General features: G+C 69.9%; 55 protein-coding genes and 3 pseudogenes (1 of these 58 cut by a window edge). 25 read left to right on the forward strand and 33 right to left on the reverse strand.

The genetic code is table 11. The features are described 5' to 3' along the window. Window positions 1-32: 32 nt before the first annotated feature. The 4 genes from ACFU97_RS22865 to ctaD all read right to left on the reverse strand — a co-directional run bounded on the left by ACFU97_RS22865 (window position 33) and on the right by ctaD (window position 3,600). Window positions 33-329, reverse strand: a complete 297-nt coding sequence (locus ACFU97_RS22865) for a DUF6510 family protein (protein WP_384259367.1) — start codon at window positions 327-329, stop codon at window positions 33-35. Window positions 330-339: 10 nt separating this feature from the next. After that, window positions 340-1,086, reverse strand: coding sequence for a ferredoxin reductase (locus tag ACFU97_RS22870; RefSeq protein WP_384259370.1), 747 nt, complete (start codon window positions 1,084-1,086; stop codon window positions 340-342). A 151-nt stretch (window positions 1,087-1,237) separates the two neighbouring features. Further along, window positions 1,238-1,690, reverse strand: a complete 453-nt coding sequence (locus ACFU97_RS22875; protein ID WP_384259372.1) for a DUF5709 domain-containing protein — start codon at window positions 1,688-1,690, stop codon at window positions 1,238-1,240. A gap of 278 nt (window positions 1,691-1,968) precedes the next feature. Next, the gene (gene ctaD / locus ACFU97_RS22880; RefSeq protein ID WP_384259777.1) at window positions 1,969-3,600 is read right to left on the reverse strand and encodes a cytochrome c oxidase subunit I; all 1,632 of its coding nucleotides are present in this window, start codon (window positions 3,598-3,600) and stop codon (window positions 1,969-1,971) included. Between the two features lie 595 nt (window positions 3,601-4,195). Between ctaD and ACFU97_RS22885 the strand changes: the two genes are divergently transcribed. After that, window positions 4,196-4,873 carry a DNA-3-methyladenine glycosylase family protein gene (locus ACFU97_RS22885; RefSeq protein ID WP_384259374.1) on the forward strand — a complete coding sequence of 226 codons (678 nt, stop codon included), beginning with the start codon at window positions 4,196-4,198 and terminating at the stop codon, window positions 4,871-4,873. Between the two features lie 127 nt (window positions 4,874-5,000). Then, a complete protein-coding gene (gene nhaA, locus ACFU97_RS22890; RefSeq protein WP_384259377.1) occupies window positions 5,001-6,920 on the forward strand; it encodes a Na+/H+ antiporter NhaA in 1,920 nt (639 codons plus the stop codon). Window positions 6,921-6,926: 6 nt separating this feature from the next. On the opposite strand, the pseudogene ACFU97_RS22895 reads toward nhaA, so the two are convergent. The 5 genes and pseudogenes from ACFU97_RS22895 to ACFU97_RS22915 form a co-directional block, all read right to left on the reverse strand. Then, window positions 6,927-7,013, reverse strand: a pseudogene (locus ACFU97_RS22895) (IS5/IS1182 family transposase); the annotation flags it as partial. 213 nt (window positions 7,014-7,226) lie between these two features. After that, on the reverse strand, window positions 7,227-8,249 hold the full coding sequence (locus ACFU97_RS22900; RefSeq protein WP_384259379.1) for a slipin family protein: 1,023 nt from the start codon (window positions 8,247-8,249) through the stop codon (window positions 7,227-7,229). A 123-nt stretch (window positions 8,250-8,372) separates the two neighbouring features. Continuing rightward, the gene (locus tag ACFU97_RS22905; RefSeq protein ID WP_384259382.1) at window positions 8,373-8,807 is read right to left on the reverse strand and encodes a DUF5994 family protein; all 435 of its coding nucleotides are present in this window, start codon (window positions 8,805-8,807) and stop codon (window positions 8,373-8,375) included. A gap of 87 nt (window positions 8,808-8,894) precedes the next feature. After that, complete coding sequence (locus ACFU97_RS22910; RefSeq protein ID WP_384259385.1) at window positions 8,895-9,164, reverse strand: hypothetical protein; 270 nt, start codon at window positions 9,162-9,164, stop codon at window positions 8,895-8,897. A 5-nt stretch (window positions 9,165-9,169) separates the two neighbouring features. Then, entirely contained in the window at window positions 9,170-9,712 is a 543-nt protein-coding gene (locus ACFU97_RS22915; protein WP_384259387.1) for a hypothetical protein, read from the reverse strand. A gap of 596 nt (window positions 9,713-10,308) precedes the next feature. Between ACFU97_RS22915 and ACFU97_RS22920 the strand changes: the two genes are divergently transcribed. Together ACFU97_RS22920 and ACFU97_RS22925 are read left to right on the forward strand one after the other, a co-directional pair. Continuing rightward, a complete protein-coding gene (locus ACFU97_RS22920; RefSeq protein WP_384259390.1) occupies window positions 10,309-10,569 on the forward strand; it encodes a hypothetical protein in 261 nt (86 codons plus the stop codon). Then, on the forward strand, window positions 10,566-10,910 hold the full coding sequence (locus tag ACFU97_RS22925; RefSeq protein ID WP_384259392.1) for a hypothetical protein: 345 nt from the start codon (window positions 10,566-10,568) through the stop codon (window positions 10,908-10,910). Before ACFU97_RS22920 ends, ACFU97_RS22925 begins: the two co-directional genes overlap by 4 nt. Here ACFU97_RS22925 and ACFU97_RS22930 read toward each other — a convergent pair. Next, window positions 10,888-11,013 (reverse strand): hypothetical protein, encoded by a 126-nt coding sequence (locus ACFU97_RS22930; RefSeq protein WP_384259395.1) that lies wholly within the window; start codon window positions 11,011-11,013, stop codon window positions 10,888-10,890. The genes ACFU97_RS22925 and ACFU97_RS22930 overlap by 23 nt on opposite strands. A 505-nt stretch (window positions 11,014-11,518) precedes the next feature. Beyond that, window positions 11,519-11,767 carry a hypothetical protein gene (locus tag ACFU97_RS22935; protein WP_384259397.1) on the reverse strand — a complete coding sequence of 83 codons (249 nt, stop codon included), beginning with the start codon at window positions 11,765-11,767 and terminating at the stop codon, window positions 11,519-11,521. 625 nt (window positions 11,768-12,392) lie between these two features. Here ACFU97_RS22935 and ACFU97_RS22940 point away from each other — a divergent pair. Then, entirely contained in the window at window positions 12,393-12,887 is a 495-nt protein-coding gene (locus tag ACFU97_RS22940; protein ID WP_384259400.1) for an Asp23/Gls24 family envelope stress response protein, read from the forward strand. Between the two features lie 281 nt (window positions 12,888-13,168). Here ACFU97_RS22940 and ACFU97_RS22945 read toward each other — a convergent pair whose 3' ends face one another. Together ACFU97_RS22945 and ACFU97_RS22950 are read right to left on the reverse strand one after the other, a co-directional pair. Further along, entirely contained in the window at window positions 13,169-13,525 is a 357-nt protein-coding gene (locus tag ACFU97_RS22945) for a PRC-barrel domain-containing protein (RefSeq protein ID WP_384259780.1), read from the reverse strand. 272 nt (window positions 13,526-13,797) lie between these two features. Beyond that, window positions 13,798-14,091, reverse strand: a complete 294-nt coding sequence (locus ACFU97_RS22950; protein WP_384259402.1) for a hypothetical protein — start codon at window positions 14,089-14,091, stop codon at window positions 13,798-13,800. A gap of 329 nt (window positions 14,092-14,420) precedes the next feature. On the opposite strand from ACFU97_RS22950, the gene ACFU97_RS22955 reads away from it, so the two are divergent. The 3 genes from ACFU97_RS22955 to ACFU97_RS22965 all read left to right on the forward strand — a co-directional run bounded on the left by ACFU97_RS22955 (window position 14,421) and on the right by ACFU97_RS22965 (window position 15,988). Further along, window positions 14,421-14,630, forward strand: coding sequence for a hypothetical protein (locus ACFU97_RS22955; protein ID WP_384259405.1), 210 nt, complete (start codon window positions 14,421-14,423; stop codon window positions 14,628-14,630). Between the two features lie 117 nt (window positions 14,631-14,747). Beyond that, window positions 14,748-14,897, forward strand: coding sequence for a hydrophobic protein (locus ACFU97_RS22960; RefSeq protein ID WP_384259408.1), 150 nt, complete (start codon window positions 14,748-14,750; stop codon window positions 14,895-14,897). Window positions 14,898-14,944: 47 nt separating this feature from the next. Continuing rightward, window positions 14,945-15,988 (forward strand): fatty acid desaturase family protein, encoded by a 1,044-nt coding sequence (locus tag ACFU97_RS22965; RefSeq protein WP_384259410.1) that lies wholly within the window; start codon window positions 14,945-14,947, stop codon window positions 15,986-15,988. A 311-nt stretch (window positions 15,989-16,299) separates the two neighbouring features. On the opposite strand, the gene ACFU97_RS22970 is transcribed toward ACFU97_RS22965, so the two are convergent. The 7 genes and pseudogenes from ACFU97_RS22970 to ACFU97_RS23000 form a co-directional block, all read right to left on the reverse strand. Continuing rightward, entirely contained in the window at window positions 16,300-16,542 is a 243-nt protein-coding gene (locus ACFU97_RS22970) for a DUF5302 domain-containing protein (RefSeq protein WP_384259412.1), read from the reverse strand. A gap of 455 nt (window positions 16,543-16,997) precedes the next feature. Continuing rightward, a pseudogene (locus tag ACFU97_RS22975) lies at window positions 16,998-17,470 on the reverse strand (SDR family NAD(P)-dependent oxidoreductase). A 165-nt stretch (window positions 17,471-17,635) separates the two neighbouring features. Beyond that, window positions 17,636-17,950: an STAS domain-containing protein gene (locus tag ACFU97_RS22980; protein WP_384259415.1), complete on the reverse strand. Its 315-nt coding sequence runs from the start codon at window positions 17,948-17,950 to the stop codon at window positions 17,636-17,638. 343 nt (window positions 17,951-18,293) lie between these two features. After that, window positions 18,294-18,887: a DUF5994 family protein gene (locus ACFU97_RS22985; RefSeq protein WP_384259418.1), complete on the reverse strand. Its 594-nt coding sequence runs from the start codon at window positions 18,885-18,887 to the stop codon at window positions 18,294-18,296. 541 nt (window positions 18,888-19,428) lie between these two features. Beyond that, window positions 19,429-19,935 carry a DUF5994 family protein gene (locus ACFU97_RS22990; protein ID WP_384259421.1) on the reverse strand — a complete coding sequence of 169 codons (507 nt, stop codon included), beginning with the start codon at window positions 19,933-19,935 and terminating at the stop codon, window positions 19,429-19,431. A gap of 511 nt (window positions 19,936-20,446) precedes the next feature. After that, entirely contained in the window at window positions 20,447-21,547 is a 1,101-nt protein-coding gene (locus ACFU97_RS22995; RefSeq protein ID WP_384259424.1) for a fatty acid desaturase family protein, read from the reverse strand. 136 nt (window positions 21,548-21,683) lie between these two features. Continuing rightward, on the reverse strand, window positions 21,684-21,887 hold the full coding sequence (locus ACFU97_RS23000; RefSeq protein ID WP_384259427.1) for a cold-shock protein: 204 nt from the start codon (window positions 21,885-21,887) through the stop codon (window positions 21,684-21,686). 1,163 nt (window positions 21,888-23,050) lie between these two features. Here ACFU97_RS23000 and ACFU97_RS23005 point away from each other — a divergent pair. Beyond that, window positions 23,051-24,277 carry a PP2C family protein-serine/threonine phosphatase gene (locus ACFU97_RS23005; RefSeq protein WP_384259429.1) on the forward strand — a complete coding sequence of 409 codons (1,227 nt, stop codon included), beginning with the start codon at window positions 23,051-23,053 and terminating at the stop codon, window positions 24,275-24,277. A 239-nt stretch (window positions 24,278-24,516) separates the two neighbouring features. On the opposite strand, the gene ACFU97_RS23010 is transcribed toward ACFU97_RS23005, so the two are convergent. Next, entirely contained in the window at window positions 24,517-24,978 is a 462-nt protein-coding gene (locus ACFU97_RS23010; protein ID WP_384259431.1) for an ATP-binding protein, read from the reverse strand. Between the two features lie 507 nt (window positions 24,979-25,485). Between ACFU97_RS23010 and ACFU97_RS23015 the strand changes: the two genes are divergently transcribed. Then, window positions 25,486-26,130, forward strand: coding sequence for a GAP family protein (locus ACFU97_RS23015; RefSeq protein WP_384259434.1), 645 nt, complete (start codon window positions 25,486-25,488; stop codon window positions 26,128-26,130). A gap of 331 nt (window positions 26,131-26,461) precedes the next feature. Here ACFU97_RS23015 and ACFU97_RS23020 read toward each other — a convergent pair whose 3' ends face one another. The 3 genes from ACFU97_RS23020 to ACFU97_RS23030 form a co-directional block, all read right to left on the reverse strand. Beyond that, window positions 26,462-27,826: a glutamate decarboxylase gene (locus ACFU97_RS23020; RefSeq protein WP_384259437.1), complete on the reverse strand. Its 1,365-nt coding sequence runs from the start codon at window positions 27,824-27,826 to the stop codon at window positions 26,462-26,464. 537 nt (window positions 27,827-28,363) lie between these two features. Next, entirely contained in the window at window positions 28,364-28,504 is a 141-nt protein-coding gene (locus tag ACFU97_RS23025) for a hypothetical protein (protein WP_384259440.1), read from the reverse strand. 277 nt (window positions 28,505-28,781) lie between these two features. Then, the gene (locus tag ACFU97_RS23030) at window positions 28,782-29,714 is read right to left on the reverse strand and encodes a LysR family transcriptional regulator (RefSeq protein ID WP_384259443.1); all 933 of its coding nucleotides are present in this window, start codon (window positions 29,712-29,714) and stop codon (window positions 28,782-28,784) included. An 80-nt stretch (window positions 29,715-29,794) separates the two neighbouring features. Here ACFU97_RS23030 and ACFU97_RS23035 point away from each other — a divergent pair, with 80 nt between their 5' ends. The 3 genes from ACFU97_RS23035 (at window position 29,795) to ACFU97_RS23045 (ending at window position 31,561) form a co-directional block, all read left to right on the forward strand. Continuing rightward, on the forward strand, window positions 29,795-30,304 hold the full coding sequence (locus ACFU97_RS23035; RefSeq protein WP_384259446.1) for a cupin domain-containing protein: 510 nt from the start codon (window positions 29,795-29,797) through the stop codon (window positions 30,302-30,304). A 44-nt stretch (window positions 30,305-30,348) separates the two neighbouring features. Continuing rightward, window positions 30,349-30,711, forward strand: a complete 363-nt coding sequence (locus ACFU97_RS23040) for a DoxX family protein (RefSeq protein ID WP_384259449.1) — start codon at window positions 30,349-30,351, stop codon at window positions 30,709-30,711. A gap of 169 nt (window positions 30,712-30,880) precedes the next feature. Then, the gene (locus ACFU97_RS23045; protein ID WP_384259452.1) at window positions 30,881-31,561 is read left to right on the forward strand and encodes a class I SAM-dependent methyltransferase; all 681 of its coding nucleotides are present in this window, start codon (window positions 30,881-30,883) and stop codon (window positions 31,559-31,561) included. Window positions 31,562-31,774: 213 nt separating this feature from the next. On the opposite strand, the gene ACFU97_RS23050 is transcribed toward ACFU97_RS23045, so the two are convergent. Next, window positions 31,775-32,671, reverse strand: coding sequence for a LysR family transcriptional regulator (locus ACFU97_RS23050; RefSeq protein WP_384259454.1), 897 nt, complete (start codon window positions 32,669-32,671; stop codon window positions 31,775-31,777). 91 nt (window positions 32,672-32,762) lie between these two features. On the opposite strand from ACFU97_RS23050, the gene ACFU97_RS23055 reads away from it, so the two are divergent. The 8 genes from ACFU97_RS23055 to ACFU97_RS23090 all read left to right on the forward strand — a co-directional run bounded on the left by ACFU97_RS23055 (window position 32,763) and on the right by ACFU97_RS23090 (window position 40,557). Next, window positions 32,763-34,103 carry an aspartate aminotransferase family protein gene (locus ACFU97_RS23055; RefSeq protein WP_384259457.1) on the forward strand — a complete coding sequence of 447 codons (1,341 nt, stop codon included), beginning with the start codon at window positions 32,763-32,765 and terminating at the stop codon, window positions 34,101-34,103. A gap of 78 nt (window positions 34,104-34,181) precedes the next feature. Further along, the gene (locus tag ACFU97_RS23060) at window positions 34,182-34,616 is read left to right on the forward strand and encodes a MarR family winged helix-turn-helix transcriptional regulator (RefSeq protein WP_384259460.1); all 435 of its coding nucleotides are present in this window, start codon (window positions 34,182-34,184) and stop codon (window positions 34,614-34,616) included. Continuing rightward, on the forward strand, window positions 34,613-35,083 hold the full coding sequence (locus ACFU97_RS23065; protein WP_384259462.1) for a hypothetical protein: 471 nt from the start codon (window positions 34,613-34,615) through the stop codon (window positions 35,081-35,083). The genes ACFU97_RS23060 and ACFU97_RS23065 overlap by 4 nt, the downstream gene beginning before the upstream one ends. Before the next feature lie 318 nt (window positions 35,084-35,401). Next, window positions 35,402-37,174, forward strand: a complete 1,773-nt coding sequence (locus tag ACFU97_RS23070; protein ID WP_384259465.1) for a hypothetical protein — start codon at window positions 35,402-35,404, stop codon at window positions 37,172-37,174. 17 nt (window positions 37,175-37,191) lie between these two features. Next, window positions 37,192-37,605, forward strand: coding sequence for a hypothetical protein (locus ACFU97_RS23075; protein ID WP_384259467.1), 414 nt, complete (start codon window positions 37,192-37,194; stop codon window positions 37,603-37,605). A 59-nt stretch (window positions 37,606-37,664) separates the two neighbouring features. Continuing rightward, window positions 37,665-38,441, forward strand: coding sequence for a hypothetical protein (locus ACFU97_RS23080; protein WP_384259469.1), 777 nt, complete (start codon window positions 37,665-37,667; stop codon window positions 38,439-38,441). A 211-nt stretch (window positions 38,442-38,652) separates the two neighbouring features. Next, window positions 38,653-39,603, forward strand: a complete 951-nt coding sequence (locus tag ACFU97_RS23085) for an SDR family NAD(P)-dependent oxidoreductase (protein WP_384259472.1) — start codon at window positions 38,653-38,655, stop codon at window positions 39,601-39,603. A 102-nt stretch (window positions 39,604-39,705) separates the two neighbouring features. Further along, a complete protein-coding gene (locus ACFU97_RS23090; RefSeq protein ID WP_384259475.1) occupies window positions 39,706-40,557 on the forward strand; it encodes a class I SAM-dependent methyltransferase in 852 nt (283 codons plus the stop codon). Between the two features lie 123 nt (window positions 40,558-40,680). Here the strand turns inward: ACFU97_RS23090 and ACFU97_RS23095 are convergent, their stop codons facing one another. Continuing rightward, entirely contained in the window at window positions 40,681-41,412 is a 732-nt protein-coding gene (locus ACFU97_RS23095) for a GAP family protein (protein WP_384259477.1), read from the reverse strand. Window positions 41,413-41,788: 376 nt separating this feature from the next. Here ACFU97_RS23095 and ACFU97_RS23100 point away from each other — a divergent pair, with 376 nt between their 5' ends. Then, on the forward strand, window positions 41,789-42,601 hold the full coding sequence (locus ACFU97_RS23100; RefSeq protein ID WP_384259479.1) for a YhjD/YihY/BrkB family envelope integrity protein: 813 nt from the start codon (window positions 41,789-41,791) through the stop codon (window positions 42,599-42,601). On the opposite strand, the gene ACFU97_RS23105 is transcribed toward ACFU97_RS23100, so the two are convergent. Continuing rightward, window positions 42,595-43,884, reverse strand: coding sequence for a chloride channel protein (locus ACFU97_RS23105; protein ID WP_384259782.1), 1,290 nt, complete (start codon window positions 43,882-43,884; stop codon window positions 42,595-42,597). The genes ACFU97_RS23100 and ACFU97_RS23105 overlap by 7 nt on opposite strands. A 214-nt stretch (window positions 43,885-44,098) precedes the next feature. Then, the gene (locus ACFU97_RS23110; RefSeq protein WP_384259482.1) at window positions 44,099-44,509 is read right to left on the reverse strand and encodes a hypothetical protein; all 411 of its coding nucleotides are present in this window, start codon (window positions 44,507-44,509) and stop codon (window positions 44,099-44,101) included. Between the two features lie 270 nt (window positions 44,510-44,779). Here ACFU97_RS23110 and ACFU97_RS23115 point away from each other — a divergent pair, with 270 nt between their 5' ends. Then, window positions 44,780-45,187, forward strand: a complete 408-nt coding sequence (locus ACFU97_RS23115) for an SHOCT domain-containing protein (RefSeq protein ID WP_384259484.1) — start codon at window positions 44,780-44,782, stop codon at window positions 45,185-45,187. 54 nt (window positions 45,188-45,241) lie between these two features. On the opposite strand, the gene ACFU97_RS23120 is transcribed toward ACFU97_RS23115, so the two are convergent. The 4 genes from ACFU97_RS23120 to ACFU97_RS23135 all read right to left on the reverse strand — a co-directional run bounded on the left by ACFU97_RS23120 (window position 45,242) and on the right by ACFU97_RS23135 (window position 50,647). Then, window positions 45,242-46,585, reverse strand: a complete 1,344-nt coding sequence (locus tag ACFU97_RS23120; protein WP_384259487.1) for a hypothetical protein — start codon at window positions 46,583-46,585, stop codon at window positions 45,242-45,244. Window positions 46,586-46,698: 113 nt separating this feature from the next. Next, window positions 46,699-47,088 carry a TraR/DksA family transcriptional regulator gene (locus tag ACFU97_RS23125; RefSeq protein WP_384259489.1) on the reverse strand — a complete coding sequence of 130 codons (390 nt, stop codon included), beginning with the start codon at window positions 47,086-47,088 and terminating at the stop codon, window positions 46,699-46,701. 77 nt (window positions 47,089-47,165) lie between these two features. Beyond that, window positions 47,166-47,708 carry a carboxymuconolactone decarboxylase family protein gene (locus tag ACFU97_RS23130; RefSeq protein ID WP_384259492.1) on the reverse strand — a complete coding sequence of 181 codons (543 nt, stop codon included), beginning with the start codon at window positions 47,706-47,708 and terminating at the stop codon, window positions 47,166-47,168. 164 nt (window positions 47,709-47,872) lie between these two features. Then, window positions 47,873-50,647 (reverse strand): AAA family ATPase, encoded by a 2,775-nt coding sequence (locus ACFU97_RS23135; RefSeq protein WP_384259784.1) that lies wholly within the window; start codon window positions 50,645-50,647, stop codon window positions 47,873-47,875. Window positions 50,648-50,956: 309 nt separating this feature from the next. Between ACFU97_RS23135 and ACFU97_RS23140 the strand changes: the two genes are divergently transcribed. Beyond that, the gene (locus tag ACFU97_RS23140; protein ID WP_384259494.1) at window positions 50,957-52,354 is read left to right on the forward strand and encodes an FAD-dependent oxidoreductase; all 1,398 of its coding nucleotides are present in this window, start codon (window positions 50,957-50,959) and stop codon (window positions 52,352-52,354) included. A 173-nt stretch (window positions 52,355-52,527) separates the two neighbouring features. Beyond that, window positions 52,528-53,750, forward strand: a pseudogene (locus ACFU97_RS23145) (cytochrome P450). Between the two features lie 72 nt (window positions 53,751-53,822). Here ACFU97_RS23145 and ACFU97_RS23150 read toward each other — a convergent pair. Continuing rightward, window positions 53,823-54,742, reverse strand: the 3' portion of a protein-coding gene (locus ACFU97_RS23150) for a ketopantoate reductase family protein (RefSeq protein WP_384259496.1). The gene runs 7 nt beyond the window's last position; the window shows 920 of its 927 coding nt (coding positions 8-927); its start codon lies off the right edge, out of view — the gene reads right to left on this strand; the stop codon is at window positions 53,823-53,825.

Genomic DNA, 54,742 nt, shown 5'->3' on the forward strand with positions numbered 1-54,742 from the left:
GGTACACGCTCGGAGAGCGCCGCCCCTGTGGGTCAGCCTCCCGTGGGGATCGCCAGCACGGTGACGCCGCGCATGTCGAGCCAGCTCGTTCCCGCCGTGCTCACCAGGCGGATCATCACCTGTCCGCAGCTCTGGCACCGGGCGACCAGTCCCGGTGCCCGCGCGTACACACGCAGGCCGGCGACGGGCCCGGTGCGACCGCAGTGGGCACACCGGCTGATCGCCGCGGTCAGGTCCACGGCGAAGATCTCGGCGAGGGGCCCGGCCAGAGCGTTGCCGTCCACGTGGGTCTCGTCGACGCCGGGGGGCGCCTCGTTCTGCGATGTCATCTCGGCCTCCTCAGCCGCCGAAGCGCTCGGTTCGCACGCGCTCGGGAGCATGTCCGAGCAGCACCAGGTAGGCGGCCGCCTTCTCGACGAAGCCCGTGGGGCCGCACACGTAGACGAGCGGCTCGAAGTCCGGCGGCCAGCCGTGGCGCGCCAGGTCCTCCGGAGTGATGCGGCCCGCGGGGCGCGCGGCCCCCTCCGGGGCCTCGCGTGTGTAGATGCGTGTCACGTCCAGTCCGGGCCCGCCCTGCTGCATCTCGGGGCCGTAGAGCTGCTCCTGTGGTGAGCGGAGCGAGTAGATCAGCCGGAACGGGACCCGGCTGCCGACGGCATGCCGGGCCCGGATCATGCACATCAGGGGCACCAGCCCGGACCCTCCGGCCACCAGCAGGACCGGCTCGTGCTGCTCCGGCTGCCAGACGAACCAGCCGCCGACCGGGCCCCTCAGCTCCAGTCGGTCGCCGGGAACCAACTCGTCGACCAGGTAGGGCGAGACCTCACCGTCGGCAATGCGCTGGACCGTCAGCTCCACACGTGTGCCGTCCTGGGCCGACGCGATGGAGTAGCTGCGCTGCGTGCTGTATCCGTCCTCCGCGGTCAGGCGGACGTCCACGTGCTGGCCGGCGAGATGGCCGGGCCATCCCGGCACGTCCAAGGTCAGGGTGACGGCCGTCGGCGACTCGACATGCCGTCCCGTCACCTCGGCAGCTCTCCAACGCAGTCGGTCGCCCAGTCTCCCCACTACCGCTGCTCTCGCCATGGTTCTCCGTAGGTGTGATAGCCGGCGCTCTCCCTGAACCCCGGGGTGTCGTCGTCGCGTAGGTCGATGCCGAGGACGCGGGCTGCCGACCGGAGGCTGCGGTCGCGCGCCGGCCCGCCATCGCCTTCGGCCGTCCGTCTCGGGACTGGTGTCATTCGATGTCGCGATCGGGGACGACGTGGATGGCTGCCTCTTCCGCGGAGGCCGCGCCGCCGTCGATGCCGACGTCCCGCGCCGTGTAGTCGTCGTCGAAACCCACGTCACCGTCCGTGTCCCAGCCCACCAGGCGGCCCGCGCGCTCGTCGCCGACCTGGTCGTCGAGGAGTTCCCCGTCGGTGTCGACGGTGTCGCCCAGTCCGTCGCCTTCGTCCTGCGCGCTCAGTTCGGGGACCTCGCGCCTCAGTCGGTGGGTCAGGTCCTCGTGGGAGGCCGCCTCTCTGGCGGTCAGGCCCCACTCGGAGACGCCGAGGGATCTCTCGGGAGGCGAGTACGCCTCGTCGAGGATGTCCTCGCCGAACTCGTCCTCGTCGTACTCCTCTTCGGGGCGCAAGGGGTTGAAGTCTGCCGGATCACTCGACGCCGAAGCGTCATCTGCTGCTGTCATCAGGGTCTCCCAGGCCGTGTCGTCTTCTCCCGCGCCGTCCTGCCGCAGTGGCCCGGGTCCCCTCATCCAAGCGTCGCGGAGTGAACGCGGCATCTACGCGGCGTCGCCGAGCCGACGCGGGTTCCTCGTCCAGGCGGAGGTCGCCCGCGCGAGCCGGCCCCAGCTTCCCGGCCGATCGAGGTGCTGCCGGCCGATCGAGGTGCTGCTCGTCGATCCAGGTGTCGCCGGCCGCGACCCGCGGTTGTCCGGAGACCGATGGGGCGCCGGTCCCGCGACCGTCAGCGCCCGCTGCGCTCCAGGGCCCGGACCTCGGGATGGCGTAGATCGAAAGCCGGAGACTCCGAGCGGATGGTGGGCAGGGACAGGAAGTTGTGCCGCGGGGGCGGGCAGGAGGTGGCCCATTCCAGCGAACGGCCGTATCCCCAGGGGTCGTTGTCCGCCACGCGCGGCGCGTAGTGCGAGGTCTTCCAGACGTTGTAGAGGAACGGCAGCATGGAGGCGCCGAGCAGGAAGGACCCGATCGTCGAGACGGTGTTGAGGGCGGTGAAGCCGTCGGCCGCCAGGTAGTCGGCGTAGCGCCGCGGCATTCCCTCGACGCCCAGCCAGTGCTGGACGAGGAACGTGCAGTGGAACCCGACGAAGAGGGTCCAGAAGTGGATCTTCCCGATGCGCTCGTCGAGCATCTTGCCCGTGAACTTGGGCCACCAGAAGTAGAAGCCCGCGAACATGGCGAACACCACGGTGCCGAAGACGGTGTAGTGGAAGTGCGCCACGACGAAGTACGAGTCGGAGACGTGGAAGTCCAGGGGCGGGGAGGCGAGCAGCACCCCCGTCAGGCCGCCGAAGAGGAACGTGACGAGGAAGCCCATGGCCCACAGCATGGGCGTCTCGAAGGACAGGGATCCCTTCCACATCGTTCCGATCCAGTTGAAGAACTTCACGCCCGTGGGGACGGCGATCAGGAACGACATGAACGCGAAGAAGGGCAGCAGGACCCCGCCGGTGACGAACATGTGGTGCGCCCAGACGGTCACCGAGAGGCCGGCGATGGCGATCGTGGCCCCGACCAGGCCCATGTAGCCGAAGACCGGCTTCCTGCTGAACACGGGCAGGATCTCGGTGACGATGCCGAAGAACGGCAGGGCGATGATGTACACCTCGGGGTGGCCGAAGAACCAGAAGAGGTGCTGCCACAACAGGGGCCCTCCGTTGGCCGCGTCGAAGACGTGCGCGCCGAGCTTCCGGTCCGCCTCCAGAGCGAGGAGGGCCGCCGCCAGCGTCGGGAAGGCGATCAGGACCAGGACCGCGGTGAGCAGGATGTTCCACGTGAAGATCGGCATGCGGAACATGGTCATGCCGGGCGCGCGCATGCAGATGATGGTGGTGATGAAGTTGACCGAGCCGAGGATGGTCCCGAAGCCCGAGAGGGCGAGGCCCATGATCCAGAGGTCGCCGCCCACGCCGGGCGACCGCAGGGCGCTCGACAGCGGCGCGTAGCCGGTCCACCCCCAGTGGGCCGAGCCGTCGGGGGTGAGGAATCCCGACAGGACGATCAGGGAGCCCAGGAGGTAGAGCCAGTAGGCGAACATGTTCAGCCGGGGGAACGCGACGTCCGGGGCACCGATCTGCAGGGGCATGATCCAGTTCGCGAACCCTGCGAACAGGGGGGTGGCGAAGACCAGGAGCATGATGGTGCCGTGCGCGGTGAAGGCCTGGTTGAACTGTTCGTTGGACAGGAACTGCAGGCCCGGGCGCGCGAGTTCGGCTCGCATGACGAGGGCGAAGGCGCCGCCGACGAGGAAGAACACGAACGAGGTCGTCAGATAGAGCGTCCCGATCCTCTTGTGGTCGGTGGTGGTCAGCCACTCCACCACCGCCCTGCCCGCACCTGCGCTCTGTCGGCGCTCCATGGCCGTGTCGGCCACCTGTACTTCCGCCACCGTCGCCTCCGTGCGTCTGATCTGGGGGCGCGACGACGTGCTCGCCGTGCCGTGAGCGCAAATCAAGCAGCGCGGCATACATGTGCCGTCTACGGCGGGTGAAGGGGCTGGCGGGAGCAGCTCCTGGCGAGGGTGCCGGGGGCACCGCCTGGCGCGCCTGGCGGGGGCCAGCTCCTGGCGAGCGGGGCGGCATCAGCCGAGGCACACGGCCGCCTACGACGAGGAGCACCCCTCGGCAGGTGTGGCCCGCCGGCGCCTGCCTGATGATGGACACCTGGGTGCGGACCGATCCGACGGCCCACGCCGAGGCACCGTCGACCCACACGTCCTCGGCTACCGGCTAGGGTGGCGAGGCTTGACCGGATGGGCGGCTCTTCCCGCTCGGCGGTCCGCGCTGCCGGCGGGCCGCGGCAGGCGGTGCAGCACGGCGGGACGTCTCCCGCGTAGATGTGGTGTAGATGGGCGCGAGGTGCCGGGGCGACGCCCGTCCGGTACGCAGGAGGGGCGCCGACGGCGCCGAGGACGGGCCCACCGCCCTTCGACCACGACAGCGCATGGAGCAGCCATGGCCCTCGCAACCGCCTACGGACACCTGGCCGCGGCGGATCCCGTGCTGCGGCGGCTGGTGGGGAGCGTCGGCCGTCCCGACCCGTTCACCTGGCAGGAGCGCGGCTACCCGGCGTCGTCCAGCTTCGCCGCGATGGCCCTCCACATCGTCGGCCAGCAGATCTCCACCGCGGCGGCCCTGACGATCTTCGGGCGGGTTTCGGCGTCGATGGGCGGCGAGGTCACCCCGGCCGGGCTCCTCGCCCTGCCCGAGGACCGGCTACGGGCCTGCGGACTGTCCCGGGCCAAGGCGTCCTACCTGCACGACCTTGCCCGGCGGCAGGCGCAGGGCGCCATCGATCTGGAGAACATGGCCGACGTCGACGACGCCACCGCGCTCGCCGACCTGACGGCCGTGCGGGGCGTCGGCCTCTGGTCCGCCCAGATGTTCCTCGTCCACCAGCTCAAGCGCCCGGACGTCCTGCCCGCGGGTGACATCGGCATCCGCCGGGCGATCGAGCGGGCCTGGCGGCTCGACGCCGTACCCGGGGTCGAGGAGACCCGGCGCCGTGCCCTTCCCTGGGCCCCCTACCGCACGTACGCCGCGGCCCTGCTGTGGGCCTCGCTCTCGACGCCCCTCGCCTTCGCGGAGAGGCCGGGCGGTCGTGCACGCCGAACTCTCGGGTCGCCGCAGTGAACCGGGCCGCCCGCACCGGGGCCGGCGTCCGCGGGCCACGGCAGGCCGAGAGTCCGGCACGGAGCACCGGACCACCCCCTCCCGGAGCCCGCCTTCCCCGTGTCCCTCCACTCCCCCAGTCGGTGCCATGAACCTCCCGTCCGATCCTCCCGCGTTCTCCGGCCAGTCACTGTGCGCTGACGCCGGCCGCTCGCCGCTGCGCGCCTTCCTGCACACCGAGGTCGCCAGTGCCGTCGTACTCCTGGCGGCCGCTGTCGCCGCCCTGGTGTGGGCGAACGCAGCGCCGGCGCACTACGAGTCGTTCTGGAGCGCACACGTCGCCCTTCAGGCCGGCCCCTATCGCGCCTCGCTGTCGCTGCACGAGCTCGTCAACAACGGCCTCATGACGGTGTTCTTCTTCGTCGTCGGCCTGGAGGCCCGCCGCGAGTTCGACATGGGCGAACTGCGGGAGCGCAAGCGCCTCGCGCTCCCGCTGGCCGCCGGGGTGAGCGGGATGCTCGTCCCGATCGCGATCTACCTCGCCTTCAACGCGGGGCAGCCGTCGGCGCACGGCTGGGGAGCGGCGATGTCGACGGACACCGCCTTCGCCCTCGGCATGCTCGCCACGTTCGGCGCCCGCCTGCCGGCCGGACTGCGGGTCTTCATCCTGACCATCGCCGTCGTCGACGACCTCCTGGCCCTGGTCGTCATCGCGACCGCCTACAGCAGCGACGTCAAGGTCGTGTCGCTGCTTGCGGCCGTGGGCCTGTTCGGCGTGGTGCTGCTTGCGCGCGGCCTGGAGGTACGTCGGGGGCTGGTGTACGGGATCCTCGCGGTCGCCGCCTGGGCCGCACTGGCCCGTTCCGGAGTGGACCCGGTCATCATCGGGCTCGCGATGGGCCTGCTCACCTACGCGGGCCCGGCCTCGCGCGGGGAACTGGAGCGCACCAGCGGGCTCTTCCGCCGCTTCCGCGAGCAGCCCACGCCCGAGGCCGCGCGCGTGGTGCGGGAGGGCCTCGCCTCGGCCCTCTCCCCGAACGAGCGCATGCAGCGGCTCTTCCACCCCTGGTCGAGCTACGTGATCGTCCCCTTGTTCTCACTGGCGAACGCGGGGATCGTCATCGACTCCGGCCTGCTCTCCCGGGCAGCCACGTCCCCCATCACTCTCGGCATCTTCGTCGCCTACGTGGTGGGCAAGCCCATCGGGATCCTGGGCGCGTCAGCCACGGCGACCGGCCTCAGCCGTGGGCGTGTCCGGCCTCCGGCGGGATGGGGCGCGGTCGCCTCCGGCGGCGCGCTGGCCGGTGTCGGCTTCACGGTCTCGCTGCTCATCGCCTCACGCGCCTTTGTCGGCGCCGACCTCGACGAGGCCAAGGCGGGGGTGCTGGGCGCCGTCGTCGTCTCGTTCGCCCTCAGCTGGGTCATCACCGGGACGGTCAACCTGCTGCCGCACCCGGCCCGACTTCGCGCGCGCATCGGCAGGGCGGAGACCATCGTGGACCTGGCCGTGCCGGTCGACCCCTCACGCGACCACGTGCGGGGGCCTCAGTCGGCGGCGGTGACCATCGTCGAGTACGGCGACTACGAGTGCCGCTACTGCGGCCTGGCCGAACCGGTGGTCCGAGATCTCCTCCGCGGCCGTGACGACGTGCGCTACGTGTGGCGGCACCTCCCCCTCGCCGACATCCACCCACACGCCCAGATCGCCGCCGAGGCTGCCGAGGCCGCCGCGCACCAAGGTGCCTACTGGGAGATGCACGACTTCCTCCTCACCCACCAGAACAGCCTCACCCTCGCCGACCTGTCCGCCCACGCCACAGCCATCGGGCTGGACGTGGACCGCTTCCGCGCCGACGTGAGGAGCAGGGTCGGCGCCGACCGCGTCGCGGAGGACGTGGAGAGCGCCGACCTCAGCGGGGTCGCGGGGACACCCACGTTCTTCATCAACGGCCGCCGCCACCACGGCGCCTACGACATCGCGAGCCTGACGGCGGCTGTGCGCACGGCGCGGGAGCGGGCCGCGGTGGCACGAGACCGCCGGCACGGAAAGCTGCCGAGCGCACCGTGAGCGTTTTCAGCGTTGCCTCTCCAGGGTGAGGACGGCTTTGGCGATGACGGTCATACGGTTGGGGCTGATGCGGGATCTGTGGAAGATCTGCCAGCCGGCACCGGTGCGATGCGGTCGTCGGGAATCTGTTCCTGGACAGTCGTCTTGAAGCTGCGCGATGAGGGGCCGACTTTGACCTTCCAGTCACTCTCCACGTCGTCACTCTTCGAAACGTCGTTGCACCCTTCGCGAAGCTGCTGAATCGGTCGTGCCCATGTCGGCCTTGGGTGCCGCAGTCGGCGGCTCGTGCCGCCGGCTCGCCCACGTTCAGCCACCGGCGTACGACGCGTCGGGGTCGGGCTCGGTGTGTGTCGGCCAGTTGTCCCGCCGTTCCCGCGCCACTGCCGCGCGACTGCCGACCCGATCTCCATGGGAGCCGACCCGTTCTCCGCTCAGAGGGAAGGCGGACGCTGTGGGTGCCGGGGTGATCAGTTCGGGGAGTTCATGGTGTTCCGGACGCTCCGTGCGCTCCGGACGTTCGGGGAGCGCGGGGCGGGGGATGCTCCGGTGGATGGATTCGCCGTCGCTCTCCCGGCTCTGGTGCTCGAAGAAGCGGAGCATCTCCACCGGGAACGGCATGACCAGGGTGCTGTTCTTCTCCGCCGAGACGTCCACCACGGTTTGCAGCAGGCGGAGTTGAAGCGCGCCCGGAGTGTCGGCCATGGTCGCCGCGGCGTCACTCAGCCGCTGGGACGCCTGGAACTCACCGTCGGCGGCGATGACCCGGGAACGGCGTTCACGCTCTGCCTCGGCCTGCTTGGACATGGAGCGCATCATCGACTGCGGAAGGGCGATGTCCTTGATCTCCACCCGCTCGATGCGCAGACCCCAGGGTTCCTCGGTGGGAGCGTCCATCACCTTCTTGAGCTCCGCGTTGATGTGGTCACGGTCGGACAGGAGCGTGTCGAGATCCGCCCGGCCGATGACCGCGCGCAGCGAGGTCTGGGCGATCTGGGAGACGGCGCTGGGGTAATCGCGGACGTTCACCAGCGCCTTGACGGGGTCGATGACCCTGAAGTAGACGACCGCGTCGACGGTGAGCGTCACGTTGTCGGCGGTGATGGACCCTTGAGGCGGGATGCCCAGCACCTGGGTCTGTACCGACACCTTCCGCATCCGGTCCCCGATCGGCCGGATGACGCGCAGACCCGGCCCGCGGATGTCGGGCAGCAGCCGGCCGAAACGGAACACCACACCCTTCTCGTACTGCTGGACGTTGCGAAGGCTCAGGGCGAGCAGGACCAGCCCGGCGAGGACGAGCACCACCAGCACGGTGATCAGAACACCCATGGTTCTCACATTCCTTACGTCGACGGTGCCCGGACACGAGCGGTCCGGGAAGCATCCGGCACGGGAGGACCCCGGCCGGTGTCCGTGGCGCGGCCGGGGTCCCGGGCTGCTGATGTGGCTCTGCTACGTCGGCCCGGCTCGGCGGGCCGAACGCTGCGGTACATCGCTCCGGCCGGCCCCGGTGATGCCGGTGGCGGCCAGAATCCGCTCGGCCGGGACGGCATTGTCGTCCTGTACGGCCATGACCATCGCGGCCTGCGCGGGTCCGATACCGGCGCCCGGCCGGATCACGAGGAAGAGGAAGTGGTCCTGGTCGCCACGGGTGACGATCATGGTGTTGTCGCCCACGACGGACCGGTCGATGCGGACCATGTGCCCGTCGACGAACACATGGCCCGGGGCGCCGTCCCAGTCGCCCGCGTCGAGGCCCACGCGGGCGATGGGTCCTGGACGCGCCGTCAGCGCGGTGAGGAGAGCCGACAGCTGGGTCTTGAGGTCGCGTGTCCGCGGCCACCAAGCGCCGTCGAACGTCCCTGTGCACCTGACTGTCGTCTCCATCCGCAGGACCGCGGCGCCTGGAAGCACCGGCTCACTGCAGGTGTCCGCCAGAAGCCTGACGGGACGCTCGGCGCGGAGCATGACGACTCACTTCCCCGCCGTCCGGGTCCGGCGCCGTGGCCGGAGCCGTCCGCGTCCACCGTCGCGGTGGTCGCGGCGATCGCCGACGCCATTCGTTCCGGCGCGACCGCGAAGCTTCTGCGGGGCCGATGGTGCCAACCCCCGGACATCCGTCCGGGAACGGCCGTAGCGGAATGCGGCGATGCGCGCGTCGTGCTGGTTGTTGAGCAGGTGGATCAGCAGCACGCCCACGACAACCATCGCCAGGAGTGCCATCACGGCCACGAAGGTCTCCATGACCCTCACATGCCCTTTGCCGGATTCGGTGTCGGCAGGGCGACTGCCGGAATGGTGAGTACCGGAGCAGTGACTGCCGGGATCCGTGGACGTGAGGCCGGACCGGAGGCCTCACGGCCGCCTTCGGCGTCCCAGACGATCTCCACGGCCCGTTCGGCCGCGGTCACGGTGCGCAGACGCGCCGCATCCTCCATCAGCCGTCCCGTGGCCGACGTGCGCATCGGGTCGCTCACGGCGGCCTTCATCCACGCGGCCGAGACGCGAGTCGTCTGCGGGCCGAGCACTGCTGTCGCCCAGGGAAGTTCCGTCGCCGGATAACAGTCGCGGTGCCACCATGCGCCGTCCAGCAGAGCCGGGATCGAACCGGTGAGAGCGGGCGCGATGCGGAGGGACGGAGAAGAGGGCCGGTGTTCGTTTGCCGGCGCGTACGAAACGGTCGCTGTCATGATGCGAACCCTGCTCCGGGCCGGTCGGACCGGCCCGGTGAAATCAATCGCCGAAAACGACACAAGCATGGAGGCCGGTGCGCGAAATACCCTCGGTAACATCAGCTTACTCCTCCGGCGGGCCGTTCCACGGACGCGATCCGTACAAGTGCGGGAAGTGGACGGGCCGACGCCGGGCATCCGGGTACCGATCGCCTGCCGGGGCCGACCGTCTGTGGCAGTGAGGAGCGCGCCACGAGCGCGAACACGGCCGCGACCGCGTTACCCGACACTCTTCATTCAGAAGCTGACGGTCCATCTGGCGGCGTGATACGCGACCATTCGGTGCGGGGGCAGCCGCTGAAGCAACTCCCAGAGCGGACGTGCCCCCCGCCCACTTACCAGAGCGGCTGTCACAACGACTCCGGCGCAACCACGCCGGAGTCGCCCTTCCGGGCGGCTGCACGTGAGAGTGAGCCAACCCACGATCCATGTTACTGCGGCCGCCGCGGCTCCCGCTCGAGGGTGATCGACGCGGCCGGGGGCACGGGCCGTGCCGCACAAGCCGGCTCTCGCCGCGCTCCCTGAACAGCCGCCAAGGGACCATCAGCTCCGGGTGCGAGACCGTTACACGGGGCGTCACCAACTGCCTCCGGGCAGGGATACGCTGTTCGCACAGGCCCCGGCCTTCGGCAGTGTCCGCTCCGGAGAGGCCCCCCGTGTTCGCCCTGCTCCTCATCGTCGTCGTGGTTCTGTTCGGCTTCGGCTTCTTCAGCCCCGTCTGGTGGGTGGCCGCGGCCTCAGTCGTGCTGGTGTTCGGCGCGATTCAATACGGGCGCCGTGGTGAAGGCGGAGGCTGGGACCGTGGCGGCAGTTCCGATCTCCGGGAGCACCAGGACTACCGCAAGCGCCGGTACCGCCCTCCGCATCGGGCGCGCTGCAGGCGCGAGGCTCGCAGGGACAGCGAGCACCGCGGATGACCGACACCACGCCCCGAGAGGAGCAGCGGCCGTCGACTGCTCGGGAGGCGGCACTACCGGCCGAGGTCGACGAACTGCGCGCCGGCGGCGAGCGGTGGGAGCGGTGGCAGGCGAGCCGTGCGGTGATCGACCAGGCACGCGGCATGGTGATGGCCCTGGCGCCCTGCACCAGTGAGAGGGCCTGGGACCTGCCGGTGGATATGACGCGAAGGCTGCACCATCAAGCTCAGGGACGTGGCCGCAGCCTGGTCGCCACGACGAAGGACTATGCGCTCCCGGCACCGCCACGGCAGGAGCTGCGCCAGGCACTGCGGCGCCTCACATCCGCGGACCGGAGATGACGGCGTACAGGTCCAGAACTCCCGGGCCGATCGCGCCCATCTGCAGAGAAAGCGCGAAGACCGGGCGGGCCCCGGCTTCCAGAGCCGCCTCGGCGAACACCATCCAGCGATCCTGCAGGCCAGGGTGAGCAGATCGGGCGTCAGGACGGCCGAGCCGTACAGGAAGGCGTCCACAAAGGGCCCCTCGCCCAGCGTGAGTTGAAGCTCTTCCAGTTACTCGCTGACGGTGTCGGTGCTGCACAGCGGGTGACTCGGCGCGGCCCTCGACATCGCAGCCGGCCCCGCCGACCGGCAGCGCGGCCACGGCCGCGGTGCACACGTCCACCACTCCGACCCGGGCACCGCGCCGGGCCGCCTGCTCGGCCACCGGCATCCGAATACGGGCCGACCGGCTCTCAGCGCCCACCCGGAATCGGGTGATCGACCCCGTCCACCAAGGTGGCGCCGAGCGACGCCTGGTGGTCGGTCAGCACCCGCTCCTGCACACGACGGGCGCGTTCCCGGTCCTGCGGGTGCGGGCGGATCAGGATGTCACCGAATGCGAAGGCCCTGCCGGATACCGTGAGTTGCCCGACGCCGCGCGGCAATACTCCGTCGAAGCCGCGCCACTACGAGCCGTCGCCGCGTACCGGGAATCCGAAGGCGCATCTCATCAGGCCGTCCGACTCGGCGATCACCATGGCGAATCCCGGCCGGCCCATGTCCGCGGCGAGACGGTTGAGGAAGTCCTGGCGGCCGGGACGGCGGTACGCATCACCCGGCGCCGGTACGCGGGACTCCACATACAACCCCGCCAGATCCTCGCGCAGGTCCTCCACCAGCCGACGGTTCAGCCGGCGCAGTCGCACCGGAGCCACCGCGGAGGCCTCGCCGATCCCCGGCGTCCGTGACTGCCCCCGCTCGGGTCCGGCCGTCGTCGCACGCCGCCCGGGAGAACAGGCGCAGGTGGGACAGACCCGTGCGGCAGGGCTCGAGCCGGCACATCCGCGGCGTCGCCGGGCGGAGGTGGCGGGTTGCACGGGGAGTGGAAGGCGCATGACGCCTCGGTTCGGAAGACCATCCGGCAGCGGGCCCGGACGTGCCCGATGTCCGGCGCCACCTGGCGCGCTCCCGGCGGGCGCGTACGTGCGGCGGCGTCGGAGCGAAGGCGGACCCGACCACCTGTGGAACAGGAAAGAGGCCCACCCGGTTCTCGTCTGGGTTGCGACGGGTGACGGACCACGAGTCCGCTCCCCGCGCCCTGTGTGTTGAGCAACGACAGCCGCCGGGGTCAGGGACGTCCGTACATCAACATGGTCCCCGGCGCGGTCCGGTGGGTCCGCGGACCCGCCCGGTCCCAGCGCTTGGACCGTGGCCGCAAAGTGACGCCGTACGCGGGCATGCCCGGCGCGTAGCGCGGTACTGGGCAAGCGGCGCGAAAACGCGGTGGCCGACGGCCGCCGGGCACGTCAGCCAGTGCACCACCCGAGGAGGTGGCTTCGCATGACGGAACCGAACGTCTCGACCCGGCCCGAATCCGGCCCGGGGGAGCCCCGCACCGACCTGGGCACGGAACTGCAATCCGCAGCCCCCCGGCTGCGGGAACAGCCGGGAACCCGCGGCCGGACGACCATCGCCGACGGGGTGGTGGAGAAGATCGCCGGCATCGCCGCCCGCGAGGTCCCGGGAATCCACGCACTGGGCGGCGGATTCACCCGCACCATGGGCGCGATGCGCGATCGGGTCCCGGGCGGACATCCGAGCGCGGGGCGCGGCGTCAAGGTCGAGGTCGGTAAGAAACAGACCGCCATCGATCTCCAGGTCGTCGTCGCATACGGGGTGAGCATCACCGACGTCGCCGCAGAGGTGCGTGAGAACGTGATCGCGGCGGTGGAACGGATGACGGGCCTGGAAGTCGTCGAAGTGAACATCGCGGTCAACGACGTGCACCTCCCGGACGAGGACACGCAGGAGACCGCCGAGGACCGGGTGCTTTAAGGCCTCGCCCGGGCAGACGCGGCCGCGACTGCCCGGGGCAGTCTCCGGATGGTGTCGGACGGTCGGTTCCCGGCGTTCGAGTCGTCGGACCCCGGACACGTCGAACGGAGGCGGCCGGATCGGCACGACGGGACGGAGGACTGTGGGTGGCGGTTCAGCGCCGTCCGCCTGTCACGGACAGCCAACGCCGCGCACCGATTCCGGTACGTGGGCTTCGAAGGGGCGGACCCTCGAAGACGCCGGACCTTGCGAACACGGCAGCCCTCCCGTCCGAAGGACGGTCAGCGGCGCGCAAGTTGCCGTTCTCCGCCTGCGCCGGGCTGGTAGGGCAGTCCGTAGTGCTTGAAGACGGCTTCCTCCTGCTCGGCGGGAAGCACGCCGTCGGTATCGATCGAAGGAGCCTGCTTCACCAGCGTTCTGACATACCCGACCTTCAGATAGCCCGGCCCGACGATCGCGTCCTCGAGGGGAACGAAGACCAGACGGTGCCGGGTGGGCAGTCCGGTCCGTACCGTGGCCATGGCCGGCTCATCGGTGGTGGTGTCCACATAGACCGCCTCCAGGACACCGATCTTGTGCGACTCGGAGTCGATGACGTCTCGGTTGCGCCATTCCCGGACGTCGGCTGCGTGGATCATGGTCTCTCCCTGTCTGGACGACTCATCGGCCGATGACGCGTCGCGCCCTCGGTCCTCCGCGCGAAACAGCCGCAGTGCACGCCGCAGCGCACGCTGCATCCGCTCCGGGAGCGGCTTGCCCTCCCAGGCGGCGACCACGGCCGCGGCCACCTCCGGAAGTTCGGTGTCGCACTGCCGCGAGATGTCGACCAGCAGGTTCCTGGCCGCCTCGCGGCTGCGGGGATCCAGGACCATCACCCTCCTGGACCGTGGCTGCCCGCCCACTCCAGGGGTCACCTGTGGTGGTCGTGGTCCCGGCGCTCCTCGCGCCGCCAGCGAGCCCGATTCTGGCGGCTGTAGCGGCGGTCCCAGCGTTCCTGGCGATCCCGGCGCTCCCGATAGTCCCGGTAGTCCCGGGGTTGCCGAAAGTTCCCGAGATCGGAACCGCCACGGCTTCGGCCTCCGCCACGATCGCGGCCATAGCGGGTCGCGCCGTAGACCAGCACCGCCGCCGCCACCCACCAGATGGGGTGAAGGAAGCCGAAGCCGAAGAGAACAGCGATGAGGATCATGAGCAGCACGAACATGGTTGCCCTCCCCGGGAGCGGGACACAGCATCGATACCGGGGACTGGGGCCTCCATCACAGCTTAGTCCTGACTGCTTGGCACCTGTCGGGAAACGGCTGCGAGGGCTAGCGTGCGAGTTGCCGCCCCGGCCCCCGGCAGCGTCGCACCGCCGACGCGCTCCCCAGAGGGCGCACCCTGCGCATCAGTGCCCGAACCCGCCGCGTCACGAGCCCGGCCGTTCCCGCACCCGCTCGTCGTCACGAGAACCCGGCGAAGCCCCGATGCGCCTCAAGCGGGCAACGAACTGCCGCCCGCCGCGTCGCACGCATCCCAAACCAGGCGGTACACATGTACGCGCTGATCGTTCCCGCTTCAACCCCCTTCGTCCTGCTCATCGTGGTGATGGCCCTTTCGTGGTGGGAGGACCGCATCCTGCCGCCGTCGACCGAGCCGGCCGAATCCCCCGCCGAAACTCCGCTCACCCCGGCGGCCCCGGCACAGCTCCCAGAACTCGCCCGTGTCGACACCGCATTGACAAGAGAGGTTGCCGAGCGTTGACTGACGGCACGGCGTAGGGCCATGCCACTCCGGTACATCGGGGCGCGGCATTCCACCTTCCCACTTCGCCCGGATCCCGCGGAATAAAGGAAATCCCCGCGATCTGGAGGCCCGGCGATGATCTGGATTCTTCTCCTTCTGCTGATCCTGGTGGTTTTCGGGTTCGGCTTCACGATGCAGATCCTGTGGTGGGTCGCCGCTGTCCTACTGGTCATCTGGATCGCCGGCTTCGCCATGCGCGGGCGCGGCAGTGGCCGCCGCCGGTAGTCCGTTCCGGAATCCGACCCCGCCCGCTTCGCAGAGAGCCGTACTTCATGCCTGCAACCACGGTGTACCCCGCACGGTCGGAGAGCTCCGGGAGTGACTTCGCCCGGCTGGCAAGGAAGATCACCCATGCCGGGCTGCTGGAGCGCCGCCCCGGCTACTACACACTCCGGATCACGCTCGTGGCGGGGCTCTACGGCGGCGCGTGGACCGCCCTCGCATTCGTCAAGGACAGCTGGTGGACACTGGCGGTCGCGGCCTTGCTGGCTGTTGCCTTCGGCCAGGTTGCCCTCGTGGCCCATGATGTAGCGCACCGTCAGGTGTTCCGCCGACGCCGAGCCAGCGAGACGTGCGGCCGGATCGCCGGAGCCGCCATCGGCATGGGATACGGCTGGTGGCAGGACAAGCACACCCGCCACCACGCCAACCCCAACCACGACGAACTAGACCCCGACCTCGCCCCCGACCTGCTGGTCTGGTCCCAGGACCAGGCCCGGGTCGTCACGGGGCTGCCCCGCCTGATCGGCCGCTGGCAGGCGTACCTGTTCTTTCCCCTCCTCACGCTGGAGGGTTTCAACCTGCATGTGTCGAGCGGCAAGGCGCTGGTCAATCGCTCCCTCAAACAGCGGAAGCTCGACGGGGCCCTACTGTTCGGGCACGGTGCGGCCTACCTGGCCGCCGTGTTCTGGATCCTTCCGCCCGGCATGGCGATCGCCTTCATCGCTGTCCACCAGGGCCTGTTCGGCCTCTACCTCGGCTCCCTCTTCGCCCCCAACCACAAGGGCATGCCGATCCTGACGCGCGACGACCGCCCGGACTTCCTCCGCCGCCAGGTGCTCACCTCACGCAACGTGAGCGGGGGCTGGTTCACCGACATCGCGCTGGGCGGGCTGAACCACCAGATCGAACATCACCTCTTCCCCAGCATGCCCAGCCCCAACCTGCGCAAGGCCCGGGCCATCGTCCGGCACCACTGCGAGGAGCTGGGCGTGAGCTATGTCGAGACCGGATTGATCGCCTCCTACCGCCAGGCGCTCACCAGCCTCCACCAGGCAGGAGCACCCCTCCGCCGACTCAACCGCGTCCACGCCTAGCTTGCGCAGAGCGGCCCTCTCCCCCTCCAAAGGCGTCGGCGGCCCGGTCGGCACGTCTGCTCGGGCCCACTTCCGCAAGGCCTTTGGTGCAACGCAACCGCGGCTCGAGGCACATGAGTTCAACGGTCCGTCCACATCCCCCTTGGCCCTGCATCGCACCACCGGAGATCACCGCACCCCCGCGATCACCCGAGGTACTGATCGACACCGTCTACGGGGCACCGCTGAAGTTCGCCGGCGACAGCCTCCTCCGTACCGAAGGGAAGCGGCCCCCACCGTTGGGGAAACCATCTCCCACGGCACGCTGTTGATCAGCCACCGGCCTTGCGGCGGAACGACCGCTGGCTGGCAGCCGGGCCGTGCGCGGCGCGGATCTTTGACCCGTCGGAGCTCCCGGCGGACTCGGCGGCATCGGCCTGGACGCCGCGCTTGCGGGCCAGGGCCTCCCGGAACTTGCGCTTGAGGTCATAGGTGCCGTCTTCGTCGGGCGTGACAGCGGGAGTCTCGGTGTCTGCCGACTCCGAACCTTCTGGGGATGCAGACTCTGCGGTCATGACGACCTCCTGGTTCGGGGACTAGGAGCACAGCTTGTCACACCTCGCGCAGCGCACCGCCGGGCACCATCACCGCCTCGCCGGCGGACGCCGCAGCGTGAGGCCTTCGGCGCCACCCTGGGCACCGCCGTCCTGGTGATCGCCGTGTGAGGTGCCGCGTACGGTCGCGGCGGACCGCGAGCCCTGATCAGCGGCATTCTGGTCGACACCTCCGGCCCCCGCCTCGTGGCTCGGCTCCGCACGGGCGACGTGGCCGGGCGTGCCCGGCCGTCCCCGTCCCCGCCGTCCTCCGCCGGACCACCGGCACCGCAGCACGGGTGATGAGGGCCACCTGCTTGGTCACACCGGTCTCGGCCTGTTCGGCGGAGGCGACGCCGAGCAGGCTGAGCAGGCAGCGTCCCGGCCGGCCGGAGCACGGCAGCGGGCCGCCGGACGGCCCGCCCTGCGGCTCCGGCCTACCGAAAGCCGAGTTGCCGCTCGGTGCCGGTCAGCTCCCTGCCGGCGGACCAAAGTTGAGCGGCGACGGCCGGGTCAGCCATGTGAGAGGAGACGGGCTCACGGCGTGGTAGGCCACCCAGGCCGAAGGCCCTCGGCCCCCACAGCTGCCCTCGCGGGGCGTCGAGCGCGACCCCTGCGTTGTGGACCACCGCATCGAGATGATCGCGGTCTTCAGCGACGACAGGTCGGCGAGGTCCAGTGGAAGGTGCCGCACATGCGCGTCGGAGACGCGCGAGCGGATCGAGGCCATGGCGGTGTCGGCCTTCGCGGCGTCCCGGCAGCCGAGTACGACGACGGCTCCGGTGGCGGCGAGCTGCTCCGCGGCGAAGCAACCGATCCCGGTGTTACCCCCAGTGATCAGGAAGACCCTGCCCCCTGCGGACGGCAGCCGGTGGACGTCCCACAATCGGCCCTGGGATGCGGAAGACATGGTGCCAGGCTCCTGGCGCCGACAGATCACGGACGCCGCCGACGGACTTCCGACGACCCTCCGGAGAACTGCCGGGAGCGAGAAGTCCGTTGCCCCACGGCAGGCGCGGAACTGAGAGCGAGTGTGGCCGGGCATCTCCACGCCCGTTCATGAAACGGAGCGACGTCAACACAGGAGCAGGCGGTCGGAGCCTGTGTCCGTGAGGAGCCGTGCGATCTGTGAGGAGGGATAGTGCAGTCGCAGGGATGCCTGTGTTTCGGCCGCGTGCCGTGATGCGTCGAGGAAGACGCGCAGGCCGCTCCTGTCGCAGTGACCGACGGCGGTCAGGTCGACGTCGATGCTGGTGATGCCGTCGTCCAGGCACCGCTCCAGGGCGGTCCGTACCTGGGGTGCGGTGGCCCGGTCGATCTCACCGGCCAGGGTGATCAATGCTCGCGTGCCCCGGTCGTGCCGGTAGATGTTCAGCTGCGGAAGAGTCATGTTGCCTCGCTTCATCGGGGTCGGCCGTTCCTCGCCGCACCGGGGGCTCCGCAGCGAAGGGGGGACTGGTCACCGCTGGTGCGAGGTAGGGCTGCGACGGAGCGGCGGACATCGGCCGTGGCCTTGCTCGCGGACGTCGTTCGCCGGCGCGTGTCGACTCGGACCGACCGGGTTCCTCCGGGAGCGGTGATGTGCCACTCTCGCGGCGGCCGGGCAGCGCGACGCTGTTCCGGGCCGCGGCGGTTCCGTCGGCGCGTGTGATGTTGAGCCGGTGGATGACGTATGCCACCACCGCGATGGGGACGATGACGGCGGCCGTCAGTGAGGCGTTCATGGCAGCCGCTCACATACCGATGATCAGGCGGCTGGCCCGACTGGGCGGACCGGACTGTTGCGCGGGCGGCGCGGACATGGCGGAAGCACCGCCCTCGTACTCCCATGCCTCCTCCGGGGCCGGTGCCGTATCGGTCGCGGAGGCTGTGTGCCGGGGATCGTCAGCTGCGACTAGCTCACTGGCAGTCAGGGGCGAGCCGGCGTATTCGGACGCGGCAGCCATCAGCCGGGCCGCCGCCTCCGCCCCGGTCTCCGGCGGGATGACCAGCAGGTCCCATCGGCCGGTTCCGTAGGAGAGCAGCAACAGTTTGTGTGGATCGATCTCCGGGGTGAACCAGCCGACCTTGACGATGTGGCCGTCCACGGGAACCTGTCGGGGGATGATCGGCCAGTACTTCGGGTTGACCGCGATGCGTGTGATGCGGCCCCACAAGGGATCCAACGCGTCGGTCAGCGCGGGCAGTTCGTTGAGCAGGTCCCGGGAACGCGGCCACCAGGCACCGTCCAGGAGTCCGCGGGAAGGGCCGTCGATCTTCAGCGCGAGACGCGCGGCCGGGGCTGCGACGGGCTCGGGTTGCGACGTGGTGTGCAAGGTCACCGACATGATGCGGGGCCCGTCTCCGAACCGCCTTTGCGGCGGTCCGGGTTTCATCTCTCGCCGAGAACGACCCGGCGTGGAAGCCGGTGTGCGAAATGCCCTCGGTCTCACCAGCCTACTCCGCGCTCCGCCGCAGCGCGCAGCAGTGGACGCCTGTATGTGGAGCAGCCGCTGGGCGATCTCCGGGTAGCGACCCAGCACGAGCCGGAGTCGGCCGGCTCGTGTCTCGGGGTGTTGGTCCTGCCGGCCGGCGCGCAGGACGCGCCGACGTTCCGCTGAGCGGTTCACCAACCGGGCGCCGGCTTCGTCGCAAGTGCAATCGGCCTCTTGCAGCGCCGGGAGCGGAGTGCCGTGGGCGGCGCAGGACGATCCAGACCTTGATGAGGCGTCAAAACGCCGCACGGCACTCGCTGTTGTCCACTGGGTGGACTCTCATGCTGGCTGACCGGCGCGCGTCGGCGGAATGGTTTGCGGTGTGCCACCTCCTCGTGGCCGAGGCTGTGACGACGGCCGAGGCCGTGACGCAGTCGGTCGCCCCCGCCCTCAGTCAGCCGGGCTGTCCGGTGCCGGCCTCGTACGAGGTGCAGGGGGCCTCGGCCTGTTCTGCCGCCATGAGGGCGGAGGCGGTCCCCGGCTGGCCCGTGCTCGTGCTCGCGGCGGTCATCAGCCGGGCGGCCGAGGGGCGGGTCGTCTCCGGGGGAATCACCAGGAGGTCCCAGCGGCCCGACGTGCCGGACAGCAGCAGGATCATGTGCGGATCCAGCTCCGAGGTGAACCAACCGATCTTCACCGCATGGCCGTTGACCAAGATCCTGCGCGGAAGGACCGGCCAGTAGCGGGCATTGACGGCGATCCGGGTGATCTGGCCCCACAGCGGGTCCAGCACGTCGGCCAGGGCCGGAAGCTCTTGGGTCAGGTCACGTGAGCGAGGCCACCAGGCGCCGTCCAGCTCGGCCTGTCCCGGAGACGGGCTCACGGGTTTGAGGGCGAGACGTGCGGTCGGGGCCCTGAAGGGTACGGCGCTCAGCGGCGGATGGCCAGTGGTCGCAGACATGGTGCGAACCCGTCTCCGGACACCTGCGCGGGCAGTTGTCCGGCGTTGTCACTCACCAGGAACGACACCGGTTTCGGGACCGGTGCGCGAAATACTCCCGATGACCTCACGCTACTCCTCGAACAGGCAGAACGGACCACTCCGGGCTGTCGCCCCACCTCCGCCGGCCGCCTTCCCCGGGCAGCACTGGTCTCCAGCGAGGCCGCGTCCGATTCCGCCCGCCCGCGTCGTCACACGGCGGGCTGGAGACGGACACCTCCCCCGGCCCACGCGGCCTACCGTGAGACCAGGAAGACACTCCTCATCGCTCGCAGGCAGGCGAAATGCCACGTCCGGCGATGACCACGCCCTGTCGTCGCCCCAGGATCGACGCCGAGAGCGAGGTCTGGGCGAGGCTTCCACGGCGGCGCCGCGGTCCTGGCGATCGGTGCGCCGTCGAGAACGTTCGACGGCGCTGTGCGACAGCCGGTGAGCCGCACGGATTCCGATGGAGGCTCGAACGGCGAGGTGATCAGTACTCCAGCTCGGGGCGCAGGCGCAGCGGCCCCCCTACCGCGTGGAGATGCCGGAGTACCTGGGCGTAGGAGTCGAGGAGTCCGGTCTCGTGGTACGCGATGCCGTGCCCGGCACAGTAGGTGCGGACGATTTCCTGGGCATGGCGCAGGCTGGGGCGCGGCATGGAGGGGAACAAGTGGTGCTCGATCTGGTAGTTGAGCCCGCCGAGCGCGAAGTCGGTGAGTCGGTGACCGCGGATGTTGCGTGACGTCAGTACCTGCCGGCGCAGGAAGTCGACCTTTTCGTCCTTGCCGAACAGGGCCATGCCCTTGTGGTTCGGGGCGAACGAGCACCCCATGTACAGGCCGAACAGACCTTGGTGGACGAGGAGGAAGACGACGGCCTGCACAGGAGTCAGGACCAGGAACAGTGCGGCGAGATAGCCGCCGAGATGAGCCGTCAGCAAGCCGGCCTCTCCCGCCTTGGTCGTCCGCGACTTCGCCGTGCCGGTGCGGTCGATCAGCGCCCGTACACCGGCGACGTGCAGGGCGAGTCCTTCCAGGAGCAGCATCGGGAAGAACAGCCAGGCCTGGTGACGGGCCAGCCATGCGTGGGCCCCGCTGCGGGCACGGGCGTGGTCCTCGGTGAAGGCGATGGCGCCGTCGGCGATGTCGGGGTCGCGGTCGACGTGGTTCGGGTGGGAGTGGTGCCGGTTGTGCTTGGCGATCCACCAGCCGTAGCTCAGGCCGATCAGCAGGTCTGCGTGCACGCGGCCGAGCAGGTTGTTGGCACGCTTGGAACCGGCTATCTGGTGATGTCCCGCGTCATGCCCGATGAATCCGGTCTGGGTGAACATCACGGCCAGGAAGGCGGCGGTCAGCAGCTGCCACCACGACTGCCCGATCACGGCGAAGGCGGCCCAACCGGCAGCCAGCAGGAGGAAGTTGACGGCGATCTTGGCAGTGTAGTAGCCCGGCCGCCGCTTCAGCAGCCCGCTCCGCCTCACCGCACGGGAGAGCACGGCGTAGTCGCTTCCCCGGGTTCCAGGAGGAGGTTTCGTGGTCGCGGCGTGACCGGCCGTCGGATCGGGGCCTCTGTAGACGGTGTCGGTGCTCACGGTTTCGCCTTTCGGGATGCGCGGGCCGAAACGACCGGCGCGGGGGCAGGCCGCCGTACGCGGGAAGCCTGTGCGGAACAGACGCGAGCAGCGCGAGGCAGGCCCGCGGTACGGGCCTGCCTCGTGCGAGATGTCCTCAAAGCGCGCGGACCGGGTCGGCCTGCACGCCCCTGGGGCCCTGGCCGGCGGTGATCACCACCCGCTGGTGCTCCTCCAGGGAGCGGCAAGCGCCGGTGTCGATCACCGAGTGGTGGACGAAGACGTCGGCACCGGGCTCGTCAGGGGTGACGAAGCCGGGACCGTGCTCCGCGTTGAACCACTTCGCGGTTCCTCGAACCATGCGGCGTCTCCTTCGAGATGGCGAGTAGGTCGGGCATGCGCGCGATCACGCGATCCCGGGCTGCTGGTCGCCAGCCGTCGAAGAAAACCCCGAGACGACGAAACGCCCGCTGTCAGAACTCCGCGGGCGCTTCCACGTTCGCAAACTTCAACTACAACCAGTGGCTCCAACGTCCGGTGAGCAGAGAACGTTCCCTCATGGGATGCGAAAGGGGCGGGCGATGCTCTCGGGGCGGTTCCGGACTCCGGCCCCAGCACATGAGGAATGAGACGATCCGACGCGTCTTCAGACACTCACTCCGACAGGCCCCGTACCGTTCGCGGAGTATCTCGCCGGGTTCGACATCATCGTCACCTGCGTCCGGCAGGGCACCGACGCACCCTAGACCTTCGTCACCGACGAGGAAGTCGCCCTGTTCCGGCCGGGCACCGTCTTCATCGACGTCTCCTGCGATGCAGGCATGGGCTTTTCCTGGGCCCGTCCGACCACCTTCGCCGATCCGACCCACGCGCGGCCCGTCCGGCGCACCCCGAATCGGACGCGCCGTTTCGCTGCGCCCGCGCCGCCTCCGACCGCTGGTCACCGGTGGCCGCGCAGGCGTGTTCCGGTACCTACGTCGCAGTTGTCGGCCCGGACGTAGGCCCCGAGTTGACGCGGCACGGACGCGTGGCGTGCTCTCGTGCAGGTCCGGGTGGGTCGAGGCCGCGTGCGACGTTCAGCCCAATCGAACGAGCACAACGGGCGGCTCCGTTCCACCGTCTCCGGCGACCGGCCGTACGCACACGTCAAAGGCCGCGCGAGTTCCGCGAGGAACGACACCGCCGGGTTCTGGAGGACACCGCACCCTCCCCCGCCGGCCCGGCTCCGACCACACCGGTCACCACCGGGTCCCCCGCAGAGCCGTGAGCAGCACCGCGACATCCAGCAGCCCCACCAAGAAGCCGACACGAGCAACTGCGCACGCAAGCCGCGCATCGCGGCCCCGCGCGGACGCCGACCCGCCGCGGCTGACGATGTCTTGCGGACATGCGGCCGGGCGATGCCGCGGCACACGGCTGGCCAGGTGATCACGGTGAGCTGACGGGAACGGTGCAGGGGCATCGTGATGTGTTGGCTCTTACCGTGAACAGCACACCTACGGTCGGCGTCAAGGCAGGCACTCCATGAACTCGCAGATCGACTACGAGGCGGTCTTCCACGCCCTGCCCGGGATGGTGGCGCTGCTCACGCCGGACCTGGTGTATGCCGACGCCAACAAGGACTTCGAGCGGCTGGCCGGGCGTACCCGCGAGCAGTTGGTGGGCCGCTACATCTTCGACGTCTTTCCCGAGAACCCGAACGATCCGGCCGCGACCGGGATGCGGGAGACCGAGGCGTCCATGCTGCGGGTGGTGGCCACGGGCGAGCGCGACACCATGGCACTGGTCCGCTACGACATCGAGGACCCCGAGCGGCCCGGCCTCTGGGAGGAGCACTACTGGAGCCCGGTGAACGCCCCTGTTCTCGCACCGGACGGGCGGGTGACACTGATCGTGCACCGGGTGGAGGAGATCACCGAGCTTCTTCGTGCCCGCGACGGTCTGGACAGCGGCAGCCGGGCGCGGGTGCTGCAGACCGATCTCTACACCCGCTCGCGTGAACTGCAGGAGGTCAACGAGCGCCTGCGCCAGGCCCACGCCCACGAGCGTGAGGTGGCCCTGGCCCTGCAGGAGGCCATGCTGCCTGTCCCCAGCCCCGTCGGGCATCACCAGGCAGCCGTGCGTTACCAACCTGCCACCAGAACCCTGAACGTGTGCGGCGACTGGTACGACCTGGCCGATCTGCCCGGTGACAGCATCGCGGTGGCCGTCGGCGACGTCGTCGGCCACGGCCTGGCGGCCGCCTGCGTCATGGGACAGCTGCGCAGTGCGTTGAGCGCTGCCTGCCGCATCGCCGAAGGGCCCGCCCGCGCCCTGGAGGCCCTCGGCCTGTACGCCCGCTTCGTAGAAGGCGCGGAGTCCACGACCGCGGCAACGGTCTTCATCGACTGGGACCGCCACACCCTCACGTACAGCAGCGCCGGCCACCCACCGCCCGCCGTACTGCACCCCGACGGCACCGTGACCTTCCTCGACCAGGCCACCGACCCGCCGCTCGGTGCCCGCGTCGACCACGTTCCCCGTCCGCAGGCCCGCGCCCCCTTCACCGAGGGCGCCACCCTGATCCTCTACACCGACGGCCTGATCGAGCGCCGACACGAGGACATCGACACCGGCCTGGCTCGCCTCGCCGCCTCCCTCACTCGCCACCGGGGCGCCGCCCCCGAAGCCCTCGCCGACGCCATCCTGTCCGATCTCCTCCCACCCTCCGGTACCACCGACGACATCGCATTGGTCGTCATCCGCCTGTAACCGCAGCCGGGCTCGGCCATACCCTTCGGGACGACGGGGCAGATCACTCTCGCTCGCTGCAGGTCAGGCAGTAGAGCGCCAGCGAGTGGCGCACCCGTGGGCGACACGGCGAGGAGTCCTTTTCGCCACGAACAGGGGCGGGCCGCACAGCGGTGCCCGCCGGGTGACCCAGAGCAACCAGGCCGACTCGTCAGGCGCCGTCACGCCCGTCGCCTCACTTGCTGCCGATCGTTTCGGGATCACATCAAGCGGCCGGCCGGGTTCCCACCGGGGTCGTCGGCCGGCACGACGGCGGCCTTGACCCGTTTGCCCACCGGGTCGCGCCGCACCTCGAAGCTGCGGCTCACCGTCATCACGATCTCCAGACCGTGCTGCCCGATCCGGTTCGGATCCACCTGGTAGGCCGCCGGCAGCGTGGGATCGGTGTCCCACACACTGATCTCCACCGCGCCGCCGTTGAACTCCATGTCCAGAAGGGCAGGGCCCGGCGCGTACTTGTACGCGTTGGTGACCAGCTCGCTGACCACCAACTCGACCGTGCCCATCGCCCGCTCCGACACCGGGATGCCGTGCACGGCCTGCAGTTCGGTCATGAACCGTCGCGCCGCATGCCGCGCCGCGGCGATCGGCTCACTACCGTCCAGGGCCAGCGCGGCACATGCGGGGTGGGGGGCCGACGGCTGGAATTCGTCTTTGTGCATGACTGATCCACACCGCCACCCTTGTCCTGAGTCCTCACGGCCACCAGCGCGCATACCCACGTAGCGGCAATGCAGTCCTCGCCGCGAACGGGCGACCGCCAGACCTGCCGCCGCACCTGTCCGCTCGCGCATGTCCCTGAAGGGCCGGACAGGCGGTCGAACGGCCCGCGGCGCCGATGCTCCAAGGCCTCGACGTCGGCTGCGAGGGCGCCCGGGCAGTGACCGACGGCTACTCCGGCCCTCGCCTTCCGGAAGTTCACCGGAGCTCGCACCGCGCCGCCGTCGATGTCGGCGGGAAACCCTACGTCGGCCTCGGAGCGACTCAGGCCATGCCCGCCGAAACGCCCGACGGGCAGCCGGTGCGGCCATGCAGGCGTGCCCTGCTTGACCGGCCGGGCCGCCGCCTGCAGAGTCGGGTTGCGGCCCGGCAGCAGCACCGCACTCTGCCGACCGATCCGCACCTCCACAGGTGGCAGACGGCCCCGACACCCAGGAGCGGCTGATCCGATGGTCCTCGACCTGGTTGCGATCGCTACGGCCATCACCCTGGGGCCCTTGCACAACAGCGCTTTCATCCTGCTGCTCTCCTCGCGGCGCGGCGTTCGCCAGGGCCTGGCGTTCCTGTTGTCGTGGCTGGCCAACTTGATTGCAGTGATCGCCTGTGTGGTGCTGCTGACCGGCGGTCAGCCCCCGGCCCGTCACAGCGTGCCCTCGACCGCCGTGATCGATGTGAAACTCGCCATCGGCCTGACACTGCTGCTGTACGGCGCATACCGCTATCGCCGACCGCCCCGCCCGCACGGTCCGCCACGCTGGACCGCCCGGATCGACAACGCCTCTCCGGCCACGGCGGCCGGTCTGGCGTGGCTGCTGCAGCCCTGGGGACTGGTCGGTGCCGGAGCCGCGACCGCCGTGGACGCGGACCTCTCCACCCTCGCCGACTGGCTCGCACTGTCCGGCTACTGTCTGCTGGCCACACTCAGCCTCGTCGTCATGGAGATGTACACGGTGTGGGCGCCCGCCGTGGCGAACACGCGGTTGAACGCCCTGCGGAACTGGCTGGAGCAGCATCAGGAACAGCTGATCGTCACGCTCTCCCTGCTCCTCGGCCTGTGGCTGACGGCCCGGAGCATCGCCGAACTGGTCGGCTGACCGGGACGACCCGGCGGCGATACGCCCGCACGGCTGCCCCGGCGGTGGGCTGACAACCCGGCGGAACTGCTCGGCGTCGGTCTTGAGCAGAACCTGTGTCCGGTGGACGGTGCCGGCCTGGACCACGATGCCGTCGGCGGCGCGGTGCTGCACGACCTGGTGCCGGCGTCGGCGGCCTCCCTCGTGCCGGGTCGGCGGTCCGGGAGTCTTGCGGGCGGCGCTGCCGCACCCCCCAGCCGGCTCGGAGCCCGAGCCGACTGGGGGCCCGGGCCGGCTTGACGCTCCGGTACCCGGTCGGCGGCCGTAGGTGCTGCCGCTCCCCGCCAGTGCGTCAGTAGCCGGTGCCGCGCTTCACCTGGGCCCGCTCGATCCCGTGGGCCGCCCCCTTGTCGTCCAGCGTCCGGCACGCGTCGGCGATGTCCTGGTAAAGACGATCGATCTGCTCGCGGCTCAGGGTCTCCTTGACCAGGGCGCGAAGGATCTTCACCCGTTCCGCGTTGGGCGGGAGCGTATATGCCGGCACCATCCAGCCGCGCTCGGCCGAGAGCTGCCAAGCGATGTCCGACTCGTCATAGGCGTGTTCGCCGGCGAGGCGGAAAGCGACCAACGGCAGCTGCTCGAGGTCGCTCCCGATCACTTCGAAGCGGCCGCTGCTACGGAGGTTGTCGGCCAACGCGCGGGCGTTGTCCTGCATCATCTTCATGACGTAGGTGTAGCCCTGGCGACCGAGCCTGACGAAGTTGTAGTACTGGGCGAGCACCATCGCCGCGCCCGTGGAGAAGTTCAGCGTGAACGTCGCGTCGGTCTTGCCCAGGTAGTTCTCGTAGAACACGAGGTCCTGAGCCAGGTCGGACTCCTCGCGGAAAATCAGCCATCCGATGCCGGGGTACACCAGGCCGTACTTGTGGCCCGAGACGTTGATCGAGCGCACCTGCTCGAGCCGGAAGTCCCATTTCGAGTCCGGGTAGAGGAAGGGCCACACGAATGCGCCGCTGGCGCCGTCGACGTGGATCGGGATGTCGAGGTCCCGCTCTTTGCGGACGTCCCGCAGGAGCTTGTCGATCCCGACGACATCGTCCTTGTGGCCGGTGAACGTGGTGCCGAGGACGGCGACGACGCCGATCGTGTTCTCGTCGAGATGGGGCTCCACGTCCTCCGGGCCGATCGTGTACTTGCCCTCGGCGAGCGGCACGATCCGCGGCTCGACGTCGAAGTAGCGGCAGAACTTCTCCCACACGACGTGGACGTCTCCTCCGAAAACCAGGTTGGGCCGGTCGATCGACAGGCCCGCTGCCTGGCGGCGCTCGCGCCACTTCCACTTCAACGACATCGCGCCGAGCATGATCGCCTCGGACGAGCCCTGGGTCCGGCATCCGGTCGTCCTGCCCGGCGCGTGGAAGAGGTCGGCGAGCATGCGCACGCAACGCTGCTCGATCTCGGCGGAGATGGGGTACTCCGCGTGGTCGATGAAATTGCGGTGGAGGTTCTCGGCAATCAGCCGCTGCGCCTGCGGCTCCATCCAAGTGGTGACAAACGTGGCGAGGTTGCGCTGCGGATCGCCCTCCATGGCGAGATCCACATCCACGAGCCTCATTGCGTCCGTCGCGGCCATACCTTCCTCGGGGAAGGTCTCCGAGGGGGCGGGCGCGGTCAAGAATCGGTTACCGAAAAGAGCCGCATCGTCGCGCTTAGTCATGCGTCGATTCAAGCAGCGCCGGAGCCTGCCGCGGGCGAGGGACACACGGGGACAGAACGGGGCGTCGGCCAGCACCTCTGCGCGCGGCAGGTCACCGCAAGATTCCCTTCGGGGTGAACACGGCGCAGATGTGTTCCCGCTCTTCCGCGTGGTCGGCCGTCGGTGTCGCGCGGCCTCACTGTGCGCTCGGGCCTTCTCCTCGTACATGCGATGAGCCGTCGACCACCGGCTGTTTGTCACGCCCGTGAGTCGACGGACCGCGTCCGGGTGCGGCAGCCGCTGCTGCACATCAAAGGCATCCCACGACCGCCCATGCGGGAGCGACGACGGGCCTACGCCGGCGGACGCGTAGAACCCCGACCAGTCGGCGCCAGGCGGTTCACCGGCGGCAAGCTCCCGGCCCGCCTGGTGCGTTCGCGCTGCTGCTTCTGCGCCGCCCACATCAGCACCTCCAGCCCCGCCGACTTCAGGGCCGTACCCGCGGACGCGAGCGGGAGGGACGCACGACGTCCAGGCGCCGGGCCGCGGGCGAGACGGTCAGACCGTAGTCGGACCGTAGAGCTTCACGGCCGCGACGATGCCACGCGGCGCCATCCAGCCGATGAAGCCGCGCTCGCCACGCGTCAGGTCGGTGCCGAGAGTGGACACGACCGCGATCAGCGGTCGGACGGCAGGCATCAGAAGGGCGGCGAGCCAGGGCAGGCAGCACCACATGGCTCGGCGAATGCGGCGTGACAGTGGCCGAGAGGGAGATGAAGAGCAGGCCGGGGATCATACCGACCAGAGTCTCGAAGATCGGCCGGCGCGCCCGGACGTCGACACCCGGGCCGAACGTCGGATCAGCGCTCGCCGCGACCAGGTGATGGCCCCTGCCCGCCTCCGCCTCGGGCATCCCATCAGCTACGCCAGGGCAACCCACCTGCTGCCGCGTGGACTCAGCGGACCGCGGCGCCCGTCACCGAAGTCGTGGTGCGCGCCGCGCCGTTTCAGGTGGTCTCTGACGTGGCGCCGCGACGGCGCGTGACGGCGCGCCGCGCACTGCCGTGGCTGCGGCCAGCGCAATCGCGCCGAACGAGCGGACCAGCGGATTCGTGTCGCCTTCGCGCCAGGCCACCACCGCACGGCTCGGCTCCATGTCGGCCAGTGGCACCACCACGAGGCCCGCTCCCGGCTCGTGAGTCAACAGCGTGATGCCGACCGTGCCGTTCCACAGAACGGCTTGACGGCACTCCTGGACCGCACGCACGACCGGCCCCTCGCGGCGCTCCCCGCCGTTCCAGTACGACAGCCAGAGAGGGTCGGTGCCCTCCGGGAAGACGAACCAGCGGCGGTCGGCCAGGTCCGCCAGCCGCACGGCGCCACAGCCGGCCAGCGGATCGTCGGCACGCAGCAGCGCCCCCACCGGATCAGCACCCAACTCGCGTACGGTCAGGCCGGTTTCGTCGAAGGGCGCACGGGTGAGGGCGATGTCGACGAGGCCCGCGTGCAGGCCGCAGGTGGGGTCGGCCAGGCTGGTCTCGCGGACATGGACTTCGACGTACGGATGCCGTCGGCGGTAGTCGTCCGCCAGCCGCCGGATGCCGGGATCGTCGCTGTCGCCCAACAGGCCCACGGTGAGGGATGCCGCGCCGGCCGCCGCGGCCACGCGTACGTGCATCCGGTCAGCCTGGTCGAGCAGGCCGCGCGCCTCCTCGAGCAGCACCGCCCCCACCGCGGTCAGCGAGACACCGGCGGACGACCGGTCGAACAGCACGGCGCCGACTTCCGTCTCCAGCTGCTTGATCGCCCGGCTCAGCGGCGGCTGGCTCATGTGCAGCCGGGCGGCGGCCCGGCCGAAGTGCAACTCCTCGGCAACTGCCACGAAATAGCGCAGCGTTCGCAGCTCCATGCTGCAACGATACCCATCCGGTATCGGAATGCCATAATGAGTCTTGGACAGTGCGGTGCACCGGATCGTGAAATCGAGGCATGACAGACGAACACACGGCCGATGCTCGGCCGCATTCCGTCGCCGCCGTATCGGTGGTCGGCCCGGGGGACGGGGAGAGCATCGTCCTGGGCACCACACGTATGCGGATCCTCGAGGACGGCAGCACCACCGGGCACCGTCTCGGGATGGCCGAGTCCGTGCTCGCACCGCACACCCCCGGCCCGCCACAGCACCGTCATGCCCAGCACGACGAGGGTTTCTACGTCATCTCCGGCACGGTGCGGTTCACGGTGGGAGACCGGGACTACGACGCGACGCCGGGCACGCTCGTGATGGTTCCGCCCGGCGCCCCGCACACCTTCGCCAACGTCACCGACCAACCGGCCGTCATGCTCAGCACGTTCACACCCGACCTGTACGTGCAGTACTTCCGAGACCTGCGGGACATGATGGACGACGGCCAGGATCTGACCCCTCAGGCGCACCTCCGGACGATGAGCCGGTACGCCACCGAACCCGCCACAGGTACTCGCCCGACGACGGCCTGACACCACGACTCGCCCGCCCCATGCCCCGCCAGGAATGGAAATCCGTGAACGTCGCCTATTGGATCGTCGCCGGTCTGCTCGCCCTGTTCTACCTCTACGGCGGCGGAATGAAGCTGGTCCGCACGCGTGACCGGCTCCGGCCGATGATGGGCTGGGTGGACACCGTGCCGATGCCGGCCGTCAGGCTCATCGGGCTGGTCGAAGTGCTCGGCGCGCTCGGACTGATCCTCCCGCCGCCGAGTGGCATCGCTCCCTGGCTGGCCCTCGCCGCGGCCATCGGCTTCGTCATCCTGCAGATCGGTGCGACCGCGGTCCACCTGCGCATCGGCGATCGCCAGATAGCCCTCAACATCACGCTCTTCCTGATCGCGGCCGTGGCCGCATGGCTGGCAACCACCTGGCTATGACATCGCGGACGTCACGACTGGCAAGGCCGTCGACGACAACGCAGCGGCCGTAGCAGCCGTCGCCGGCTGCGGTTGGCAGCGACCGGGATCTCGACACGTCCTTTCAACGCCGTTTGCCGGACCGGCAACAGGAGTGGCACACCTGGAGGCCGTCAGCGACGGTAGGCCCGTGACCGACAACATCGCAGCAGAATCAACCGCGTCCGACACCCCCTTCCCTGCCGACCGATATGTCGGAGACCCCACGGTGCGGGCCGAGTGGGACGAGCGGTACGCCGAACGTCAGCAGTTGTGGAGCGGCAGGCCCAACGGCGCGCTCGTGGCCGAGGTCGAAGGAGTCACACCTGGGCGAGTCCTCGACGTCGGCTGCGGCGAGGGCGCGGACGCCATTTGGCTCGCGCGCGGCGGATGGCAGGTGACCGCGCTCGAGGTTTCGGGCGTGGCGCTCGAGCGGGCCGCCGGACACGCGCGGGATGCCGGCGTGGCCGTTCACTGGGTGCACGCCGGACTCACCGAGGCGGTGCTTCCGCCGGCCTCCTTCGATCTGGTCTCCGCACAGTACCCGGCGTTGCTGCGCACACCCGACGCCTCAGCCGAGCGAGCGCTGCTCGCGGCCGTCGCGCCCGGCGGCGTACTGCTGCTCGTACACCACGCGGGAATGGACACCCAGCAGGCGCACGACAGCGGCTTCGACCCGGCCGACTACGTCTGGCCCTCGACGGTCTCCGATCTACTCGACGACGATTGGGAGGTAGAGGTGGACGAGCAACGGCCACGCGTGGCACCCGAGGGTGGCGCGGGCGCACACCACACCGACGACCTGGTGCTGCGCGTACGCCGACTGCGCTGAGACCTCTCGACTCACGGCAAGCACGGCAAGCACGGCATCCTGGCAGACGTCATGCCCGCTCCACTGACAACGGCCTTCGCGCAGGCGGTACGGCGCACAAGCCACTTGCCGCCCAGATCCGCGAACCGTTCCTGCACCGCCGCGCTCCGTGCGCCCAGGCGAGCACCGCGGCCTCGCCTGCTGCGCGCACCGCGCCAAGTGGCGTACGGCGGATCACGGATCCCCTGCCGAGGGCGGCAGCAGTGCGTCAAGTACCAGGCGCACCGCTCCACGAGGCGGTGTCCCCCTGCGGATCGCCGCCGTGATCGTACGGGTCACGGGGTTGGCCAGTTCCCGTGTGGCGACGCGATAGCGGCCGGCGTCGACAGCCAGCCCCGGCAGCAGTGCGACCGCGTGCCCGGCTTCGACGAGTTCCAAGGTCAGCATGTAGTTGCTGAACCGGCCGACCACACGGGGCTCGAACCGTGCCTGTCGGCACAGCCGCAACGCTAGATTCGCCATGTACGACTGCGGGATGTCGAAGGCCCACGGCTCATCGGCGAAGGCGGCCAGGTTGGCCGGTCCTCGCCCGGCGGCGGGATGTTCAGGGGGCAGCACCAGCAGGATCGGATCCGTCGCCAGCGGCAGGAGGTAGAGGTCCGGGCCGAGCGGCAGCTCTCCGAAGTCCGTGGTCGTGATCACGAGGTCCGCGTCACCGGTCCGCAGGGCGGGGACACTCTCGTGCGGTTCCAACTCCAGTAGCTGGACGTCGAGATGGGGGTACTCGCCTGCCAGCCGTGTCATCGCCGGTACGGCCATGGTGTGCACCGCGCTCTGGAACGCCCCGAGCCGCACCAGTCCCGACGGTTCCTCGCCGAACCCCCGCAGCTCCGCCTCCACGGTGTCCATGTGATCGAGGATCGCCCGCGCGCGCTGCGCCAGGATCCGTCCGGCCGAGGTCAGCCGTACCCGCCGCCCCGTGCGTTCGATCAGCTGTGTGCCGGTCTCTGCCTCGAGTACGGCGAGTTGCTGGGACACGCTCGACGGGCTCAGGTGCGCGGCCTGGGCCACCGCTCTGACCGTCCCCAGCGTGTCCAGCTGAGTCAGCAGCCGCAGCCTCCAGGGGTTCATCACCCCCCTCATTCTTGTGCGGATCTTCCGAACAGTACAGCCGGAATTGTGTGATGGACGCGGCCCTCCGCACCGCCCTACCTTCAGAGCCATGGCTGCTGCGACCCCTGCCTCCACCGACCGGACGACCCCTGCCTCCAGGTTCTGGGCCGACGCGGATCGGCACCTCGTCCGCTACGGCGGAGACTTCACCCACGAGGTCATCGACCGCGCCGCCGGAAGCTTCGTCTTCACCGCGGAAGGCCGGAAGATCCTCGACTTCACGTCCGGCCAGATGAGTGCGATCCTCGGGCACTCCCACCCGGCGATCGTGGAGACCGTCCAACGCCAGGTCGCCACCCTCGACCACCTCTACAGCGGCATGCTGAGCCGCCCGGTCGTCGACCTGGCCCGGCGCCTCGCAGAGACACTGCCCGCCCCCCTGGAGAAGGCCCTGCTCCTGACCACCGGCGCCGAGTCGAACGAGGCCGCCGTCCGGATGGCCAAGCTGGTCACGGGCAAGCACGAGATCGTCTCGTTCGCCAGGTCCTGGCACGGTATGACGCAGGCCGCCGCCTCCGCCACCTACAGCACGGGGCGCAAGGGCTACGGCCCGTCCGCACCTGGCAACTTCGCGATCCCGGTGCCCCACGCCTACCGCCCGGACTTCACCACCCGCGACGGAGACCTTGACTGGCGCCGCCAGCTGGACTTCGCCTTCGAACTCATCGACGCACAGTCCACCGGCAGCCTCGCGGCATGCCTGGTGGAACCGATCCTCAGCTCCGGCGGCATCATCGAACCTCCGCCCGGATACTTCGCGGCTCTTCAGCACAAGTGCCGCGAGCGCGGCATGCTCCTGATCCTCGACGAGGCTCAGACCGGCCTGTGCCGCACCGGCACCTGGTACGCCTTCGAACGCGACGGTGTCGTCCCCGACATCCTCACGCTCTCCAAGACCCTCGGTGCGGGCCTGCCCCTGGCGGCCGTCCTCACCAGTGCCGAGATCGAGCAGGAGGCGTACGACCGCGGATTTCTCTTCTTCACCACGCATGTCTCCGATCCGCTGGTGGCCGCGGTGGGCAACACCGTGCTCGACGTCCTGGCCGAGAAGCGGCTCGACGAGCGCGCCCGTAAGCTCGGCGCCTTCCTGCGGGCCGGCCTGGAGGACATGGCCACCCGTCACGAGGTCATCGGCGACATCCGCGGCCGTGGTCTGCTCGTCGGCCTGGAACTCGTCGTGGACCGTGAGACCAAGCAGAGTTCGGACGAACTGGGTGCCCAGGTCACCCGCCGCTGCTTCGAACTCGGCCTGCACATGAACATCGTCCAACTCCCCGGGATGGGGGGCGTCTTCCGTGTAGCACCGCCGCTGACGGCGACCGAGGACGAACTCAACCTCGGCCTCTCCATCCTGGACACGGCGATCGGTGAGGTGAGCGCGGCCCTCTAAAGACGGCAAGCTACATCCCGGTTGCCGCACGCAAACGCGCTTGCCAGGCATTAGTACGATCTCGTAATATCCGAAACCATGAAGCCCGAAAGCGTGCAATCGGCACGGTCGATCTTGCTGACCCTGCAGCGTGCGACCCACGCCTCCTTGCAACTGATCGCTGCCGAACTCGTCGACCTCGACCTGACCGCCTCGGAGATCAACGCCTTGGCCAATCTCGCCGACGGTCAGGGCCGGACCGTGTCCCAACTGGGGGCTGCCGTAGGGGCCCGCCCCACCACGCTGACCAGCGTGCTCGACCGACTCGAGCGTCGTGGGCACATCACTCGCGGTACACGAGCCGGCGATCGCCGCTCGGTGCTGATCGAACTCACGGAGTCCGGGCGAGCGGCAGCAACGCTGATCAGCCAGACGCTGGCCGATCTCGAGAGCCGCGCGTTGGATGGCCTGCCCGCCGAGGCGCTCGCAGGCTTCTACGCCGTGGCGGACGCCTTGATCAGGGAGGGGTCATGACGGCTGACAACCATGGCGCGGCCGAGGGGGCCTCGCCGTTCTCCGAGTTCATGGACGAGGTGATGGCCACCGCCGAGCGGTTCGGGCATCGCCAGCACGTTCACCTGACCTGGCTCGCCGTTCGGCGATACGGAAGCGGCGCGGCGGTGGATCTGATCAGTGACGGTATTCAGCGCACCGCCCGATACGCCGGCGTCCCGCAGAAATACAACGCCACCGTCAGCCGGGCGTGGGTCGAACTGGTGGGACACCACGTGGGCGAGTCGGACACGGCCGACTTCGACACCTTCGCCCGGCGGCACCCCGCACTGCTCGACAAGAAGCTGCTCACCCGCTTCTACCGGTCCTCGACACTCGCCGACGCCCGAGCCAGGGCCGGCTGGGTCGAACCTGATCTGGCGCCCTTCCCCTGGCGGCGTGGCGACGGGGCACATCAGCAGGCTTTCGGGAGTTGGTCGCCCCATTAGCCCGGGCCCCTTGCGGGTCGGCCAGCGGACGAGTCGTACGTCGCGCGCCACCGCATTAGCAGCTTCATCCGGCGCGGGTCCGGGCTTCTGGCCGACTTTCATTCCATCGGTGCTCGTTGTGGCCATGGCCGTCCGCCGGCGGCCGCCTCCGCCCTAGTTTTGCCCTCTCATCCCTCGGCATCAGAGTGACGCATTCTCATGGTCGTCATTCCGTCGACCGGGGAGATGACGGAGCATCGGGGGAACGACGTGTCTGGCGTGAGCCTTCCACCACACCGTTACAGCCGCACGGAAGCCACACGATTGCTGTGTGCCGGCGTGTACCAGGACGCGGCCTTCCGACGGCGGGTCATCGAGGAGGTGTGCGACCACCGCGAACGGCCGATCGCCCCGCCCAACGGCGTCGACATCCTGCCCGTCCTCTCGCACGCCCTGCGGGTGACCTCGCAGGAGGCACGGGCCTCGCTGCTCATGCTCGCTGCCTGGGCGGGGTTCTTCGTGTCCGACGTGATCATGTTCTGGGACCGGCTCTCCGACCGCTGGGGCGACGGTGCGGAGGTGCACTTCAGCGATGTGCTCACCGCGTTCTTCCAGGGCGACGATCAGTTGACCGACGGCAGGCCGCTGCCGTGGTCGGTTCTCTACGCGCTGGTTGCCCTGGCGTTGTGGTTCGCCCGTACGGTCGGCGGAGGCGGATCGGCCGCCCGTTCGGCGGGACTGCCCGACCCGGTGGCCAAGGCCGCCGACGGGGCCGGCACGTTGATCTCCCTCGGCGCCTGGTCCCTTGCCCTCTACTACTGGTACGCGTACTTCTCCGGACTGCTCGGCGGCCACGCCCAGACTCCGTACCCGCTGCTGTTCCCTCTCGCCATCGCGCTCATCGCCTGGTGGTACCAGTCCTGGCAGCGCAAGTCCCTCTGCCGGCTTCTGAGCCGCTGGACATTTCCCACCGCGACCCAGCCCGCGCTGCCCCCGGGCCCCCTGTTCGAGATGCTGCGGGACGACGTGCAGCGGGAGCAGGAAGCGTCGCTGACCCTGTACGACCCCGACAGCCCGTCGTTCGTGGGGGTGGGCACACAGGGCACTCCCTGGTCGTTCGCGTTGGAGTTGCGCAGGCGCACGCCGCAACCCGGCGAGAAGGATGGCGCGGACGTCGGCTCCGGCGGCGGCGCTCTGCCGCGCCAGAACGGCGGTCCCCTCACCGCGGACGCCGCGCTCGCCATGATCGAACCGCAGTTGACGGGACTGCGCGAGTCCGCCGCGCGCAGTGGCAAGGACCGGCTGCGGGACCTTGAGATCGACCGGTTCGTCTACGTCCCCGGCGGCGTGGCACGCGACGAGGAGCTGGAGATCGGCGGGGTCCCCGACCCGGCCGCGCTCCCCCAGCGAACCGGCCAGCGCCGCGGTCTGCCCGTCTACGACCCCGCCCAGGTAGCCGCCCACCGGAAGGAGGCCGTCGACGAAGGCGGCGAAGGGCGGCGGGTGTTCCTGCGGATCCGGGTGGGTGCCTGGCAGGAACAGGTCGTGGTCACCGTCCTCGTCCGGGTCCACACCCAAGGCCGCATGCTCGTCCTCGAAGTGCTGCCGTTCGTCCTCGGCCCCGTCCGCAAGGAGTTCCGCGCGGTGGACGCCCTCGTGGAACGGCTTCCCGAGACCTGGGCCCGGGGTGCGATGCGCGCCCTGCGCGACGCCCCCTCGATCGGGGTCGACGCCGGTATCGGGGGCCTTGCCACTCTGCGCAACACCGTGGCGACCAACTGGTCGACGCGGGAACCGCCGCCGGACGTGCCGAGGCTGTCGCTGCGCGAACTGGCCGGCAACAAAGGGCTGTCGGCGTTCCAGCGGATGGACAGCACCCGCTATGTGAAGACCATCCAGGAGCGGATCGTGAACGGCGTCCGCGAGGCGCTCAAGGCGCACGGCTACCGCACCGAGGAGTTCGAACAGCACGTCTACCAGCTCAGCGGCGGCAGCGTGTTCATCAAGGACATGTCCGGCGGCGCGGTCGCCACCGGCAGCCACGGCAGCGCCACCCACAACAACCAGCCACCGCCATCGGCTCCGCCCACCCCTGCCAACCACACGCCATGAGACAAGGAACGCGGCACATGTCGAACAGCGGACAGAGCACTCCGGAGCAGCCGCCCAACAGCAGCGGCGGCAACGTGAGCATCGGTTCGATGAGCGGGGGCTCGATCGCCACCGGCACGCACGGCAAGGCGACGTCGTACAACGTCACGGGTACCGGGCCCGACCCGCGCCACGCCGAACTCCTCGGAGCCATCCGCGGGTTGCGCGGCGCGCTGCCGCCGACGGCGGACCGCAGCCCCGAGGACGCGACGCTCGACGGTGAACTCGCCGACGCCGAGGCCGAGATCGAGGGCACCGGAACGGCCGACCCGAACCGGCTCACCCGGCTGCTGGGCGGGGTGCGGAGCTGGCTGGGTTCCCAGGCCGCCGCGGCGGGCGCGATCGCCTCGGCCACCGCCGTCGTCCAGGGCATCGCCCAACTGCTCGGCTGACGGCACAGCACATCCCACGAAGGCACGACGAGGGCACGAGGACACGGGGGACGGCGACGATGAGAGTGTTCGACACCGAGCGGCAGGAGTGGTCCGCGTCGCGCCGTGAGCGGCTCTTCCAAACCGAACGGTATCTCGACCTGCAGCGCCAGCGGGCCGTTCTCCAGCGCACCGCTGTCGTCCTCACGGTGTGCGGGATTTCCTTCGGCGCGTGGGCCCTGGGCTGGAAGGACGAGCCGAAGCCCTACCGGCCGCCGGCCCAGGAGGCGCCCGCCGATCCGGGCGCCTCCGACGGCGGTACGACGGCCGACCCCACGCAGTCCGAGTCGACCTCGGCCACCGCCCCGGCGGGCTACACGGTCCTCGACGACTCCGAGGGCTTCCGCATCGCGGTGCCCGAGGGATGGACCCGCAAGAGCGAGCCGTCGCAGTACGGCATCGACATCGTCGAGTACCGCGGCCCCGACGGCATCCGCAGGATTCAGATATTCCAGGTCATGGAGGCCACCGCGCACGAGTCGGTGGTGGAGTCCCAGAAGACGAGCAGCAAGCTGGACGGCTACCAGGAGATCCATGTCCAGGACGTGACCGATGCGTCCGGGGGCGAGGCGGCCGAGCACGAGTACACGGCCGACGAACTCAGCGGCGAATCCGCCTCCGGTGTCGCCTACCACGTCATCGACTACCGCTTCCAGGCCGAGGACGGTGAGAAGTACGCGCTCATCGTCTACGGCCCGCACTCGGACGCAGCGGACGCCGAACGCGAATTGCTCGACACGGCACGGGCCTGGTTCTGCCCGCCGAACACCCAGTGCGACGCACCGGAGACGTCCTGATCCTGTGGGCCGACGCGGCGCGCAGTGGCGTGGCGTGGTGCGGTGCGGTGCGGTGCGGTGCGGGTCGGTGATCTGTCGGCCGGATGTCGGCAGTCCGCCAAGGCTGTCGGTGATCGATAGGCAATGTGTCGGCGGTCGTTGCGACCGTGGGTGGCGAGTTGCCCGGCGGCGGCTGCCGTAGCCGCCTTCACGAACAAGGGAGCCCGTCACCATGCCATCCGCGTCCGCCACGCCGCCCTGGAATGTCCGACGGCTACCCGGGGCCCAGGGCCGCGTTTTTCTGGTCACCGGTGGCAACGCCGGCATCGGCTACTTCGTCGCAGAGCAACTGTCGGCGACCGGAGCCACCGTGATACTCGGCAGCCGGAACCCGGCCAAAGCCGCAGTTGCCGCGGGATCGATCCGTGCGCGTGTTCCCGCTGCGCAGGTGCGCGCCGTTCGGCTGGACCTGGCTGATCTGGCGTCCCTGGAGCAGGCGGTGAGATCACTGGACGTGCATCGCCTTGACGCCGTGGTCCACAACGCCGGTGTCGCGCTCGACGATTCACCGCGCCAGGAGACCAGGGACGGTCACGAGCTCATGTTCGGCACGAACCACCTCGGGCATGTCGCCCTGACTCACTGGCTGCTGCCGCTGTTGTCGGCTGCGCCGGCGGCCCGCGTCGTGACCATGGGCAGCTTCGCAGCGAAGTCCGAGCGGCTCCGCCTGGACGACCTGCAGTCCCGGAAGGACTACCGGCCCAAGCGCACCTACGGCCGTTCCAAGTTGGCGCAGATGTACTTCGGCATCGAACTCGAGCGCCGCCTGCGCGCTGCCGGCAGCACGGTGGCCAGCGTGGTCGTCCATCCCGGCGGCGCGCTGGACTCCCTCACCCCCTCACGACCACCGGTCCACATGCGGACCACCCGGGCGCGGCTGAGCGCGGCACCTGCGGCCGTCCTCGTCCAGGGCAAGGACGCCGGTGCATGGAGTGCGGTCCGAGCGGTGCTCGACCCCGCCGTGCGCGGAGGCCAGCTATGGGGACCGCGCGCATTCGGCCTGCGCGGCGAGCCCCGACGCGAACCGGTGTGGGAGCACCTCGCCGACACCTCCGTCGCGGCGCGGCTGTGGGACGCGAGCTGCCATCTGACCGGCACAGACCTCGGCGCCATTTCCGCATAGCCCGGAAGTGCCTCCGGTGCCTCATCGGCCGAACAACGTCATCTCGGCGAGCGGCGATTGCCCTCGTCAGTTCCCTTGAAATCGACCATCTAGGCTGGTGCGGTGACTGATGAGCAGGAGCAGGTGCAGCCGTCGGGAGTGTGGGCCACGGGGGTGGGGGTGGCCCGGGTGCGGGCGCTGGAGAGCGAGCGGGAGAACGCGCTGTTCCGCGACCCGCTGGCACAGGCCTTCGCCACCGCCGGCGGCCTGTGGCCCTCCCCGCCGCCGCTGCCCGATGACGAGGCCGCACGACGCCGCCGGCTGGCCGTCGCCTTCTCCATCGTCATCAGGACGAAGTTCCTCGACGACCTGTTGCAGCAGGCCTCCGCGTCCGGGGTCCGGCAGGTCGTGCTCCTCGGCGCCGGCATGGACAGCCGGGCCTTCCGGATCAACTGGCCCGAGGGCACCCGGCTGTTCGAGGTCGACACCGCCGCGCCGTTGGACTTCAAGGCTTCGGTGCTGCGCCAGGAGCGGGCCGTCCCGCGCTGCGAGCGGATCACCGTAGCGGTGGACCTGCGGGAGGACTGGCCGGGCGCGCTGGCCGCCGCAGGGCACGACCCGACCGCACCGACCGTGTGGATCGCCGAAGGGCTGCTGATCTATCTGCCCGAGGACGCGGTGGAGCTGCTGCTGTCCCGGATCAGCGCACAGTCGGTGGCAGGCAGTCGTATGGGGCTGACCTTGGGATCGCGCGGCGTGATCGAACGCTTCGGCGCGGACGCCGTGCCGGGATCGGCGGCGTCCATGTGGGTCTCGGAGATGCCCGACGACCCGGTGGGCTGGCTGGCGGGGCACGGCTGGGAGGCCGACTGCCACACCCTGCGCGAGCGCGCCGCCGCCTACGGCCGTCCGATCAGCACCCCGCCGCAGCGCGAGGAGCGGCCCGGCGGACTGATCTCGGCGGTCCGCCGGTAGAGCGCATCCCGGTTGCCCGGGTGATCGATTCCTGGATCTGACGAGGGACACCGGGTTCGGGCGCCACCGGCTGTGCGACCGGTTGCGTGCCGACGCCGTACTTCGGACCCACGGCTGGATCGCTCAGGACGTCAGCTGGGCGATGCTTCTGCTCACCAGGAACAGGCCGGCCACCAAGGCCACGGCCACCAGCGCCTGTTCCTGGTGATTCGTGATCCACGTGCGCAGCTTGCCCAGGCGCACCCTGGCCGCGTCCGGAGCGAACGTCGTGTAGACCTCCATCGCCAGCAGACTGCTCGTGGCAAGGAGGCAGTACCCGAACAGGGCCAGGTAGGAGGAGGCGTGGGACATGTCGGCGTCGACCACCGTCGCCGCGCCGGCCGCCACCAGCCCCCACGGCTGGAGCAGCGGACCAAGCGCTGCCGCGCTCCACAGGGAAAGCCGGTCGAGTCGCGCCATCAGTCCACCGGAAGACGTCCGCCGGTGACCGGTCCGGTGTTCGGTGCGGTGTTCGGTGCGGTGTTCGGTGCGGTATTCGGTCCGCTGTCCCGCCCCGTCTTGGTCCTTGTGACGACGGGCTCGGTGCCGATACCAGCCGTAGCCTACGAGCCCCACGCCGATGGCCAGCTTGATCGCGGACGAGGCGGTGGAGGGCGGGGAGTGGGGAGCCGGCGGCTTGCCGCCGGTGCCGAGCAGCACGGCGGCCAGGACGGCCACGAAGCAGGCCAGCCAGGCGAGGATGAAGACGAGGCCCTTCAGGACGCCGCCGTGCGCCGACAGCACCAGGACGAACGCGGTCACCGACAGGGGAAACACGGCGATCGCCAGGCCGATGAGCACAAGGTCAAGCACCATCGCAGCCCCCGGGCGCTGCTGCGCACCCGACCACGGGGCGGCTCCCGCTCATGGCTTCAGTTTCACTGCCGGATCCGCACCCCACAAATTGTCCACGGCGGGCCCTGTTCGCGTCCGCGACGCATCCGATGCCTTAACCTCTACGTCCCATTTACGCCTCTTTGTAGTTGTTTGTTGCCCCATCCGGCCTTGCGTCGTGACCTCGCCCGGGGCCAGACGGCCGTGGTGGCGGCACCCTGGCAGCATGCAGTCAGGGACAGGGACCGGAGGAAGCCGTCCGGACCGCCCGTCACACCGGGCGGCCTGGCGGGAGCGAGGCGCCTCGGCCAGGTCCTGGCTGACGAGACTGCGAACCCGGGCCGAGACCCGGTTTCCGGTGATCACGCATCTGCTGTCCCACCTGATCTCGGTGAACGTGCTCGACTCGGCGACCCGGCTGGCCGCCCAGGCATTCCTCACAGCAGTGCCTCTGCTGTTCGTGGTGGCCTCCCTCGCTCCGCAGTCGGTGCGTGACCAGTTCGTCAGGTCCCTGCACGAAGCCTTCGGACTCTCCGGAAGCTCGGACGCCGAACTGAACAAGGTGCTCAAGGGCGGCGGTCAGCCGTCCGACGAACTGCGGCAGACCACGGGTGTCGTCGGCGGGCTCATGGTGCTCATCTCGGCCACCGCGTGCAGCCGCGCCATGCAGCGGCTGTGCGAGCGCGCGTGGAGTCTGCCCGGGGCGAGCGCGCGGGTGGCCGCCTGGCGCTGGATCGCCTGGCTCGTGGCGTGGCTGTTCATGTTCGCCATCCAGGGGAGCCTGCGCAACGGATTCGGTCTCGGCCTGTGGCTGGGCGTGCCGCTGCTGCTGGTCGCGGAGACCGGAATCTGGTGGTGGACGCAGCATCTGCTGCTGACCGCGCGCGTGAAGTGGCTGCCTTTGCTGCCGGGCGCGGTACTGACCGGCACGGCCCTGAGCGTGCTGACCTCCACCGCGGCGTTGTACGTGCCCCGGGCCCTCAACCACAGTCTGGAGAAGTACGGCTCGCTGGGCGCGGTCTTCACCCTGTTGTCCTGGCTCATCACGCTCTGCGTGGTCGCGGCCCTGTGCATCACCGCCGGGGCGGTCATCGCCCGTGAACCCTGGGCCGCCCGCCATCTGGACCGTCCCACGAGGCCGGGGTCAGCCGGCCCTGGTGAGCGTCAGTGAGCCGTCCGGTCGGCGGACCGTTCGCCGAACGCCGGGATGTCCGGCCCCTGCGGCAGCCGCTGGACGAGCACGAAGGACACGACCGCGGCCAGCACGACCAGCGCCACCGTGTCCACGTTGCCCAGCAGGAGCACGACCAGGACGACGCTGCTCACGGGCAGCTGCAGGGCCGCGGTCACCGAGGCGGCCATCCCGGCCGCCATGGCCGGTACCAGTCCCAGGCCCGGCAGCGGCGCCAGCAGGACGCCGGCCGCCCCGCCCAGGAACAGGGCGGGGAAGACGGGACCCCCACGCAGACTGCCCAGACACAGCGCGTACGCCAGGCCCTTGAAGGCCAGTACGGCGATCAGGGCGCCCACCGGCCAGGCGTGCGGGTCCTGCGCCAGACTGGCGAGCGTGGACTCCCCGGAAAGCGCCGCCTCCGCCGGCGACCGACCGGTGGCGACCGCGTAGAGGCTGATGCAGACCGCCGCACCCAGGGCGCAGAGCACGGTTTTCCGGACCGTCCGGGTCGCCACGAAACGCGCCGCCAACCGCCCGCCCACGAAGGCCCAGTGGATGAGGAAGGCGAGGGCGGGCGCCAGCACCAACACCCACAGCACGTCCTGCCAGTCGAGCGGCGGCGGCTTGGGCAGACCGATGTCCAGGCTCCCCGTCTCGAAGCCGGTCCAGTGGACGAACCCGGTGAAGATCAGGTCCCCCACCCCGCTCGCCAGCAGAGCCGGCAGCATCACCGCGAACAGCTGCGGCCCGCCCACCCCCGCGACCTCCATCAGCAGCACCGCGCCCACGATCGGATTCCCGAAGAGTGCGGAGACCGCGGCCGCCGCCCCGGCGGCACCGAGCAGTGCCGTGCTCGCCTCGGTCTCCGGCGCCCGGGCCAGGCTCGCGAAGAGCAGCGCCAGTGCGCCGCCCATCGCGATCAGCGGCGCCTCGGGCCCCAGCACGGCACCGAACGGCAGACCCACCAGGGCGGCGATCAGGACGCCCGGCAGCGCTCTTTTCGTGATGCCACCCGAGTGCAGGCCCCCGGCGGGTACGTGTCCGCCCCGGCCCGGCGACCGCGCGACCACCAGGCCGACCACGAGACCGGCCACGGTCAGCAGGGGCAGCGCCCACCACCAAGGGGCCTGTTTCCAGCCCAGGTCCTTGGGCCAGTCGGTCCAGATCAGCTGCTCCAGCTGATTGACCGCCACGAGGAACCAGAACGCGATCAGCGCCACCGGAATACCGATCAGCCCGCAGAAGACCAAGGCTTTGCGGTACTCCGGCCGGCCCAGCATCGTCCTCAGCAGGTCGGCTTCCGGAGGCCGGCTCCGCTCCGCGGACCCGGAGCCGCTCTCCGACGTCGTCTCGGCGATGGGTCCTCCCGAGTTCGGCGCCACACCAGGGCGCGTCGATCAGAACACGGCACAACCCGCCCGGCGCATATCAGGACGAAAATGTCAGCACAGGACGGGTCATGCAAGCCGTCGTCCTACGGAACCACGGCCCTGCTCACGGTTCCCGCCGGACGACGCACAGTCCCCAGATGACGAAGGCGTACATCGCGATCAGCGCGAGCGACCACACCGGGTAGTACGGGACCGACAGGAAGTTCGCGATGATCAGCAGTCCCGCGATGCCGACCCCTGCGACTCGGGCCCAGGTGGCGCGCGTGAAAAGGCCGGCGCTCACGGCCATGGCGATGACTCCGAGGACCAGCTGGATCCAGCCCCAGCTGGTCAGGTCGAACTTGAAGACGTAGTTGGGAGTGGTGACGAAGACGTCGTCGTTGGCGATGGCCATGATGCCCTGGAAGAGGTCCAGGACACCGGCGATGAACAGCAGGACGGCAGCGAACACCGTCAGTCCGCCGGCGGTGGCCTCTGCGGCTTCCGAACGGCGGTGCGTCGTGGTCGTGGCCATGATCGTTTCCTCACGTTGCCGGTGAGAGTCAGCAAGGAGCAGCATTCGGCGCTGCTTCTTCGAACATGCGAGGTGATCCGGCAAAGGTGATCACCCGTGGCGGGTGAGCTTGCTGCGATTCGCCGATGCGCTCGACGTGCCGGTGATCACTCACCCGCGCCGGGTGAGGCAGGACGGGCGGTCCGAGGGCATCGTCGCAGGAGCAGGCGATCGGGCCAGGGCCTTCGGGGTGCCCCCGCCCGGTGGAGGCGAGGAAGAAGGAGAGCTGACATGAATCTCGCCTACGACTATCCAGTCCTCGGAGCGTTCTGGACGGTCATGTGGATCTTCCTGTGGGTCCTGTGGATCGTTCTGCTCTTCCGGATCATCGGCGACATCTTCCGGGACGACACGCTCGGCGGGGCGGGCAAGACCGGATGGCTCATCTTCGTGGTCGTCCTGCCCTTCGTCGGCGTGTTCGTCTACGTCCTCGCCCGCGGCAAGGGCATGGGCAAGCGCGCGGAGCGGCACGCCCGGGCCCAGCAGCAGGCGTTCGACGACTACATCCGCGAGACGGCGGGCAACGGTGCGGGAGCCGGGAGCGCGGCGGATCAGCTCGCCAAGCTGTCGGAGGTCCGCGCCAAGGGCGACCTCACCGAGGCCGAGTTCCAGCAGGCCAAGGAGAAGATCCTTCACTGAACCCGGGCGTGCCGTCGCGCCGGCCGTTCACTTCGGTCGGCGCAGCGGGGCGGGTCAGTGCGCGGCCGCGGCCGCGCCGCCCGCGCCGGTGGGCGCAGTGGAGTCGTCGTAGTCCAGGAACTCGCGGATCGCGAGGGCCGCCAGGGTGATCACCGCGGTCCACACCACGACCGCCGTGGTCGGGTAGGTCCAGGTGAACAGGACGACCGCCGCGACGACCAGGATGACCACCCCGATCCAGCGCTTGAAGCGGTGGACGAACCGCCCGACCGCACCGAGACGAAGACCCGCCGACCTCGTCACGTCGCGCAGCGCGCCGATGCTCCTCGTGCAGCCGGTGCGCGTGACCACGGCGATGCGGGACGGACCGGCGAGGAAGGCCCCGGCGGCGGTGAAGAGGGCGACCGCGGCGAGGGCACGTACACCGGCCCGCAGGAACTTGACCAGGGCGTCGTACACGGATCCTGCGGCGGCCTGGGAGGCGCCCGGCGGCAGATGATTGAGATAGGCGTCGCGGGCGACGGTGAGGCCGATGCCGAGAACCAGCATGGCGACGAACACCGACAGCGCGGCCCCGATCAGGGCATGCCGCCGGTTGAACGCCACGTACACGCCCGCGGCCGCGACCAGCAGCGCGACGACAGGCAGCCAGCCGCCGAGAATCTGCAGCACTCGCACGTAGGACCTGACCTTGCCGAGGTCCTTCGACGCGAACACCACGAAGTCCGTGTGCACGACCGGGATCTTCGCGGCGGGTGAGAAGCCGGCATCGACCAGCTGCTTCTTGACGTCGGCGACGATCGGCCCCAGGTCGATGACGACCTGGTTGTCCTTCAGCTGGACGGCGCCGTCCGCCTGGCCGGTCAGAGCCTTGTCCAGGGCCGTGTGCGCCCTGCGGTTCGCATTCACCCAGACGGTCTCGAAGGCACTGCTGGTGACCACCCGCTCCACGGCGGTGCTCACCAGCTGCTTGAGTCCGTTCTCGATCGGGCCCTGCAGGTTGCCCAGGAGCTTGGCCGTCTGAGGCGGAACCCCCTTCGCCGAGGCCGCGTCCGTCAGCTGCTTCACCAGTGCGTCCACGTCGACCTGCGCCACCACGGCCGCGGTGACCCGGTTGGTGACGGCCTTCTGCACGTCGGGATCACTCGCCAGGGGCCCGACCGTGGCGACGTAGCGGTCCGTGTCCTGGACGACGCTGTTCGCCCACACAGCCACGACGGACAGCAGCGCGAGCAGCGCGGCGAGAAGGATCAGCAGCGCCGAGCCGAGCGAACGGAACGGGTGATGCCGCGCCGCGCTGGGCGGCCCGGCGCCCTCCAGGGCATGCACCCGCTCCCGGAGCTCGTCCAACTCGCCACGCTCTCGTGCCGAGAGCTGTTCGTCCCCGCTGTCACTCATGGTCACCAGCAGAGCTGCCCGGTGTGCGGTCCGCGACATGGACGAATCAGGCGGGTGAACGGGGCACCGGAGCGCAAGGGCTTCCGGTGCCCCTGTCTGGGCGCTGACCTGCGTCAATGCGGATCGGACCGCGACTTCTCCAGTTCTGTCCGGCAGCGCAGGCAGTGCTCGAGGTGCGGAAGCTCCCGCAGACGCTCGGGGTCGATCTCCGTGCCGCAGCGTGCGCAGTACCCGAATCCGCCGTTCTCCAGCCGGTCGAGGGCGCTCTCGATGCGGGCCAGGAGCGCGCCTTCGTTCTCCGTGTGGGCCTGGTACTGCCTCAGCGCCTCAGCCGTGGAGCTGACGTCTGCCGCGTCGAGCAGGCAGTCGGCTCGCAGCTCCTCCTCCTTGAGGGAGCGCTCGTCGAGCCGGCGGTGCAGAGCGGCGGCCTCCTCGGCGAGCCGTGCGCGCACGTCCTCCGCCTCGGACGGACTCATCGTGTTGCGTGGTTCCTCGATGCTCACCTCTTCCGCCCTTCCTCTGTCCCTCAGCCCGGCTGTCCGTCGGTCCAGCGGTCCATCAGTTCAGCAGGTCGATGGCGTCATCGCGGAGTGACGAGCTCGGGGTATTCGTTGGGGGTGTCGTTGAAGCGATTGAAGTAGTTGGTGAGGACGTTCAGCGCGAGGTTCGCGATGATCTCGGCGACCTCCGCGTCCGTGACACCGGCGGCGCGTGCCTCCTTGATGTCCTCGTCGGCGACAGAGCCGCGGCCGCGGGCGATGGCGTCGGCCAGCTTGAGCACGGCGTCCGTGTGCGGGTCGTCGGATGCGGCGTCCCGGGCGTGGTCGATCTCCGCCTGGTCCAGCTTGTCGACGTTCTTGGCCAGGAAGGTGTGCGCCGACAGGCAGTAGGTGCATCGGTTGTACTCGGCGCTGCTCAGAGCGAGTCGTGAACGTACGGCCGCGGGCAGCACGCCCTCGTTGAGCGCACCCGACAGCGTCGTCCAGGCCTTCACCACCGCGGGGCTGTTGGCCATGTACTGCGCCATGTTCGGGATGACCCCGATCCTCGCCTTCATCTGCGCGTACAGGTCGGCGACTTCGTCGGTCGCGTCGGCGGGCTTGATACGGGCGAGCTCAGTCATCACAGTTCCTTTTCCGTGTCGTACGGGAGTCTTGGCTCCACTGCTTCGAGTGTGCTGACCCGTACGTGCGACAGACAGCTCCTTTCGTTTCGCTTTTCTGCCCCAGAGTCTCATCCAGATCTACCTGGCTATGTTGACCGCACAGAGCGCCGCACCCGCGCCCGTCAGGTCTGAGAGGCCGACTCCGGCAGGACGCCCGCGAGTTGGCTGCGTGAGGTGATGCCGAGCTTGGCGAAGACCTTGCGCAGGTGGTACTGGACGGTGCGTGCGCTGATGAAGAGCCGGGTGCCGATCTCGGGGTTCGTCAGCCCGTCGCGAGCCATCCCGGCGATCTGGGTCTCCTGCGCGGTCAGGCTCGGGCCCTTGGCCCGGGGTGCGCTCTTGTGCGTGCTGCCGCCGACGGCGCGCAGTTCGCGGCCGGCGCGCGCGGCGAAAGCCACCGCCCCCATGTCGGCCAACATGGCGTACGCGGTGCCGAGTTGGACGCGTGCGTCGTTCCTGCGACGCCGACGGCGCAGCCATTCGCCGTAGAGGAGATGGGTCCGGGCGAGATCGACGCGCAGGCTGGTCCTGCTGAGGCGGGCGACGGCCTGGCGGTACAGCGGCTCGGCCCGCTCGTCCTCGACCAGCAAGGCGTGCGAGCGGGCCTGGACTCCCAGCACCCAGTCGGTGCCGCTGGCATTGGCCATCTCGGTGAGCTGCTCGAATGCTTTGACGGCGTTTTCCGGGCGCCCGCTGTGTGCCGCTGCCTCGATCGCTTCCGGCAGGGACCAGCAGAGCGCGGCCACGTCCTTGTCGTAGGCGAGGGTGTTCCGGCCTGCGGCCAGCGCGAGGTCGTACTGTCCAAGTCCGTTGTAGAGCAGCGCCTTTGCCCATTCGGCGAAAATGATGCCGATGCCCTCGCCTCGCAACGTGGCGTCCTGAACCGTGGCGTCCGTCAGCGAGATCACCTCGCTCTCGTCACCGCGCAAGGCGGCGAGCGCCATGGCGCCGTAGGGGGCGAGTCCGCTCCCGGTCACCTCCTGGGCCACCTTCAACTCGCCGATCAAAGCTGCCGCGTTGGGCAGGTCGCCGGCGAACAGCAGCGTGTAGGCGCGCTGGGTGAGGGCCAGCGGGAGCTCGCTGAGCGCGCCGGTCCGGCGGGCGAGCTCGACGTAGCGGCCGGACAGCAGGTTCCAGCGGTCGTCGTCCCATACGCGGATCGCCGTGATGGCGGCCAGCCACATCCAGCGCAGTTCTTCCTCGGCCGTCATGTCGGTTCCGAAGGTGAACAGCGCCAGAGTCAGGAACGGGATGCCCGCGTCGTAGCCCTTGTCGAGGGCCGCGGCCATGCCTTCGAGCAGCAGGTCGACGGAAGAGGGCGGGTGAGGCGAACGAGGTGCGGCGACGGCGGCACGGGCCGCCTCCGCGACGCGTCCCCCGGGACCGGCCAGCCGACCGGCGAAGACCGCCGCGGAGAGCGCGTCCAGATAGGTGGCCCGGGACAGCGTGACGTCGAGAGGTTCGAGCTGCCGGGCGGCCTTGAGCAGCAGCACCGGTGCGTCCCCGCCGCGGCAGGTGTGGTACGCCAGTTGGGCGCGGACCACGTCGGCGCCTGCCCGCTGCCGGGCCGTGAGCGGTGCGGACTCCGTCATGTCCAGCAGGTCCTGAGCGGCGTCGAAGAATCCGGCCTGCACCTTGGCCTCGGCGGCGGCCACCGCCCGTCCCGCCCGTGTGACCGGATCGGTCGTGAGTACGGCCGCCTCCTTGAGGAAGGCGGACGCCGCGGCCAGACCGCCACGGGCCCGCGCGCGTCTCGCGGAGCGCTCGAGTTCGGCGGCGACGTCCTCGTCCGGTCCGGGTGCCGCCTGCGCGCGGTGCCAGGCGCACCGGTCGGGGTCCAGGTCCTGATCGGTGGCCTCGGCGAGGGCCCGGTGGGCCGCCTGCCGCTGCTGTGCCGAGGCGTACCGGTAGATGGCGGTGCGGGCCAGGGGGTGACGGAAACGCACGCGCGTACCGAATGCGGCGAGGCCGGCGTCGGCCGCGGGCGTCGCCGCGCCGGCGTCGATGCCCAGGCGGCTCGCTGCTCGCCAGAGCAGTGCCGGATCGCCGGACGGATCGGCAGCGGCGACGAGCAGAAGTGTCCGGGTCTGCCCGGGCAGGGCGGCGATCTGCTGGAGGAAGCCCGCTTCGAGGCCGTTCGGCAGTGGTGTGGCGCCGGGAAGCCCGAAGCCCCCCGCGAGATCGGTGAGCGTCAGGCACCGCGCCAGTTCCAGGAGCGCGAGCGGGTTGCCCCGGGCCTCCAGGAGGACCTGGTCGCGGACCCGGTCGTCGATGGGGCCGCTCAGCACCGAGCCGAGGAGGCCGCGCGCGTCGGTCTCCCGCAGGCCGGTCAGTGCGAGCCCGGGTATCCCGTCCAGGTCGTTGCCGCCGCCGCGGGTCGCGAAGACCAGTCCGATCGACTCGGCGCCGAGTCGGCGGGCCACGAACGCCAGAACGTGCACCGAGACCTGATCCAGCCACTGCACGTCGTCCACCAGGCAGATCAGAGGCTGCCGTTCGGCGGCTTCGGAGAGCAGGCCCAGCACCGCGAGCCCGACCAGGAAGCGGTCGGGTGGCGGGCCGGCACTCAATCCGAACGCGGTCCGCAGCGCGTCACGCTGCGGTGCCGGAAGCCTTTCGTGCAGATCGAGCACGGGCAGGCACAGCTGGTGCAGGCCCGCGAAGACGAGCTCCATCTCCGACTGGACGCCGACGACACGGATGACCTGGCAGTCCGCCGCCTGTTCTTCGACGTAGTCCAGCAGTGCGGTCTTGCCGACGCCCGCTTCGCCGTGCACCACCAGCGCCTGACTCGTGCCGGCGCGGACGTCGCCGATGAGACGATCGAGGGTGCTGCACTCGAGGCGCCGGCCCGTCAGCGCCGCCCCATGGCTCCAGCGCGGCACGTGGGAGGACATCTGCACGGGATCAGCCTATCGCTCAGGTGGACCGGTGATGGCGTACGGCCGGTGGCGGGCGATGACCACTCTGAACAGGTTCCGGCCCGTGCAGTGCGGCGGGAGCGACCGGCATTCGGGCCTGTGCAGAGTGGCCAGTGGCCAGGCGCACCAGCCAGTGGCGGATGCGCTCGGGCCGGCCGTGGCGGAAAGATCCATTCCGAGCGTGCCGGCCACCCGCATCGACGATCAACGGCGAAAAGACACGGGTGCACGGCCTGACGCTCACGAACGTCGACGCTCTCCTCGCCTCATCGTTGGACGGTAACCATGAACATCGACTCGGACGTGGTCCATGCAGACGTACTGGTGATCGGCTTCGGAAAGGGGGGCAAGACCGTAGCCGCGAAGATGGGCGAACTCGGCAGGACCGTCGTTCTTGTCGAGCGTTCGCAGCACATGTACGGAGGGACCTGCCCCAACGTCGGCTGCGTGCCCACCAAAGCACTGGTCCACCACGCCAACAAGCGGCGGCCCGAGGATTCGCTGCAGGACTGGTACGAGCGCTCCGTCGGCGAGGTCCAGGCGTTGACCTCGCTGTTCCGCGCAGGCAACTACGACGGGCTCAACGGGATGGACACCGTGCGCGTCGTCACCGGGCAGGCCCGGTTCGAGGACCCCCACACCGTGTCGGTCGAGGGCCCCGACGGCCCGTTGACCATCAGGGGCGAGTCCATCCTGATCAACACGGGCTCGGAGCCGATCATCCCCGATGTTCCCGGCCTGCAGAACAGCTCGCGCGTGGTGACGAGCACCCAGCTGATCGAGACCAGCACCCTGCCGCCGCGGCTCGGGATCATCGGCGGCGGATACCTCGGACTCGAATTCGCCTCCATCTACCGCAGGTTCGGGTCCGAGGTGACCGTCCTCGAGGCTGCCGACGACGTCCTGCGCCGGGAGGACGACGATGTCGCCGCCGCGGCGAAGACGATCCTCACCGAAGAAGGCATCAACCTCGTGACCGGCGCGCACGTGCTCGAGGTCGTCGACGGACCGGCCGAGACGACCCTCGTCTACGAGCAGGACGGCACCAAGCACAGCGCCGACGTCGACGCCGTTCTCGTGGCCACGGGACGCCGCCCCGTCGTCGCCGACCTCAACCTGGAAGCCGCCGGCGTCCGCAGCACGGACCGAGGGGCGATCGAGGTCGACAAGTTCCTGCGCACGAGCCGGCCGCACATCTTCGCCCTCGGCGACGTCAACGGCGGCCCCCAGTTCACGTACATCTCGCTGGACGACAGCCGCATCGTCCTCGATCAGCTCGTCGGGGACGGCACGCGCACCACGGAGGACCGCGTCGCCATTCCCCACACGCTGTTCATCACACCGCCGTTGGCAACCGTGGGGCTCACCGAGACGGAGGCCCGGGCGGCGGGTCACCGAGTGAAGATCGCGAGCCAGCCGGTGGCCGAGATCATCGCGATGCCCCGCGCCTACGTCGTCGAGGAGACGCGCGGGATGATGAAGTTCGTGATCGACGCGGCCACCGACGAGATCCTCGGCGCCGCACTGCTGAGCACCGACGCTCAAGAGCTCATCAACACGGTCGCCGTGGCCATGCGTCACGGCATCACTGCCTCCGATCTCCGCAACTCGGTCTACACACACCCCAGTTCGACGGAGGCGTTCAACGACGTCCTCGGAACGATCGTCCGTACGGACCCGTAAGGCGTCGGCCCTCCGCACGTCAGCCATGCCGGCAACGGCGTCCCACGCCGTTGCCGGCAGCGTCGCGCCGCCCACGACCGGGCGCGTGACGCCTACCCCGCACACACCCTCGGCCCGGCTCCTCGCGACAACGATGTCGCCCCGGAGCGGGCCTCTACAAGGAGATCTCTCGCGTGGATGAAAGCCCCCTCGTCCTCGATCCCACCGGCCGGCGCCGACCGCAGGAGGAACAGGTCCTGCACGCGGCGGACGGGCCGATACTCGTCGACATCCTCGGGGAAATGGCCTGGGCCACCGGCCGGCAGGACCTTCTCATGCAGCTCCTCACCGACCCCCGCGTCTCCAAGGACCCCCGGCAGCACTGGCCCCGCTTCATCTCGGGCGAGATCGTCGGAAAGTGCCGCTGTACATCCAGGTCGCCGTCAACAACATGTTCACCGCCTACGGAGCCGACCACCGGCGACTGCGACGCCTGGTCGGCCCGGCCTTCTCACCGCGGCGGACCGCCCAGCTCATCCCCTCCGTCGTCGGCAACACGGATCGCCTCCTCGACCGGATCGCGGCCTCGCCCTCCGATGTCGTCGATCTCCGGGAGGCCTTCGCCGCCCAGCTGCCCGTCGCCGTCATCAGCGACATGCTGGGCATCCCCGAAGCCATGCGGACCGGTTTTCGCACCACCATCGACCGGATGTGGAACACGACCTCCAGCCCGGAGGACGCGGTCCGCGCCACGCAGGACGTGTACAAGACGCTCGACGACCTGGTGGCGCAGAAGCGCGCGACGCCCCAGGACGACCTCACGAGCGCGCTCATCACCGCGCGTGACGAAGAGGGGGACGGATCCAACCTGACCGAGGACGAACTCAACGACACCCTCCTGCTGGTCATCGCCGCCGGGTACGAGACCACCATCAACCTTCTCGACTCCGCGATCACCGCCCTGCTGCTCCATCCCGACCAGCTGGCGATGGTCCTGGAGGGGCAGGTCCCGTGGTCGTCCGTGGTCGAGGAAACACTGCGCTACGCGACACCGGTGAGCCATATCCCCATGCGGTACGCCGTCGAGGACATCCCTCTCCCGACGACGACCATCCGCAAGGGCGATGCCATCCTGGCGTCCTACGGCGCGGCGAGCCGGGACCCGAGGGTCCACGGTGAGACCACGGCGACGTTCGACGTCACCCGTCCCGACAAGCGGCACGTCGCCTTCGGGCATGGCGTGCACTTCTGTCTCGGGGCTCCCCTCGCCCGCGCGGAGGCCATCAACGCCCTGCCCCGGCTCTTCGCACGCTTCCCCAGGATGCGCCTCGCCGTGCCGGCGGAGGACCTGGAGCCGCTGCCGAGCATCATGGGCAACGGCCACGTGTCCCTGCCCGTACGCCTCGGACGCCGCTGATTGCCCACCGAGTGGCGCGGCGAACGTCAGGAGGGCTCAGCCCCTGCGCAGTGGGTCGGCGACGGACACGTCCTAGGCAGAGGGACGTCCGGCGGCGTAAGGAGCCAGAATGTCGGTCACCGTCCGGTTGCGCGGTACCGCGACGTCCAGTTTCGCGGCGAGTTCGACAACTCCCCCGCTGAGCCAGGGCAGTTCGAGGCGGTTGCCCTTCTCCAGGTCGTTGTGCATGGAGGACGTCATGGTCGCGGGAAGGTTGTCGCAGAACTCCATCCGCGCGTCGACGAACATGTCGTCCAGTTTCACGCCGGACGCCTGCGCCACCTCGGCGGTCTCCCTCATCACATCCCGCAGCAGGGCGCGGGTGCGGTCGTTCGAACGGACGACGCCTATGGGCTGCCGGACGGCGGTGGTCGTGGCGGAGAGCCCGACGAGGAAGACGAACTTCTCCCAGATCACCTTCTCGACGTCGGTGCTCAACTCCGCCTCGATCCCCGCGTTCTGGAACGTGTCGTACACGGCCTCGCTCATGGAGGACTGCCGGTTCGAGTAGGGCCCGACCACGATCTTCTGCAGCGCATTGTCGTGGACGACGACGCCGGGCTCTTCGATGAAGGCCGAGATGAAGCAGGTGCCGCCCAGCACGCGCTCTTCGCCGAGGTGACGGCGGAGAATGATGTCCTTGTGCACCCCGTTCTGCAGCGACAGAACGTAGGGGTTCCGCAGGTCGGCCGCGCTCAGTTGGGCCGCCACGTCCTCGGTGTCCCAGAGCTTGACCGCGACGATGACCAGGTCGATGGGACCCAGTTCCGAGATGCTGCCGACAGCTGATGCCGGAGGCGTCCTGAACTCTCCGAGAGGACTGCGTACGAGAAGCCCGGAGCGGCGTATCGCTTCCAGGTGGCGGCCGCGGGCGACAAAGGTGACGTCGTTGCCGGCGGCGGCCAGCCGCGCGCCGAAGTATCCGCCGACGCCTCCTGCTCCGATCACTGCGA

The organism is Streptomyces sp. NPDC057616 (assembly GCF_042800575.1).
GTDB lineage: Bacteria > Actinomycetota > Actinomycetes > Streptomycetales > Streptomycetaceae > Streptomyces.

What these genes read in the sequence shown, in the direction of transcription:
- ACFU97_RS22865 (WP_384259367.1), bottom strand. Translation starts at nt 329, where the DNA reads ATGACATCGCAGAACGAGGCGCCCCCCGGCGTCGACGAGACCCACGTG.
- ACFU97_RS22870 (WP_384259370.1), bottom strand. Translation starts at nt 1,086, where the DNA reads ATGGCGAGAGCAGCGGTAGTGGGGAGACTGGGCGACCGACTGCGTTGG.
- ACFU97_RS22875 (WP_384259372.1), bottom strand. Translation starts at nt 1,690, where the DNA reads ATGACAGCAGCAGATGACGCTTCGGCGTCGAGTGATCCGGCAGACTTC.
- ctaD (WP_384259777.1), bottom strand. Translation starts at nt 3,600, where the DNA reads ATGGAGCGCCGACAGAGCGCAGGTGCGGGCAGGGCGGTGGTGGAGTGG.
- ACFU97_RS22885 (WP_384259374.1), top strand. Translation starts at nt 4,196, where the DNA reads ATGGCCCTCGCAACCGCCTACGGACACCTGGCCGCGGCGGATCCCGTG.
- nhaA (WP_384259377.1), top strand. Translation starts at nt 5,001, where the DNA reads ATGAACCTCCCGTCCGATCCTCCCGCGTTCTCCGGCCAGTCACTGTGC.
- ACFU97_RS22900 (WP_384259379.1), bottom strand. Translation starts at nt 8,249, where the DNA reads ATGGGTGTTCTGATCACCGTGCTGGTGGTGCTCGTCCTCGCCGGGCTG.
- ACFU97_RS22905 (WP_384259382.1), bottom strand. Translation starts at nt 8,807, where the DNA reads ATGGAGACGACAGTCAGGTGCACAGGGACGTTCGACGGCGCTTGGTGG.
- ACFU97_RS22910 (WP_384259385.1), bottom strand. Translation starts at nt 9,164, where the DNA reads ATGGAGACCTTCGTGGCCGTGATGGCACTCCTGGCGATGGTTGTCGTG.
- ACFU97_RS22915 (WP_384259387.1), bottom strand. Translation starts at nt 9,712, where the DNA reads ATGTTACCGAGGGTATTTCGCGCACCGGCCTCCATGCTTGTGTCGTTT.
- ACFU97_RS22925 (WP_384259392.1), top strand. Translation starts at nt 10,566, where the DNA reads ATGACCGACACCACGCCCCGAGAGGAGCAGCGGCCGTCGACTGCTCGG.
- ACFU97_RS22930 (WP_384259395.1), bottom strand. Translation starts at nt 11,013, where the DNA reads ATGGTGTTCGCCGAGGCGGCTCTGGAAGCCGGGGCCCGCCCGGTCTTC.
- ACFU97_RS22940 (WP_384259400.1), top strand. Translation starts at nt 12,393, where the DNA reads ATGACGGAACCGAACGTCTCGACCCGGCCCGAATCCGGCCCGGGGGAG.
- ACFU97_RS22945 (WP_384259780.1), bottom strand. Translation starts at nt 13,525, where the DNA reads ATGATCCACGCAGCCGACGTCCGGGAATGGCGCAACCGAGACGTCATC.
- ACFU97_RS22950 (WP_384259402.1), bottom strand. Translation starts at nt 14,091, where the DNA reads ATGTTCGTGCTGCTCATGATCCTCATCGCTGTTCTCTTCGGCTTCGGC.
- ACFU97_RS22955 (WP_384259405.1), top strand. Translation starts at nt 14,421, where the DNA reads ATGTACGCGCTGATCGTTCCCGCTTCAACCCCCTTCGTCCTGCTCATC.
- ACFU97_RS22960 (WP_384259408.1), top strand. Translation starts at nt 14,748, where the DNA reads ATGATCTGGATTCTTCTCCTTCTGCTGATCCTGGTGGTTTTCGGGTTC.
- ACFU97_RS22965 (WP_384259410.1), top strand. Translation starts at nt 14,945, where the DNA reads ATGCCTGCAACCACGGTGTACCCCGCACGGTCGGAGAGCTCCGGGAGT.
- ACFU97_RS22970 (WP_384259412.1), bottom strand. Translation starts at nt 16,542, where the DNA reads ATGACCGCAGAGTCTGCATCCCCAGAAGGTTCGGAGTCGGCAGACACC.
- ACFU97_RS22980 (WP_384259415.1), bottom strand. Translation starts at nt 17,950, where the DNA reads ATGACTCTTCCGCAGCTGAACATCTACCGGCACGACCGGGGCACGCGA.
- ACFU97_RS22985 (WP_384259418.1), bottom strand. Translation starts at nt 18,887, where the DNA reads ATGTCGGTGACCTTGCACACCACGTCGCAACCCGAGCCCGTCGCAGCC.
- ACFU97_RS22990 (WP_384259421.1), bottom strand. Translation starts at nt 19,935, where the DNA reads ATGTCTGCGACCACTGGCCATCCGCCGCTGAGCGCCGTACCCTTCAGG.
- ACFU97_RS23000 (WP_384259427.1), bottom strand. Translation starts at nt 21,887, where the DNA reads ATGGTTCGAGGAACCGCGAAGTGGTTCAACGCGGAGCACGGTCCCGGC.
- ACFU97_RS23005 (WP_384259429.1), top strand. Translation starts at nt 23,051, where the DNA reads ATGAACTCGCAGATCGACTACGAGGCGGTCTTCCACGCCCTGCCCGGG.
- ACFU97_RS23010 (WP_384259431.1), bottom strand. Translation starts at nt 24,978, where the DNA reads ATGCACAAAGACGAATTCCAGCCGTCGGCCCCCCACCCCGCATGTGCC.
- ACFU97_RS23015 (WP_384259434.1), top strand. Translation starts at nt 25,486, where the DNA reads ATGGTCCTCGACCTGGTTGCGATCGCTACGGCCATCACCCTGGGGCCC.
- ACFU97_RS23020 (WP_384259437.1), bottom strand. Translation starts at nt 27,826, where the DNA reads ATGACTAAGCGCGACGATGCGGCTCTTTTCGGTAACCGATTCTTGACC.
- ACFU97_RS23025 (WP_384259440.1), bottom strand. Translation starts at nt 28,504, where the DNA reads ATGCCTGCCGTCCGACCGCTGATCGCGGTCGTGTCCACTCTCGGCACC.
- ACFU97_RS23030 (WP_384259443.1), bottom strand. Translation starts at nt 29,714, where the DNA reads ATGGAGCTGCGAACGCTGCGCTATTTCGTGGCAGTTGCCGAGGAGTTG.
- ACFU97_RS23035 (WP_384259446.1), top strand. Translation starts at nt 29,795, where the DNA reads ATGACAGACGAACACACGGCCGATGCTCGGCCGCATTCCGTCGCCGCC.
- ACFU97_RS23050 (WP_384259454.1), bottom strand. Translation starts at nt 32,671, where the DNA reads ATGAACCCCTGGAGGCTGCGGCTGCTGACTCAGCTGGACACGCTGGGG.
- ACFU97_RS23055 (WP_384259457.1), top strand. Translation starts at nt 32,763, where the DNA reads ATGGCTGCTGCGACCCCTGCCTCCACCGACCGGACGACCCCTGCCTCC.
- ACFU97_RS23060 (WP_384259460.1), top strand. Translation starts at nt 34,182, where the DNA reads ATGAAGCCCGAAAGCGTGCAATCGGCACGGTCGATCTTGCTGACCCTG.
- ACFU97_RS23065 (WP_384259462.1), top strand. Translation starts at nt 34,613, where the DNA reads ATGACGGCTGACAACCATGGCGCGGCCGAGGGGGCCTCGCCGTTCTCC.
- ACFU97_RS23075 (WP_384259467.1), top strand. Translation starts at nt 37,192, where the DNA reads ATGTCGAACAGCGGACAGAGCACTCCGGAGCAGCCGCCCAACAGCAGC.
- ACFU97_RS23080 (WP_384259469.1), top strand. Translation starts at nt 37,665, where the DNA reads ATGAGAGTGTTCGACACCGAGCGGCAGGAGTGGTCCGCGTCGCGCCGT.
- ACFU97_RS23085 (WP_384259472.1), top strand. Translation starts at nt 38,653, where the DNA reads ATGCCATCCGCGTCCGCCACGCCGCCCTGGAATGTCCGACGGCTACCC.
- ACFU97_RS23095 (WP_384259477.1), bottom strand. Translation starts at nt 41,412, where the DNA reads ATGGTGCTTGACCTTGTGCTCATCGGCCTGGCGATCGCCGTGTTTCCC.
- ACFU97_RS23105 (WP_384259782.1), bottom strand. Translation starts at nt 43,884, where the DNA reads ATGCTGGGCCGGCCGGAGTACCGCAAAGCCTTGGTCTTCTGCGGGCTG.
- ACFU97_RS23110 (WP_384259482.1), bottom strand. Translation starts at nt 44,509, where the DNA reads ATGGCCACGACCACGACGCACCGCCGTTCGGAAGCCGCAGAGGCCACC.
- ACFU97_RS23115 (WP_384259484.1), top strand. Translation starts at nt 44,780, where the DNA reads ATGAATCTCGCCTACGACTATCCAGTCCTCGGAGCGTTCTGGACGGTC.
- ACFU97_RS23120 (WP_384259487.1), bottom strand. Translation starts at nt 46,585, where the DNA reads ATGAGTGACAGCGGGGACGAACAGCTCTCGGCACGAGAGCGTGGCGAG.
- ACFU97_RS23130 (WP_384259492.1), bottom strand. Translation starts at nt 47,708, where the DNA reads ATGACTGAGCTCGCCCGTATCAAGCCCGCCGACGCGACCGACGAAGTC.
- ACFU97_RS23135 (WP_384259784.1), bottom strand. Translation starts at nt 50,647, where the DNA reads ATGTCCTCCCACGTGCCGCGCTGGAGCCATGGGGCGGCGCTGACGGGC.
- ACFU97_RS23140 (WP_384259494.1), top strand. Translation starts at nt 50,957, where the DNA reads ATGAACATCGACTCGGACGTGGTCCATGCAGACGTACTGGTGATCGGC.